This window comes from Streptomyces sp. NPDC048419, assembly GCF_043200415.1.
GTDB lineage: Bacteria > Actinomycetota > Actinomycetes > Streptomycetales > Streptomycetaceae > Streptomyces.
The window spans coordinates 108,771-155,089 of sequence record NZ_JBICXT010000021.1 but is presented as its reverse complement, the minus strand read 5'-3'; the positions used below and the strand labels follow the sequence as shown (position 1 = coordinate 155,089).

General features: G+C 70.8%; 47 protein-coding genes and 1 tRNA gene (1 of these 48 only partly in view). 23 read left to right on the top strand and 25 right to left on the bottom strand.

The window, feature by feature from the left end; all coding sequences use genetic code 11:
* Positions 1 to 215 precede the first annotated feature (215 nt).
* Positions 216 to 635: an organic hydroperoxide resistance protein gene (locus ACGFYN_RS35045; protein ID WP_393869971.1), complete on the top strand. Its 420-nt coding sequence runs from the start codon at positions 216 to 218 to the stop codon at positions 633 to 635.
* An 89-nt stretch (positions 636 to 724) separates the two neighbouring features.
* Here the strand turns inward: ACGFYN_RS35045 and ACGFYN_RS35040 are convergent, their stop codons facing one another.
* A complete protein-coding gene (locus tag ACGFYN_RS35040; RefSeq protein ID WP_393869970.1) occupies positions 725 to 1,876 on the bottom strand; it encodes a serine hydrolase domain-containing protein in 1,152 nt (383 codons plus the stop codon).
* Between the two features lie 197 nt (positions 1,877 to 2,073).
* Here ACGFYN_RS35040 and ACGFYN_RS35035 point away from each other — a divergent pair, with 197 nt between their 5' ends.
* Both ACGFYN_RS35035 and ACGFYN_RS35030 read left to right on the top strand, forming a co-directional pair.
* Positions 2,074 to 2,937 carry a hypothetical protein gene (locus ACGFYN_RS35035; RefSeq protein WP_393869969.1) on the top strand — a complete coding sequence of 288 codons (864 nt, stop codon included), beginning with the start codon at positions 2,074 to 2,076 and terminating at the stop codon, positions 2,935 to 2,937.
* A gap of 110 nt (positions 2,938 to 3,047) precedes the next feature.
* The gene (locus tag ACGFYN_RS35030) at positions 3,048 to 3,833 is read left to right on the top strand and encodes an EI24 domain-containing protein (protein WP_393869968.1); all 786 of its coding nucleotides are present in this window, start codon (positions 3,048 to 3,050) and stop codon (positions 3,831 to 3,833) included.
* Between the two features lie 17 nt (positions 3,834 to 3,850).
* Here ACGFYN_RS35030 and ACGFYN_RS35025 read toward each other — a convergent pair whose 3' ends face one another.
* A complete protein-coding gene (locus tag ACGFYN_RS35025; RefSeq protein ID WP_393869967.1) occupies positions 3,851 to 5,092 on the bottom strand; it encodes a pyroglutamyl peptidase in 1,242 nt (413 codons plus the stop codon).
* A 76-nt stretch (positions 5,093 to 5,168) separates the two neighbouring features.
* Complete coding sequence (locus ACGFYN_RS35020) at positions 5,169 to 6,125, bottom strand: LysR family transcriptional regulator (RefSeq protein ID WP_393869966.1); 957 nt, start codon at positions 6,123 to 6,125, stop codon at positions 5,169 to 5,171.
* A 49-nt stretch (positions 6,126 to 6,174) separates the two neighbouring features.
* Between ACGFYN_RS35020 and ACGFYN_RS35015 the strand changes: the two genes are divergently transcribed.
* Entirely contained in the window at positions 6,175 to 6,564 is a 390-nt protein-coding gene (locus ACGFYN_RS35015; RefSeq protein WP_393869965.1) for a RidA family protein, read from the top strand.
* A 25-nt stretch (positions 6,565 to 6,589) separates the two neighbouring features.
* Positions 6,590 to 6,910 (top strand): YrdB family protein, encoded by a 321-nt coding sequence (locus ACGFYN_RS35010; RefSeq protein WP_393869964.1) that lies wholly within the window; start codon positions 6,590 to 6,592, stop codon positions 6,908 to 6,910.
* A gap of 29 nt (positions 6,911 to 6,939) precedes the next feature.
* Here ACGFYN_RS35010 and ACGFYN_RS35005 read toward each other — a convergent pair whose 3' ends face one another.
* Positions 6,940 to 7,518, bottom strand: a complete 579-nt coding sequence (locus tag ACGFYN_RS35005; protein ID WP_393869963.1) for a TetR/AcrR family transcriptional regulator — start codon at positions 7,516 to 7,518, stop codon at positions 6,940 to 6,942.
* 105 nt (positions 7,519 to 7,623) lie between these two features.
* Here ACGFYN_RS35005 and ACGFYN_RS35000 point away from each other — a divergent pair, with 105 nt between their 5' ends.
* Complete coding sequence (locus tag ACGFYN_RS35000; protein ID WP_393869962.1) at positions 7,624 to 10,068, top strand: beta-glucosidase; 2,445 nt, start codon at positions 7,624 to 7,626, stop codon at positions 10,066 to 10,068.
* Between the two features lie 78 nt (positions 10,069 to 10,146).
* Here the strand turns inward: ACGFYN_RS35000 and ACGFYN_RS34995 are convergent, their stop codons facing one another.
* On the bottom strand, positions 10,147 to 11,127 hold the full coding sequence (locus tag ACGFYN_RS34995) for an aldose epimerase family protein (RefSeq protein ID WP_393869961.1): 981 nt from the start codon (positions 11,125 to 11,127) through the stop codon (positions 10,147 to 10,149).
* A gap of 53 nt (positions 11,128 to 11,180) precedes the next feature.
* Positions 11,181 to 12,068, bottom strand: a complete 888-nt coding sequence (locus tag ACGFYN_RS34990) for an SGNH/GDSL hydrolase family protein (protein ID WP_393869960.1) — start codon at positions 12,066 to 12,068, stop codon at positions 11,181 to 11,183.
* A gap of 260 nt (positions 12,069 to 12,328) precedes the next feature.
* Between ACGFYN_RS34990 and ACGFYN_RS34985 the strand changes: the two genes are divergently transcribed.
* Positions 12,329 to 12,823 carry a DUF3145 domain-containing protein gene (locus ACGFYN_RS34985; RefSeq protein ID WP_393869959.1) on the top strand — a complete coding sequence of 165 codons (495 nt, stop codon included), beginning with the start codon at positions 12,329 to 12,331 and terminating at the stop codon, positions 12,821 to 12,823.
* Positions 12,824 to 12,888: 65 nt separating this feature from the next.
* On the opposite strand, the gene fabF is transcribed toward ACGFYN_RS34985, so the two are convergent.
* From fabF to ACGFYN_RS34960, 5 genes are all read right to left on the bottom strand, one after another.
* Complete coding sequence (gene fabF, locus ACGFYN_RS34980; protein WP_393869958.1) at positions 12,889 to 14,160, bottom strand: beta-ketoacyl-ACP synthase II; 1,272 nt, start codon at positions 14,158 to 14,160, stop codon at positions 12,889 to 12,891.
* Positions 14,161 to 14,238: 78 nt separating this feature from the next.
* Complete coding sequence (locus ACGFYN_RS34975) at positions 14,239 to 14,487, bottom strand: acyl carrier protein (protein ID WP_015660680.1); 249 nt, start codon at positions 14,485 to 14,487, stop codon at positions 14,239 to 14,241.
* Between the two features lie 82 nt (positions 14,488 to 14,569).
* The gene (locus ACGFYN_RS34970) at positions 14,570 to 15,568 is read right to left on the bottom strand and encodes a ketoacyl-ACP synthase III (protein ID WP_393869957.1); all 999 of its coding nucleotides are present in this window, start codon (positions 15,566 to 15,568) and stop codon (positions 14,570 to 14,572) included.
* Positions 15,569 to 15,589: 21 nt separating this feature from the next.
* Complete coding sequence (locus ACGFYN_RS34965; protein ID WP_393869956.1) at positions 15,590 to 16,507, bottom strand: ACP S-malonyltransferase; 918 nt, start codon at positions 16,505 to 16,507, stop codon at positions 15,590 to 15,592.
* Positions 16,508 to 16,596: 89 nt separating this feature from the next.
* The gene (locus ACGFYN_RS34960) at positions 16,597 to 17,802 is read right to left on the bottom strand and encodes a PucR family transcriptional regulator (RefSeq protein ID WP_393869955.1); all 1,206 of its coding nucleotides are present in this window, start codon (positions 17,800 to 17,802) and stop codon (positions 16,597 to 16,599) included.
* Between the two features lie 95 nt (positions 17,803 to 17,897).
* On the opposite strand from ACGFYN_RS34960, the gene ACGFYN_RS34955 reads away from it, so the two are divergent.
* The gene (locus ACGFYN_RS34955) at positions 17,898 to 18,569 is read left to right on the top strand and encodes a pirin family protein (protein ID WP_393869978.1); all 672 of its coding nucleotides are present in this window, start codon (positions 17,898 to 17,900) and stop codon (positions 18,567 to 18,569) included.
* Here ACGFYN_RS34955 and ACGFYN_RS34950 read toward each other — a convergent pair.
* Both ACGFYN_RS34950 and ACGFYN_RS34945 read right to left on the bottom strand, forming a co-directional pair.
* The gene (locus ACGFYN_RS34950) at positions 18,566 to 19,384 is read right to left on the bottom strand and encodes a serine hydrolase domain-containing protein (protein WP_393869954.1); all 819 of its coding nucleotides are present in this window, start codon (positions 19,382 to 19,384) and stop codon (positions 18,566 to 18,568) included. The two genes, ACGFYN_RS34955 and ACGFYN_RS34950, sit on opposite strands and share 4 nt — an antisense overlap.
* A gap of 18 nt (positions 19,385 to 19,402) precedes the next feature.
* Entirely contained in the window at positions 19,403 to 19,873 is a 471-nt protein-coding gene (locus tag ACGFYN_RS34945; RefSeq protein ID WP_393869953.1) for a GNAT family N-acetyltransferase, read from the bottom strand.
* 98 nt (positions 19,874 to 19,971) lie between these two features.
* Here ACGFYN_RS34945 and ACGFYN_RS34940 point away from each other — a divergent pair, with 98 nt between their 5' ends.
* The gene (locus ACGFYN_RS34940; protein WP_393869952.1) at positions 19,972 to 20,442 is read left to right on the top strand and encodes a MerR family transcriptional regulator; all 471 of its coding nucleotides are present in this window, start codon (positions 19,972 to 19,974) and stop codon (positions 20,440 to 20,442) included.
* Positions 20,439 to 21,455, top strand: coding sequence for an aldo/keto reductase (locus tag ACGFYN_RS34935; RefSeq protein ID WP_393869951.1), 1,017 nt, complete (start codon positions 20,439 to 20,441; stop codon positions 21,453 to 21,455). Before ACGFYN_RS34940 ends, ACGFYN_RS34935 begins: the two co-directional genes overlap by 4 nt.
* 1 nt (position 21,456) lies before the next feature.
* On the opposite strand, the gene ACGFYN_RS34930 is transcribed toward ACGFYN_RS34935, so the two are convergent.
* The 3 genes from ACGFYN_RS34930 to ACGFYN_RS34920 form a co-directional block, all read right to left on the bottom strand.
* Entirely contained in the window at positions 21,457 to 22,314 is an 858-nt protein-coding gene (locus tag ACGFYN_RS34930; RefSeq protein WP_393869950.1) for a DUF4429 domain-containing protein, read from the bottom strand.
* Between the two features lie 57 nt (positions 22,315 to 22,371).
* Positions 22,372 to 23,589, bottom strand: coding sequence for an alpha/beta hydrolase (locus tag ACGFYN_RS34925; protein WP_393869949.1), 1,218 nt, complete (start codon positions 23,587 to 23,589; stop codon positions 22,372 to 22,374).
* 101 nt (positions 23,590 to 23,690) lie between these two features.
* The gene (locus tag ACGFYN_RS34920) at positions 23,691 to 24,317 is read right to left on the bottom strand and encodes a TetR family transcriptional regulator (protein ID WP_393869948.1); all 627 of its coding nucleotides are present in this window, start codon (positions 24,315 to 24,317) and stop codon (positions 23,691 to 23,693) included.
* Positions 24,318 to 24,383: 66 nt separating this feature from the next.
* Here ACGFYN_RS34920 and ACGFYN_RS34915 point away from each other — a divergent pair, with 66 nt between their 5' ends.
* Both ACGFYN_RS34915 and ACGFYN_RS34910 read left to right on the top strand, forming a co-directional pair.
* Entirely contained in the window at positions 24,384 to 26,003 is a 1,620-nt protein-coding gene (locus ACGFYN_RS34915) for an MFS transporter (RefSeq protein WP_393869947.1), read from the top strand.
* A gap of 291 nt (positions 26,004 to 26,294) precedes the next feature.
* Positions 26,295 to 26,603: a small hydrophobic protein gene (locus tag ACGFYN_RS34910; protein WP_384249494.1), complete on the top strand. Its 309-nt coding sequence runs from the start codon at positions 26,295 to 26,297 to the stop codon at positions 26,601 to 26,603.
* A 95-nt stretch (positions 26,604 to 26,698) separates the two neighbouring features.
* Here the strand turns inward: ACGFYN_RS34910 and ACGFYN_RS34905 are convergent, their stop codons facing one another.
* Positions 26,699 to 27,445 (bottom strand): potassium channel family protein, encoded by a 747-nt coding sequence (locus ACGFYN_RS34905; RefSeq protein WP_393869946.1) that lies wholly within the window; start codon positions 27,443 to 27,445, stop codon positions 26,699 to 26,701.
* A 155-nt stretch (positions 27,446 to 27,600) separates the two neighbouring features.
* Positions 27,601 to 30,348 (bottom strand): pyruvate dehydrogenase (acetyl-transferring), homodimeric type, encoded by a 2,748-nt coding sequence (aceE, locus tag ACGFYN_RS34900; RefSeq protein ID WP_393869945.1) that lies wholly within the window; start codon positions 30,346 to 30,348, stop codon positions 27,601 to 27,603.
* A gap of 352 nt (positions 30,349 to 30,700) precedes the next feature.
* On the opposite strand from aceE, the gene ACGFYN_RS34895 reads away from it, so the two are divergent.
* From ACGFYN_RS34895 to ACGFYN_RS34870, 6 genes are all read left to right on the top strand, one after another.
* A complete protein-coding gene (locus tag ACGFYN_RS34895; protein WP_393869944.1) occupies positions 30,701 to 31,132 on the top strand; it encodes a DUF3052 domain-containing protein in 432 nt (143 codons plus the stop codon).
* Positions 31,133 to 31,240: 108 nt separating this feature from the next.
* Complete coding sequence (locus tag ACGFYN_RS34890) at positions 31,241 to 31,699, top strand: peroxiredoxin (RefSeq protein WP_393869943.1); 459 nt, start codon at positions 31,241 to 31,243, stop codon at positions 31,697 to 31,699.
* A 132-nt stretch (positions 31,700 to 31,831) separates the two neighbouring features.
* Positions 31,832 to 32,407 carry a calcium homeostasis/redox stress adaptation protein gene (locus ACGFYN_RS34885; RefSeq protein WP_393869942.1) on the top strand — a complete coding sequence of 192 codons (576 nt, stop codon included), beginning with the start codon at positions 31,832 to 31,834 and terminating at the stop codon, positions 32,405 to 32,407.
* A gap of 127 nt (positions 32,408 to 32,534) precedes the next feature.
* A complete protein-coding gene (locus ACGFYN_RS34880) occupies positions 32,535 to 33,110 on the top strand; it encodes a TerD family protein (protein ID WP_384249247.1) in 576 nt (191 codons plus the stop codon).
* A 73-nt stretch (positions 33,111 to 33,183) separates the two neighbouring features.
* Positions 33,184 to 34,329, top strand: coding sequence for a DUF475 domain-containing protein (locus tag ACGFYN_RS34875; protein ID WP_393869941.1), 1,146 nt, complete (start codon positions 33,184 to 33,186; stop codon positions 34,327 to 34,329).
* 183 nt (positions 34,330 to 34,512) lie between these two features.
* Positions 34,513 to 35,250, top strand: a complete 738-nt coding sequence (locus tag ACGFYN_RS34870) for a Tellurium resistance (protein ID WP_393869940.1) — start codon at positions 34,513 to 34,515, stop codon at positions 35,248 to 35,250.
* A 12-nt stretch (positions 35,251 to 35,262) separates the two neighbouring features.
* Here the strand turns inward: ACGFYN_RS34870 and ACGFYN_RS34865 are convergent, their stop codons facing one another.
* Complete coding sequence (locus tag ACGFYN_RS34865) at positions 35,263 to 36,072, bottom strand: TerD family protein (RefSeq protein WP_393869939.1); 810 nt, start codon at positions 36,070 to 36,072, stop codon at positions 35,263 to 35,265.
* A gap of 207 nt (positions 36,073 to 36,279) precedes the next feature.
* Between ACGFYN_RS34865 and ACGFYN_RS34860 the strand changes: the two genes are divergently transcribed.
* Genes ACGFYN_RS34860 through ACGFYN_RS34850 form a run of 3 tightly spaced genes read left to right on the top strand, consistent with a single transcriptional unit; the run spans position 36,280 to position 40,834 of the window.
* Positions 36,280 to 37,446 carry an HpcH/HpaI aldolase/citrate lyase family protein gene (locus tag ACGFYN_RS34860; RefSeq protein ID WP_393869938.1) on the top strand — a complete coding sequence of 389 codons (1,167 nt, stop codon included), beginning with the start codon at positions 36,280 to 36,282 and terminating at the stop codon, positions 37,444 to 37,446.
* Between the two features lie 20 nt (positions 37,447 to 37,466).
* The gene (locus ACGFYN_RS34855; protein ID WP_393869937.1) at positions 37,467 to 40,019 is read left to right on the top strand and encodes a phosphoribosyltransferase; all 2,553 of its coding nucleotides are present in this window, start codon (positions 37,467 to 37,469) and stop codon (positions 40,017 to 40,019) included.
* Complete coding sequence (locus ACGFYN_RS34850) at positions 40,019 to 40,834, top strand: HAD family hydrolase (RefSeq protein ID WP_393869936.1); 816 nt, start codon at positions 40,019 to 40,021, stop codon at positions 40,832 to 40,834. The genes ACGFYN_RS34855 and ACGFYN_RS34850 overlap by 1 nt, the downstream gene beginning before the upstream one ends.
* A gap of 91 nt (positions 40,835 to 40,925) precedes the next feature.
* Here the strand turns inward: ACGFYN_RS34850 and ACGFYN_RS34845 are convergent, their stop codons facing one another.
* Positions 40,926 to 41,138 carry a zinc ribbon domain-containing protein gene (locus ACGFYN_RS34845; protein WP_393869935.1) on the bottom strand — a complete coding sequence of 71 codons (213 nt, stop codon included), beginning with the start codon at positions 41,136 to 41,138 and terminating at the stop codon, positions 40,926 to 40,928.
* 153 nt (positions 41,139 to 41,291) lie between these two features.
* Here ACGFYN_RS34845 and ACGFYN_RS34840 point away from each other — a divergent pair, with 153 nt between their 5' ends.
* Positions 41,292 to 42,437: an amidase domain-containing protein gene (locus ACGFYN_RS34840; RefSeq protein ID WP_393869934.1), complete on the top strand. Its 1,146-nt coding sequence runs from the start codon at positions 41,292 to 41,294 to the stop codon at positions 42,435 to 42,437.
* Positions 42,438 to 42,462: 25 nt separating this feature from the next.
* Here ACGFYN_RS34840 and ACGFYN_RS34835 read toward each other — a convergent pair whose 3' ends face one another.
* Entirely contained in the window at positions 42,463 to 43,836 is a 1,374-nt protein-coding gene (locus ACGFYN_RS34835; RefSeq protein WP_393869933.1) for a hypothetical protein, read from the bottom strand.
* Between the two features lie 81 nt (positions 43,837 to 43,917).
* Positions 43,918 to 44,688, bottom strand: coding sequence for a DUF4097 family beta strand repeat-containing protein (locus tag ACGFYN_RS34830; protein WP_393869932.1), 771 nt, complete (start codon positions 44,686 to 44,688; stop codon positions 43,918 to 43,920).
* A 222-nt stretch (positions 44,689 to 44,910) separates the two neighbouring features.
* On the opposite strand from ACGFYN_RS34830, the gene ACGFYN_RS34825 reads away from it, so the two are divergent.
* Positions 44,911 to 44,982 (top strand) — tRNA-Val (locus ACGFYN_RS34825).
* 46 nt (positions 44,983 to 45,028) lie between these two features.
* On the opposite strand, the gene ACGFYN_RS34820 is transcribed toward ACGFYN_RS34825, so the two are convergent.
* From ACGFYN_RS34820 to ACGFYN_RS34810, 3 genes are all read right to left on the bottom strand, one after another.
* The gene (locus ACGFYN_RS34820; protein ID WP_393869931.1) at positions 45,029 to 45,355 is read right to left on the bottom strand and encodes a hypothetical protein; all 327 of its coding nucleotides are present in this window, start codon (positions 45,353 to 45,355) and stop codon (positions 45,029 to 45,031) included.
* 67 nt (positions 45,356 to 45,422) lie between these two features.
* Positions 45,423 to 45,863 carry a VOC family protein gene (locus ACGFYN_RS34815; protein WP_393869930.1) on the bottom strand — a complete coding sequence of 147 codons (441 nt, stop codon included), beginning with the start codon at positions 45,861 to 45,863 and terminating at the stop codon, positions 45,423 to 45,425.
* A 76-nt stretch (positions 45,864 to 45,939) separates the two neighbouring features.
* A protein-coding gene (locus ACGFYN_RS34810) for a ketopantoate reductase family protein (RefSeq protein ID WP_393869929.1) crosses the window boundary here: on the bottom strand, positions 45,940 to 46,319 show its end. 526 nt of this gene lie beyond the right edge of the window; only the last 380 of its 906 coding nucleotides appear in the window; the start codon falls outside the window, past its right edge; it ends in the stop codon at positions 45,940 to 45,942.

Genomic DNA, 46,319 nt, shown 5'->3' with positions numbered 1-46,319 from the left:
AAGTACCGCGAGACCGTCGTCGAGGGCATCGGCAACAACGTGGAGGCCTTCCTCGGCGTCCTGCGCGGCGACAACACCGGGAAGATGATCGTCAAGCTCTGACCCCTCCTGGAGCCGGCCTCTTCTGCTGATTTCCGGTATGCGGTAACTTCTTTCCGAAACCGTCGTCGATCGTGGGCGCGAGTCGCGGCGGACCCGAGGAGGAAGACAACCGCATGTCCATCCAGCAGACCGACGTCCTCTACACCGCCGTCGCCACCGCCGAGAACGGTCGCGACGGCCGGGTCGCCACCGACGACGGCAAGCTCGACGTCGTCGTGAACCCGCCCAAGGAGATGGGCGGCAGCGGCGCCGGCACCAACCCGGAGCAGCTGTTCGCGGCCGGCTACAGCGCCTGCTTCCAGGGGGCGCTGGGCGTCGTCGCCCGCCAGGAGAACGCCGACATCTCGGGCTCGACGGTGACCGCGAAGGTCGGCATCGGCAAGAACGACGACGGCTTCGGCATCATCGTCGAGATCTCGGCCGAGATCCCGAACGTCGACGCCGCCGCCGCGCGGAGCCTGCTCGAGAAGGCCCACCGGGTCTGCCCGTACTCGAAGGCGACTCGTGGCAACATCACCGTGACGCTGGCCTGACACCGCTCGTTGCGTAGGACGGGGGCCGCACCCCTGGACGTGGGGTGCGGCCCCTTCGTGCGGCCCCGGCCGTGTCGTGCCGTACGGGATCAGAGGCTCAGCGCCGCCGTGTGCGCCGCCCGCACCAGCCGCTCGTTCTCCGGCGCCGCCCCCTCCGGGCAGGCGCAGCGCCGCCGGGTGTAGCCGTAGGCGAGGCCGCTGCGGGGATCCGCGAACGCCTGTGACCCGCCCGACCCGCTGTGCCCGAACGCTCCCGCGCCCAGGAACGGGTACCAGGTCTCGGCCGTCGCCTGGAAGCCGAGACCGAAGGCCAGATGGGTGCGGGTCACCAGGTCGTGGCCGACCGAGTGGATCTGCCCGACCTCGGCGACGGCGTCCGGCTTCAGCAGCGGCGGCCGCCCGGCCACCTCGCTGATCGCCGCCGCGTACATCCCCGCCAGGCCCCGCGCGGCGGCCACCGCGCCCGCCGACGCCGGTCCTCTGGCGCGCACGCGACGGGAGTTGGGGTGGTCCGCCGGCTCGCCCGCCCCGGGCACATGCGTGTTGAAGGCGATCGAGGCGAGCATGTGCGGCCCCTGTGGCGTCGCGTCCAGCACGGCCCGCTGCTTGGGCGTGGGAGTCATCGGCTGCACGGACCGGAAGCGGGGCTCCAGGGGTTCGGGCAGTCCCATATGGAAGTCCAGTGCGTACGGCGCCCGTACGCGATCCTCGTAGACCTCCTGGAGGGTGTGGCCGGTGGCCCGGCGCACCACCTCGCCGGTGAGCGCGCCGATGACGAACGCGTGGTGGCCGAAGGCCGTGCCCGGGCGCCAGAACGGCCGCTGGTCGGCGAGCCGTTCGGCGATGACGCGGTCGTCGGCCAGCTCGGACTCGGTGAACCCGGTGTCGAGGCCGATGAGTCCGGCGCGATGGGTGAGCAGGTCGCGCAGCGTCAGCGCGGCCTTGCCCTCGGCCCCGAACTCCGGCCAGTAGTACGTCACTCTGCGATCCAGTTCGAGCGTGCCGTCCTGCACGAGCAGCGCGACGACCAGGTGGGCGGCGCCCTGCGTGGAGGCGAGCACGCCGTACAGGGAGCCGGCGTCGTTCTCCTCGCCCGCCCACAGGTCGACGACCTTCCTCCCGTGCAGATAGGCGCACAGCTGTCCCTCGTAGTCCGGCAGTTCCCCCGCGACGAACGCGGCGAACTCCTCCCGCACCGCTTCGAAGCCGGTCGCGACGGTGCCGTGAATCTCTCGCGTCATCCGTTCTCCTCAACCTCGGCCGCCGTTCACCTGTGCCGGGCAGCACGTAGATCCGTACGGGGAGGTGGGCCGGTTCGACTCAACCGCAACAACCCGGAGTTCACGTCACGGATGCCCCGGACGGCACATCCCGGACCGGCGGATGGGGGCATCCTGAGGTCGATCGCCGGCCGCCGACCGTGAGCCGAGGAGAGCCCATGGCAACCATCCCTTCGCTCCCCAGCAGGGACGACATGCTGCGCATGGCACGCAGCACCACCGACATCACCGGCCAGCTCCTGGACACGGCCGGGAACATCACGAAGATCGCCATCAACACCTTCGACCCGCGCGACGGTTCGGGCACCGAGGTGCTGCGCGTGCTGCGCGAGACCACCGCGGAACTGGCCGAGGCGAGCGCCTCGCCCCAGGCGCAGGAGGCGTTCTACCGGATCGTCGACACCCTGACCCGGCTGGGCACGAGCGGGGCGCCACTGGCGGTGCATCCGGTGAGCGAACCGGCGCAGGCGCTGCTGACCGCGCTCGGCGACAGCCTGCTGCCGGTGCTGGACGCGGTGGAGCCGGCCGTCGAGGAGTTCGCGGACGCGCTCGGCGACCTGGTCGAGGCGACCTCGCCGCTGCTGCCCGCGGCGGCGGGCGTGGCCGCGGGGGCGCTGCTCGCCGTGACGCCGCTGCTGCGGGCGGCGGCGGACGTGCTGCGCGACTCCTCGCCCGAACTGCGCCGCGTCGCCGACGCGTTGACGGCCGCGCTGGCTCCGCTGATGCCGTTGCAGGTGGCCCTCGCGGAGCGGGCGGCCGCCGCCGGGGCGGGGGTGGTCAGTGCCACGCTTCCGCCGATCGCCGATCTCGTGGAGGCGGCCGCCGCCACCACGAAGGCCGTCCGGCCGGTGCTGGTGGCGGGGGAGGAGATGCTGGTGTCGGGGCTGGAGCGGATCCAGCCGGCGCTGCTCGCCGCGGCGTCCCGGGCCGGGCGGTTCGTGCGGGCTGGGGCGGTGCGGGTGTCCGCGGCGGTGTCGCCCGCGGCGGAGCAAGGGGTGGTCGTGTCCGTCACACCGGTCTAGTGCGGTGCCGGTGCCGGGATGCCGGCGGTGCCTGCGGTGCCGTCCGGGGCTGCCGCGGGCCGGCTTCACCTCACCCGAGCCGGAGAGCGCGGCCTCGGTAGAGTTCCCCCATGCGCGATCTTGGGGCCGGCTTCAGCTACCTGCTGAAGGGCCAGCGGTGGGTGGCCCGGCATGGGAAGCAGTACGGGTTCGGGCTGCTGCCCGGGCTGATAACGCTCGTGCTGTACGCGGCGGCGCTGGTCGCGCTCGGGCTGTGGGGGGAGGACGGGGTCGCCTGGGCGACGCCGTTCGCGGACGGCTGGGCGGGTCCGTGGCAGGGACTGTTCCGCGAGTTCCTCACCGCCGTCCTGTTCGCCCTCGGCCTGCTTCTCGCGGTCGTCACGTTCACCGCGATCACGCTGCTGATCGGCCAGCCCTTCTACGAGAACCTCTCCGAGAAGGTCGACCGTGACGTCTCCCCGGACGGCACCGCCCCCGAATCCGGCCTGCCCCTCTGGCGGGAGCTGTGGATCTCGGGCCGCGACAGCCTGCGGATCGTCGTCCGCGCCCTGCTCTGGGGCGTCCTGCTCTTCGCCCTCGGCTTCCTCCCGTTCGTCGGGCAGACCGTCGTCCCGGTGATCGGCTTCTTCGTCACCGGTTTCTTCCTCACCGAGGAACTCGCCTCGGTGGCCCTGCAGCGCCGAGGCGTCGAACTACGCGACCGCCTCGCCCTGTTGCGCTCCCGCAAGACGCTGGTCTGGGGCTTCGGCACGCCCCTCGGCCTCGCCTTCCTGGTCCCCTTCGTCGCGGTGTTCCTGATGCCGGGCGCGGTCGCGGGCGCGACGCTGCTGGCACGGGAGCTGCTGGGCGAGGAGATCGAGGACGACGAGTCCGAGGACGAGCAGGTCACTTCCTGACGGTCAGTTCCTGACGGTCACTTCCGGAAGGTCGCGTCCGCCGCCACGGTGATGATCGACCGCACCTGGGCGACGATGTCCAGCCGGTTGCGCACGAACTCGGGATCGGTGATCTCCGTCGTGTTCCCGCTCGCGAACTGCAGCACGGGCGTGTGCACATGGCCGCCCGGCAGCGTGTCGTGCAGCCCCAGCCGGTCCCGCAGCAGCGTCGCCCGGTAGGCGATCTCGTTGGAGAGGTAGTCGCCGCCGCCCCCGGCCCGCGCGGTCGAACCGGGCGTCGGCCCGTCCGGCCGTACGACGGGATCGGTACCGCCCGCCGGGATCTCGGTCACCTCCGTGTGGTCGTACACCGGGAAGCGTCCCGTGTCGGCCGCCACGATCTCCTTGTACGGCAGGGTCGTCGTCGTCCACTGCGGCTGTGTGGCCGGGTCGGTCACCGGGACGGTCTCCGTCCGGCTGACGTTGTCGTTGTCCGGGAACCCGCCCCGCCAGGCCCCGTTGGTCCGCTCGACGTCGAACCGGCCGACCCGTCCCTGGCTGATGGTCGTGAAGAGGTCCACCTTCTTGAGGTAAGGCCGCAGCGTCCGTTCCACGGTCCCGTTCGCGAAGTCCTGCCAGCGCACCGGGAACACCACCGTCTCGACCCGCGCCGGACCGTGCGCGGTGTGGGTCACCGTGCCGTCCAGGGCGAGTGCGGCGGCTCCGGAGGGGTTGGAGATCCGGATGTCCCGGTCCAGCGTGAAGGGGTCGAAACCGGTGACGAGGATCCGCTTGATCGCCTTGCCGTGCGGTTCGCGGACGTCCGTCTGTCCACGCGAGGTCCGCTCCAACTCATCCAGCAGCGCTGTCCGTCGGGCGTCGGTCAAGGCGAACCGCGGCTCCCAGGTGCGCACGTCCCGGGTCAGGCCGAGTCGCGCCCAGTACAGCGGGCGGTCGTCGTCGCGGCTGAGGTCGCCGCCCGCCGGGCCCCGGCCCTGCACCCGGTCCACGGCCCGCCGCCACAGCGCCGTTCCCTCGCCCACGACGGCACGGCGGGCCTCGCCGTACGAGTGTGCCGCGCCCAACCTGGCTGCCAGGCGCTGCGCCGCGTCGTCGAAGCCGGAGCGGCGGAGGATCTCCTGGGGTGCCGCCTCGTCGAGCCGTTGCTCCTCGACGGTCGGGGAGGGGGCGGCCTGGGCCCTCGCCGTGGTCGCCGGGGCCGCGAAGCCCGCCATGAGTGTGAGTCCGAGGATGCCGATCCGAACGCGTAGGGAGTTCAAGGCCTTCGGGTCCTTCCGTCGCCGTCGTGGGGGGAGCGTGGTGCGGACGGTCGGAGTATCACCCGGGGAATGTGGTCTACGCCATGGGGCCGTTGAGGCATGTGGGAATCCTGGCCACCGCCTCCCGCAGTGCTCGGACGAACGCCATCGCGGCCGGGGACGCCGACCGGCCCCGTGCCGTCGCCGCGTACACCGCCCGCGCCGGGGCGCCCTCGTCGAGCACCGGCAGCAGGGCGACGTCCGGGCGTACGGACTCGGCGGCCAGGGCCGGGACCAGGGTGACGCCCAGGCCGGCGGCGACGTACCCCTGCTTGGCGGTCCACTCGCCGACGACGTGCGCCACGCGCGGGCGAAAGCCCTGGCGCAGCGCCGCGTCCAGGAGGGTGCCCTCGGGGCGGGGGCTGCCGGATATCCAGTCGGCGTCGGCGAGTCGGCCGAGGCGTACCGGGTTCTCGCGAGCGGCCAGGGGGTGGTCGGCGGGGACGGCGACGTACAACGACTCGTCGAGGAGGTGGTGCAGTTCGTACGCGTCCAGGGGTGCCCCGCCGGTGGTCGAGACGACCGCCAGGTCGAGGTGGCCCGTACTCAGGCGGTCCAGGAGCCCGGGTGTGAAGCCCTCCTCGCGGGAGATCCGGACGTGGGGGTGGCGGGTGCGGAACGCGGCCAGCGCGTGCGGCACCAGGGCCGCGTCGGCGGTGGCGAACGCCCCGAACCGCAGCCGTCCGCCCGCCACCTCACGCAGCGCCCTGAGTTCGCGGGCGGCGCCGTGCAGCGTGTCGACGACCGTCCGCGCGTGCGGGACGAGCACACGGCCGGCCTCGGTGAGGCGTACGCCGCGCGGCAGCCGGTCGAAGAGCTGGGTGCCGCCCAACGCGGCCTCCAGCGTGGCAACTTGACGTGACACGGCGGACTGGGTCCAGCCGAGCCGCCGCGCCGCCACCGTGAACGAACCGGTCCGGGCGACCTCCAGGAACACCCGCAGCCACAAGGTGGACAGATCCGGTTCGTGATGCGTGTTCGGCATGGCAGCCATGCTAGACATTCGCTTGTGACATCTCGCGGTGCCCGCCTAGCGTCGGCGTATGAAGGTCACCCTGGACAATCCGCCCGCCGCGCCGCAGCCCGCCAGCCCCTACTACTCCCAGGTCGCCCGCGTCGAACACGCCGACGGCAGCGCCCTGTTGTTCGTCTCCGGCCAGATCGCCGAGGGCGACACGCTCGCGGAGCAGACGCGCGGCATCTTCGAGGGCCTCACCGCGCTGCTCGCGGCGCACGGCGCGACCCTGGAGCACGTCATCAGCATCCGCTCGTACCTGACCGACATCGAAAAGCTCCAGGAATACGGCGCCGTACGGCGGGAGTTCCTCACCGGGACGCCGCCGACGAGCATGACCTTCGAGGCCGCCCGGCTCTTCCGTCCCGAGGCGCAGATCGAGATCGAGGTCGTCGCCGCCGTGCCCGCAACGGAGTGATTGCTTCCGGGCGATACTGCCGCCCATGAAGGCTGCGAACCTCGGCGTCCTCTTCCTCATCGAGCTCGGCGCCCTCGCGGCCGTCGGCCACTGGGGCTTCACACGTGACGTGGCGACCCCGCTCACCTGGCTGCTGGGCCTCGGAGGGCCGGCCGTACTCGTCGTGCTGTGGGCGCTGTTCGGCTCGCAGAAGGCCACGTACAAGACGCGCGGTGCGGTCCGCGTCGGCTTCGAACTGCTCTGGTTCGGGACCGGCGTGGCCGCGCTGTGGGCCGCCGGGGCGACGGCATGGGCGATCGCCTTCGCCGCCGTGTGCGCCGCCAGCAAGACCCTCGCGGTCATCTGACGCCAGTAGCGGGGTGGTTCAGGGGTGGTTCAGCTCTCCTCGCCCAGCAGCGCGAGGAAGTCCCGGAACGCGCCCGGCATGTCCACCGACTCCGGGTCCAGGAGCCACTGGTACTGCAGGCCGTCCATGACCGCGACGAGGAGCGGGGCCGTGCGCTCCGGGGTGAGGCCGTTCGGCAGCCGCTCGCCGTACTCGGCGCGCAGCACCCCCGCCATGCTCTCGCGCACCTGCCGGTAGCGGTCGGTGAAGTACTCCCGCGCCGGATGGCCCTCGGTGACGCTCTCGCCGAGCAGCGCGGAGAAGGTCTGGATGATGCCGGGCCGCATCGCGTTGTACTCCACCAGCGAGGCCAGCAGGTCGACCCGCCACTGCGTGGCCGGCACCGCGTCCCACTGGTCGCGCTCCTCGAGCACGGCGACCAGCAGCGCCTCCTTGGTCGGGAAGTGGTGCAGCAGCCCCTGCTGGGTGAGCCCGACCCGCTCCGCGACCGCGGCCAGGCTCGTGCCGCGGTAGCCGCGTTCGGCGATCACCTCCAGCGCCGCCCGGACGATCTCCGCCCGCCGTTCCTCGCTCCTGACCCTGGCGTTCATGGCGTCACCGTACGGCATCCGTCATCACTCGATATTACGGCACGATAACGAAACCTACCGCGTTACAGGTAACGGGTGCACGATGTGTCCCAGCACGACAGGACTCGACGAGGAGGCATCCCGATGGCGGGAAACCCTGGAACCTCTCCGGCCGACCAGGCGCGCGAGACCGCCGTCGAGGCGGCGCTCGGCAAGCTGGACCTGGACGCGAAGACACGGCTGCTGGCCGGCCAGGACACCTGGTCGCTGCCCGCCCTTCCGGAGATCGGCCTGCGGTCCCTCGTCATGTCCGACGGCCCGATCGGCGTCCGAGGAGTGCGCTGGACCGCCGACGACCCGTCCGTCGCACTGCCGTCCCCGACCGCGCTCGCCGCCACCTGGGACCCCGAACTCGCCCGCCGCGCGGGCACGTTGCTCGCGCAGGAGGCCCGCCGCAAGGGCGTGCACGTGCTGCTCGCCCCGACCGTCAACCTGCACCGGTCCCCGCTCGGCGGCCGCCACTTCGAGGCGTACAGCGAGGACCCGTATCTCACCGGTGTGATCGGCGCGGGCTATGTGAACGGCGTGCAGGCCGGCGGCGTCGGCACCACCGTGAAGCACTTCGTCGCCAACGACGCCGAGACCGACCGCTTCACCGTGAACAACCTGGTCTCCGCGCGCGCCCTGCGCGAGCTGTACCTCGCCCCCTTCGAGTTCATCGTCGAGAACGCCCACCCCTGGGGCATCATGACCGCCTACAACACGGTCAACGGCACGACGATGAGCGAACACCGCTACCTCGTGAACGAGGTCCTGCGCGGCGAATGGGGCTTCGACGGCTACAACGTCTCGGACTGGACCGCCGCCCGCTCCACGACCGGCGCGATCCAGGGCGGCCTCGACGTCGCCATGCCCGGCCCGCACACCGTCTACGGCGCGCCCCTCGCCCAGGCCGTGCGGGACGGCAGGGTCGAGGAGGCCACCGTCGACGAGGCCGTACGCAACGTGCTGCGGCTCGCCGCCCGCGTCGGTGCCCTGGAGAGCGCCGAGCCGGCCGTCACCGACCTGCCCGCTGCCGTCGACGGCACCGCACTGGCCCGCGAGATCGCCCGCCGCGCCTTCGTCCTCGTGAAGAACGACGACCGGGTGCTGCCGCTGAAGCCCGGCACGGTCGCCCTCATCGGCGCCGCCGCCCGTGACGCCCGTGTCCTCGGCGGCGGTTCCGCCACCGTCTTCCCCGCCCGTGTCGTCGCCCCGCTCGACGGCCTCACCGCCGCCCTGCCCGAGGGCACGCTCAGCTACGCCGTCGGCGCCGACCCCACCACCGAACTCGCCGTCGCCGACAAGGGGTTCGCGCTGCGGGCCGTGTGCCGGGACGTGGAGGGCAGCGTCATCGGCACCGGATCGGCCCCCAACGGCGCGATCCAGTGGATGGGTTCGGACCTCCCCGAGGGCGTCACCCACGAACGGCTGCACACCGTCGAGCTGACCGGCACCTTCACCCCGCGCGAGAGCGGCCCGCACACCTTCGGCACCAAGGGCAGCGGCCACTTCACCCTCACCGTCGCCGGCACCACGTACTACGACGAGGTGCAGCACCCGGCCGAGGGCGGCGACCGCTTCGAGGCGTTCTTCGGCGCCCCGGTGCCCCGTGCCCAGGTCGAACTGGCCGCGGGCGAACCGGTCGAGGTCTCCCTCACGTTCGTCGTCGCGCTCCCGGACGACATCCCCTTCAAGGTCGTCGCCTTCGCCCTGTGCCACCAGGCGCCGCAGCGGGACGCCGACGAGCTGATCGCCGAGGCCGTCGAGGCCGCCCGCGCCGCCGACACGGCCGTCGTCGTGGTCGCCACCACCGAGCGGGTGGAGTCCGAGGGCTTCGACCGCAAGGACCTCGAACTGCCCGGCCGCCAGGACGACCTGGTCCGCGCCGTCGCCGCCGCCAACCCCCGCACGGTCGTGGTGGTCAACTCCGGCTCCCCGGTGGAACTGCCCTGGCGCGAGGACGTGGCCGCGGTCCTGCTCAGCTGGTTCCCCGGCCAGGAGGGCGGCGCGGCCCTCGCCGAGGTCCTCACCGGGGCGCACGAGCCGGGCGGCCGCCTGCCCACCACCTGGGGCTCCCTCGCGGATGCCCCGGTCACGCAGGTGGTGCCGGAGAACGGCGAACTCCCGTACACGGAAGACCTCTTCATCGGCTACCGCGCCTGGGAGAAGGCGGGCCGGACACCCTCGTACCCCTTCGGCCACGGACTCGGCTACACCGACTGGACGTACGACTCCGTCGAGGTCGACGGCACGACCGCCAAGGTGCGCCTGCGCAACACCGGTGAGCGCCCGGGCCGCGAGGTCGTCCAGATCTATCTGGCCCCGGCCGCGACGGACCCCGCACGTCCGGCGCGCCGGCTCGCCGGCTTCGCGGGCGTCCAGGCCGGGCCCGGCGAGTCGGTCGAGGCGGTCGTGGACCTGCCGCGCCGCGCCTTCGAGGTCTGGGACGAGGCGAGCGGCGCCTGGTCGTTTGTGAAGGGTTCGTACGAGATCCAGGTCGGGCGCTCGATCACGGACCGCAGGATCACGGTGACGATTAACGTCTGACCCGGGACGAGCACCCCGCGAACAGCCCCGGCCCGGGACCTGACCCCTGGGCCGGGGCTCGTCACGTGCGGCGCCCGGTCAGCGGGCGGCGAAGCGGTACGTCGTCCGGGACCTGAACACCTCGCCCGGCCGCAGCACCGTGCTCGGGAAGTCCGGCCGGTTCGGGGAGTCCGGGTAGTGCTGGGTCTCCAGCGCGATGCCGTCGCCGGGGGCGAAGGGCTCGCCCAGGTGGTCCGCGGTGTAGAGCTGCAGTCCGGGTTCGGTGGTCTCCACGGTCACGACCCGCCCGGACGCGGGGTCGTGCAGCTCGGCGACCTCACGGGGGGTCTCGGTGACCCCGCCGTCGAGCGCGAAGTTGTGGTCGTAGCCCCCGCCGGTCTTGCGCGCCTGCCGGAAGTCGAAGCGGGTGCCCGTCACGTCGGCGAGGCCGCCGCTCGGGATCAGGTTCTCGTCGACCGGGGTGAAGCGGGAGGCCGCGAGCCGCAGTTCGTGGCCGCCCGCGTTCCCCGAGCCGCCGAGGTTGAAGTAGCTGTGGTTGGTCAGGTTCACCACGGTCGGCGCGTCCGTGACCGCCTCGTACGCGATCGCCAGCGCGCCGTCCGCCTCCAGCGTGTACGTCGCGGAGACCTCCAGGCGGCCCGGGAAGCCCTCCTCGCCGTGCGGGCTGACCCGGCTCACCCGCAGCCCGTGCGCCCCGTCCGCAAGCGGCGTCACGTCCCACACCCGCTTGTCGAAGCCGCCGTCGCCGCCGTGCAGGGAGTTGGGGCCGTTGTTCCGCGCGAGCGCGTAGAGCGCGCCGTCCAGCGGGAAGCGGCCGCCCGCGATCCGGTTGGCGTACCGGCCGATCAGGGCGCCCAAGTACGGCTCCGGGTGCGTGAGGTAGCCGTCCAGGTCGGCGAACCCCAGCACCACGTTCCCGGCGCGCCCGTCCCGGTCCGGGACCTCGAGCGACTGCACGATCCCGCCGTACGACAGGATCCGGACCCGAACGCCCGCCCGCTCCAGGGTCCAGCGGTGGACCGGAGTGCCGTCGGAAAGTGTGCCGAAGAGTTCGTTCATGTTCGGAACTTTAAGTCACGCCCCTGTGCGGTGCCGTCCCCAGGTGGCTGGTCTCAGGCCCTCTTCGCGGTGACCTTGCGGTAGGCGATCTCCGCCAGCCGCGCCTGGCCGTTCACACTCGGGTGGAACCAGTCCCACTTGCTCAACTGCTCCGTGCCGAAGCGGTAGTCGTAGACCGCGCCGTCGTCGAAGCGGCACCGGCGGTCCTTCGCGCAGACCTCCTTCAGCACCGTGTTGTACGCCTCCACCCGCTTCTGCACCGTGTCCCGCCGCAGCGTCGCCGCCGAGTCCAGCGCGTCCGCGTCACTCAGCATCGAGGGGCAGATGCCGAGCTTCCACACCTGCTTGCCCAGCGGGTTGGTGCGCCCCTGCGACCACAGCCGCTTCAGGTTCGGCACGCTCGCCACGTACACCTGCGTCCTGGGCAGGGACTCGCGCAGCGTGCTCAGCGCGTCCTCGAAGTCGGCGCGGAAGCTCTCCACCGACGTCATGGCCGAGGTGCTGGCCCGGCAGGCGTCGTTCGCCCCCGCCATGACCGTCACCAACTGGGGCCGGCGTGTCGCCGCCTGGGCCATCTGGCCGGGCAGATCCGCCATACGGGCCCCCGTCACCGCGTAGTTCCAGCTGCTTCCGGCCGCCCGCGTCCTGCCCAGCAGCCGGACCGCGAGGCTGTCCACGTCGGAGCTGGTGCCGGTCGCCCAGGAGACCTCGGGGCAGTCCGACAGGACCGTGCAGGCGTCGAAGCCACGGGTGATGGAGTCGCCGACCGCGGCGATCGAGCGGGGGCTGACGTCCCACGCCGGTGTCGGCTTCGCCTTGTGCGCCGAGGTGCTCGCCGGTCCGGAGGAGTTGCCACCGACGGCGTCGCACCCGGCGAGGCCCAGCACGGTCGCCGCCACGGCGGCGAGAACGGTCCGTGAGCGGCGGCTTGTCTTCCGCATGCGCCGAAGATCCCCTCGGTAGTCGTACGAACGTGTCCCCCCATGACAACGTGCGAGGGTTCCCGATCCACGCCCTCCTGGAACGGTTCACACCCGTACAAGCGTCCTGCCGGGTGAATGGCGGACGTTTCAGCGCATCGGGACCGACGGTACGTCACACTCCTTGCGCCGCCGCACGGTAGCCTCGCCATCATCGACGTGGCTGCCCGGCCACGCGACCGCAAGTTCGCCAGATCGACCTGCTCTGCCCGGAGGTGCCGGTGACGACACGTGGGGTTCTGTACGTGCACTCCGCGCCGCGCGCGCTGTGCCCGCACGTCGAATGGGCCGTCGCCGGAGTGCTCGGCACGCGCGTCAACCTCGACTGGATCCGGCAGCCCGCCGCGCCCGGCACCTGGCGCTCGGAGTTCTCCTGGCAGGGCGAGGCCGGCACGGCCTCCAAACTGGCCTCCGCGCTGCGCGGCTGGCAGCTGCTGCGCTTCGAGGTGACCGCCGAGCCCTGCCCCACCGCGGAGGGCGAGCGCTACAGCTGCACGCCCGACCTCGGCATCTTCCACGCCGTCACCGGCATCCACGGCGACATCCTGATCCCCGAGGACCGGCTGCGCGCCGCTCTGACCCGCGCCCAGCAGGACGAGACGGACCTCGAGGCCGAGATCGCCAAGCTCCTGGGCAAGCCGTGGGACGACGAGCTGGAACCTTTCAGATACGCGGGCGAGGGAGCACCGGTGCGCTGGCTGCACCAGGTCGTCTGACCGCAGGGACACATGAAGGGCCCCCACCGTCCGGTGGGGGCCCTTCAGTTGCGTACGGGCGCCGCTCAGATCGTGCGGAAGGCCAGCACCACGTTGTGGCCGCCGAAGCCGAACGAGTCGTTCAGCGCGGCGATCCGGCCCTCGACCGGGAGCTTTCGGGCCTCGCCGCGGACGATGTCCGCGTTGGCCTCGGCCTCCGGGTCGAGGTTCTCGACGTTGATGGTCGGCGGAGCGACCCGGTGGTACAGCGCGAGGATCGTCGCCACGGACTCCACGCCGCCCGCGCCGCCCAGCAGGTGACCGGTCATCGACTTCGTCGCGGAGACCGCCATGTGGTCGGCGTCGTCGCCGAACACCTTGCGCAGCGCCTTCAGCTCGGCCACGTCACCGGCCGGCGTCGAGGTGGCGTGCGCGTTGACGTGCACGATCTCGGCGGGGTTCAGGTCCGTGCGCTCCAGCAGATTCTGCAGGGCGTGCGAGATGCCCTTGCCCTCGGGCTCCGGCTGCACGATGTCGTGGCTGTCGGCGGAGATGCCCTGGCCGACCGCCTCGGCGTACACCCGGGCACCGCGCGCCGCGGCGTGCTCGGCGGACTCCAGGACCAGGACGCCGGCGCCCTCGCCGAGGACGAAGCCGTCACGGGCCACGTCGTAGGGGCGGGAGGCGCCCTCGGGGTTCTCGTTGTTCTTGGACATCGCCATCATGTTGCCGAACGCGGCGATGGGCAGCGGGTGGATCGCCGCCTCCGTGCCACCCGCGACGACGACGTCGGCGCGGCCGGTGCGGATCATCTCGATGGCGTAGCCGATGGCCTCGGCACCCGACGCGCACGCGGAGACCGGCGTGTGCACGCCCGCACGGGCGCCCACCAGCAGGCCCACGTTGGCCGACGGGCCGTTCGGCATCAGCATGGGGACGGTGTGCGGGGAGACGCGGCGGACGCCCTTCTCCTTGAGCACGTCGTACTGGTCGAGCAGGGTGGTCACGCCGCCGATTCCGGAGGCGATGACGGCACCGAGGCGGTCCGGGTCGATCTTGTCGTCCTCGCCGGCCTTGTCGGTGAAACCGGCGTCCCCCCAGGCCTCCTTGGCCGCGATCAGTGCGAACTGCGCGGAGCGGTCCAGCCGGCGGGCCTGCGGCCGGGGAATGACCTCGGTCGGCTCCACGGCGACAGGCGCGGCGATGCGGACCGCCTGCTCGGCGGCCCACTCCTGCTCGAGGGGCTTCACGCCGGACTTGCCGGCGATCAGACCTTCCCAGGTAGAGGCTGCGTCGCCACCCAGCGGTGTGGTTGCGCCGATACCGGTGACGACCACAGTGCGATTGGTCGGGCTCACGGGAATTCTCTCTCCAACGGATCGGGATTCAGCGGCGCCACCGCCGGGTGGCGGGGCAAGGCAACCGGACCTGGAAGATCAGGCCTGGTGCTTGAGGATGTAGTCGGTCGCGTCGCCGACCGTCTTGAGGTTCTTGACGTCCTCGTCGGGGATCTTGACGTCGAAGCGCTCTTCGGCGGCGACGACGACCTCGACCATGGACAGCGAGTCGACGTCCAGGTCGTCGGTGAAGGACTTGTCCAGCTGGACGTCCTCAACCGGGATGCCGGCGATCTCGTTCACGATGTCGGCGAGACCGGCGACGATCTCTTCCTGAGTGGCGGCCATGTCAGGCGCTCCTTCTTTGTGATCCAGAGGGTTTGGCAGTGTGTCCCCGTCCCGGATCAGGTGTCGATCCGGCACGGAGTGCCTAGGGGAGGGTAACGACCGTCGCGGCGTACACGAGACCCGCCCCGAAGCCGATGACGAGCGCGGTGTCGCCGCTCTTCGCCTCGCCGGTCGCCAGGAGCCGCTCCATCGCGAGCGGAATCGAGGCGGCCGAGGTGTTGCCGGTGGTGCGCACGTCACGCGCGACCGTGACGTGCTGCGGCAGTTTCAGCGTCTTCACCATCGAGTCGATGATGCGCTCGTTGGCCTGGTGGGGAATGAAGACGTCCAGGTCGTCCGGGGTGATCCCGGCCGCGTCCAGCGCCTGCTGGGCGACCTTCGCCATCTCGAACACGGCCCAGCGGAACACCGCCTGGCCCTCCTGCGTGATCGCAGGGAACTTGTCCGTGGAGCTGTCGTAGTCGTTCCACGCCACGGTCTGCTTGATGGTCTCCGACTTGTCGCCCTCGGAGCCCCACACGGTCGGGCCGATGTGCGGCTCCTCGGCCGGGCCCACCACGACCGCGCCCGCGCCGTCGCCGAACAGGAAGGCCGTGGCACGGTCCTCGAGGTCGGTGAGGTCGGACAGCCGCTCCACGCCGATGACGAGGACGTACTTCGCCGAACCCTCGACGATCATGCCCTTGGCGAGCGTGAGGCCGTAGCCGAAGCCGGCGCAGCCCGCCGAGATGTCGAAGGCGGCGGCCTTGGCCGTGCCGAGCTTGTCGGCGATCTCGGTGGCGACGGCCGGGGTCTGCTTGAAGTGCGAGACGGTCGAGACGATCACGCCGCCGATCTGCTCGGCGGAGATCCCGGCGTCGGCGATCGCCTTGCCGGAGGCCTCGATCGACATCGCGGCCACGGTCTCCTCGTCCGAGGCCCAGTGCCGGGTCTCGATGCCGGAGCGCGAACGGATCCACTCGTCGGAGGAGTCGATCTTCTCGAGGATCACCTCGTTCGGCACGACCCGGGTCGGGCGGTAGCCGCCGACGCCGAGGATGCGCGCGTACGGGGCGCCCTTGCTGGGCTTGATCTTCGACATGTTCGTACGGCTCCTTAAGGCTCAGGCTTCGGCGTGCTCGGCGATGAGCGCGCGGGCCGCGTCGAGGTCGTCGGGGGTCTTCAGCGCCAGGGTCTGCACACCCGGCAGCGCGCGCTTGGCGAGGCCGACCAGCGTGCCGCCGGGGGAGACCTCGATGATCGCGGTCGCGCCGAGCTCCTTGAAGGTCTCCATGCACAGGTCCCAGCGGACCGGGTTGGCGACCTGGCCGACCAGGCGCTGGAGGACCTCCGCGCCGGTGGCGACGGTCTGCCCGTCCTTGTTGGAGACGTAGGTGAGCTTCGGGTCGGCCGGGGTGAGGTCGGCGGCGGCCTTCGCCAGCGCGTCGACCGCGGGCGCCATGTGGTGCGTGTGGAAGGCGCCGGCGACCTTCAGCGGGACGACCTTGCGGACTCCCTCGGGCTTGTCCTCGTTCAGCACGGCGAGCTGCTCCAGCGTGCCCGCCGCGACGATCTGGCCCGCGCCGTTGACGTTCGCCGGGGTCAGGCCCAGCTTCTCCAGGTGCGCGACGGAGACCTCGGGGTCGCCGCCCAGCAGCGCCGACATCCCGGTCTCGGTGATCGCGGCCGCCTCGGCCATCGCCAGACCCCGCTTGCGTACGAGGGTCAGCGCGGCCGTGTCGTCGAGGATGCCGGCGAAGGACGCGGCGGTGATCTCGCCGACGCTGTGACCGGCGACGGCGCCCGGCGTCACGGCACCGAGTGCCGCGGCCGACAGGATTCCGGCCGCGACCAGCAGCGGCTGGGCCACCGCGGTGTCGCGGATTGCGTCCGCGTCGGCCTGGGTGCCGTAGTGGGCGAGGTCCAGTCCGATGGCGTCCGACCAGGCACCGACGCGGTCGGTGGCGCCGGGCAGTTCGAGCCAGGGGGTCAGGAAGCCGGGCGTCTGGGCGCCCTGGCCGGGAGCGACGAGTACGAGCACTCTCACACTCTCTCTTGAGGGCGGCCCAAGCCGCCCGTGGGGACAGGGACGAAGAACACGAGGGGGTTTTGTAGGCCCCCGACAAAAGGCTAGGCCGGGAGATCTCCGTCGGCCAGACGCCCCAGGATCAGCGCGATCCGCAGCGTGAACGCGGAGCGTACATCGGACGGCGACCACCCGGTGACGTCAGTCACACGTCGGAGCCGGTAGCGCACGGTGTTGGGGTGAACGAAGAGCATCCGTGCGGCGCCCTCCAGACTGCTCGCCTGCTCCAGATAGACCGAGAGTGTCTCCAGAAGTGCGGACCCGGCCTCCTCCAGTGGTCTGTAGATCTCCTCCACCAGCTGCTCGCGTGCGTTCGGGTCGCCGGCGATGGCGCGCTCCGGCAGCAGATCGTCGGCGAGCACGGGCCGCGGGGCGTCCTGCCAGGCGAGACAGGCCTTGAGGCCGGCGGCGGCGGCCTGCGCGGAGCGGGTCGCGGTGAGCAGATCGGCCACCACGGGACCGGCCACGACGGGCCCGGCGGCGTAGGGCCCGATCAGGGACTTGGCGACGCCGATGGGGTTGTCGCTGCCGCCGGCGATGACCACGAGGCGGTCGCCGAGCACGCCGGTGAGCACCTGGAGCTTGGCGTGCCGGGCGGCCCGCCGGATCGCCTCCACGGTCAGCTCGGAGTCGCCGTCGGGGGCGGTGCCGAGGACGACGCACACGTGCTCGGGCGCGTTCCAGCCCAGGGCGGCGGCCCTGCTGACCGCGCCCTCGTCGGCCTCACCGCTCAGGACGGCGTTGACGACGAGGGACTCGAGCCGGGCGTCCCAGGCACCGCGTGCCTCGGCGGCCTGGGCGTAGACCTGGGCGGTGGCGAAGGCGATCTCGCGTGCGTAGACGAGCAGCGCCTCGCGCAGCACGCGCTCGTCGCCCGGAGCGGCCACCTCGTCGATGGCGCTCTCCATGACCTCGATGGTGGTGCGCACCATCTCCACGGTCTGCCGCAGGGTGATCGCCCGGGTCAGCTCGCGAGGAGCCGTACCGAACACGTCCGTCGAGATGGCCTGGGGCGCGTCGGGATGCCGGAACCACTCGGTGAAGGCCGCGATACCGGCCTGGGCGACCAGCCCGATCCAGGAACGGTTCTCCGGCGGCATCGCCCGGTACCACGACAGCGTCTCGTCCATGCGCGCGATGGCCTGCGCGGCGAGCGAACCGGAGGACTTCTCCAGTCGCTTCAGGGTTCCGGCATGCGGGTGCACATCGGGAGCAACGGTTTCGGGCTTGCTCGTTTCGGGTTCGGGCACGGGACAAGACTGCCTTATCCGGACGGGAGTGCGCGTCGCCGGGTCGGTGGTGCGCCGCACGGCGGGGTTCGCGCGCCGCTACGGTGGGGTGCGTGATGGACGTACGGCGCGCTGCGGAGCGCTATCCGGGGGGTGACCCGGCAACCGGCATCGAGTCGCGGCACGCCTTCTCCTTCGGCCCGCACTACGACCCCGACAACCTGCGCTTCGGCGCGGTGATCGCCTGCAACGAGGAGCGCCTCGCGCCCGGCGCCGGCTTCGACGAACACCCGCACAGCCACACGGAGATCGTGACCTGGGTGGTCGAGGGCGAGCTGACGCACCGTGACTCCGCGGGGCACCGCACGGTGGTGCGCCCCGGCGACGTGCAGCGCCTCAGCTCGGGGGCGGGCGTACGGCACGTGGAGCGCAACGACGACGACCGGCCGCTGGTCTTCGTGCAGATGTGGCTGGCGCCCCGCGAGCCGGGCGGCGACCCCGCCTACGAGATCGTCCGCGGCATCGCCGACTCGACGCCGTACGCGGTCCCGGAGGCGGGCGCGATGCTCCACGTCCGGCGCCTGCGGGCCGGTGAGCGGACGGCGGTCCCGGACGGCGCGTACGTCTACGTCCACGTCGTGCGCGGCGGCGTCCTGCTGGACGGCGAGCAGCTCACGCCGGGCGACGCGGCCCGGATCACGGACGCCAAGGAGCTGGAGACGCAGGCTTCGACCGAAGCGGAGCTGCTGATGTGGGAGATGACGGGCGACCAGGCGGACAGGGGTTAGCGGACTTCTGCGAGCACCGCGTCCGTGAACGCCGGCCACGCCTCCACCGCCCACGGCCCGAAGTCCCGGTCCGTCAACGCAGCGCACGCGACCCCCGCCTCGGGGTCGATCCACAGGAACGTGCCCGACTGGCCGAAGTGGCCGAAGGTGCGCGGCGAGGAGGAACCGCCCGTCCAGTGGGGCGACTTGGAGTCGCGGATCTCGAAGCCGAGGCCCCAGTCGTTCGGGTTCTGGTGGCCGTAGCCCGGCAGGACGCCCTTCGTGCCCGGGTACTGGACCGTCATCGCCTCGGCGACCGTGCGGGGGTCGAGCAGGCGCGGTGCCTGGAGCTCGGCCGCGAAGCGCAGCAGGTCCGTCACCGTCGAGACGCCGTCCTTGGCCGGGGAGCCCTCCAGCGACGTCCCCGTCATGCCGAGCGGCGCCAGCACCGCCTGGCGCAGATACTCCCCGAACGGGATGTCCGCCGCCTTGGCGATGTGGTCGCCGAGCTGCTCGAAGCCGGCGTTGGAGTACAGGCGGCGCTCCCCGGGCGGTGCCGTCACCCGGTGCTCGTCGAAGGCCAGGCCGGAGGTGTGGGCGAGCAGATGGCGCACGGTGGAGCCGGGCGGGCCGGCCGGCTCGTCGAACTCGATCGCCCCCTCCTCGTACGCGACGAGGGCGGCGTACGCTGCGAGCGGCTTGGTGACCGAGGCCAGCGGAAAGCGCCGGTCGACGGGTCCGTGGGTGCCGAGGACCGTTCCGTCGGCCCGCACCACACCCGCCGCGGCAGCGGGAACCGGCCAGTTTTCGATCAACGCGAGGCTCTGCAAGGACATGCCGACGAGCCTAGGTGCTCACAGCCTCAGCTCCAGCAACGGGTCGGGCTTGGGCGCGAAGCCGAGCGAGGCGTACAGCGGCTCGGCCTCCTTGGACGCGGTGAGGCGGACGCGGCCGACGCCGTGCTCACGGAACCAGTGCAGCAGCGCCTCCATGCACGCGCGCGCGTGCCCGCGGCGCCGTGCGTCCGGGTCGGTCGCCACGCTGAAGACGTAGCCGTCCGTCCCGTGCGGGTTGCCGGCCCGCCCGATCCGGTAGTCGACCGTCCCCACCACCAGCGCGGCCAGCGCACCCGGCCGTTCGGGATGGTCGACGACGAACGCGGCGAAGTCGCCGTGCGCGTCGGCCAGCCTCTCCCGGAGGACCGGCAGGGATTGCGTGTGCCACTCTGTGGACGGGTCGGCTCCCGGCAGCGAGTCGAGCATCACCTGGCGCAGCCGCAGGACTTCCGGCGCGTCCTCGGGCACGGCACGACGTACAAAGCTCATGCGACCGCACGTTAGCGAGTGCCGCGCCGACGCGTCCCGCCGATTTCTTACCTGTTCCGCTTGCTTGGAGTGCACTCCAAGGCCATAGCGTTGAGGGCATGACGGTGATGGAGACCACGCCCACCAGGACCGACGCCTGTGGCGCCCCACCCCACCCGCACAGGCGCCCCGAAGGACAGGACAGCTACACCATCAGCGAGGTCGTCGCCTTCACCGGGCTGACCGCGCACACCCTGCGCTGGTACGAGCGGATCGGCCTGATGCCGCACGTCGACCGTTCGCACACCGGTCAGCGGCGCTACAGCAACCGCGACCTCGACTGGCTGGACCTCGTCGGCAAGCTCCGCCTCACCGGCATGCCGGTCGCCGACATGGTGCGGTACGCGGAGCTGGTGCGCGAGGGCGACCACACGTTCGGCGAGCGGTTCGAGCTGCTGGAGGCCACCCGCCGGGACGTGCTGACGCGGATCGCCGAGCTCCAGGACACCCTCGCGGTGCTCGACCGGAAGATCAGTTTCTATGCGGACGCCGACCGCGCCCGCGCGTACGAGGCAGAGAAGGTTCGATGACGCACAGCAGGATCCCGACCGCACGACTCGGCGAGACCGGCCCCGAGGTCGGCGTACAGGGCCTCGGTTGCATGGGCATGAGCTTCGCCTACGGCCCCGTCGACGCGAAGGCGTCGCGCGCCACCCTGGAGCGGGCCCTGGAGCTGGGCGTCACGCTGTACGACACCGCGGACGCCTACGGCAAGGGCGAGAACGAGAAGTTCCTGTCGCCGTTCTTCAAGGCCAACCGCGACCACCTGGTCATCGCGACCAAGTTCGCCCTGTCGATCCCGCCGGACGACCCCACCCGCCGTGTCATCCGCAACGACGCGCCCTACATCCGGCAGGCCGTCGAGGCCAGCCTGAAGCGCCTGGACGTCGACGTGATCGACCTCTACTACATGCACCGGCGCGATGTGAACGTGCCGATCGAGGAGACCGTCGCCGTCATGGCCGAGCTGGTGCGCGAGGGCAAGGTCAAGCACCTGGGCCTGAGCGAGGTCACGGCGGAGGAGCTGCGCGCGGCGCAGGCCGTGCACCCCATCGCCGCCGTGCAGTCGGAGTGGTCGCTGTTCAGCCGGGACATCGAGGCGAACGTGGTGCCGGCCGCGCGTGAGCTGGGCGTGGCCCTGGTGCCGTACTCGCCGCTCGGCCGCGGCTTCCTCACCGGCTCCTTCACCAACGCCGACAAGGAGCTCTCCTCCGACGACTTCCGCCGTCAGCAGCCCCGCTTCACCGGCGACAACGCCGCCGCGAACGCGGCCCTGCTGGAGCCGGTCCGCACGATGGCCGAGGCCCACGACGCCTCGCCGGCCCAGATCGCCCTGGCCTGGGTCCAGCAGCAGGCGGCCGTCCACGGCCTTGCGGTGGTCCCGATCCCCGGCACCCGCAAGCCCACCCGCGTCGAGGAGAACGCGGCGGCCACCCACATCGTCCTCACGGAGGCGGAACTGGCCCTCCTGGAGCCGATCGCGGCCAAGGTGGCGGGCGAACGGTACGCGGACATGACGTTCACGTCCGCCGGCAGGGAGTGACCTAGAGCTCGGCCAGCAGCTCCGCCTTCTTCATCGAGAACTCCTCATCCGTCACCAGCCCCGCCTGATGCAGCTCTCCCAGGTGACGGATGCGCTCGGCGATGTCCGCAGGGTCCCGCCGCACCGACCCGGCGGGCACCGCCGCGCTCCCGTTCTGGCGTACGGCGGCCAGCACGGCGGCTGCGAACGGCAGTGACTCGTGCACGGGTCCGTATCCGAGCCCGAACACCACGGCCGCCGGATCCTGGTCGGGCTGTACGGGCGCCGCCGTGCCGTCGCGCCGTATCAGCCGCAGATGGCCCTCGAAGACCTCGGGGGAGCGCCACTCGACCCCGCTCAGCTCGGCGACCGGGAAGCTCTGGTCGCCCGCCTTCCACTTCGCCGACGACGCGCCCGTCCAGAACCAGCGGAAGTTCACCGTCTTGCCGTCGAAGGACGCCTTCGCGTCGTAGGCCTTGAACTGCCGGGGCGCCTCGGGAGCGTCCACCAGGAAGCGGTCGGCGGGTTCGCCGTCGTCCTTCAGCCGGGTCCGCAGCTCGTCGGCGTAGTACTCGGCGAGGATCTCGCGCTCGGCGGGCAGCACCAGCCGGTACGGATCGCAGCCTTCCTTCAACTGCCCCCCGGCCGCTTCCAGGACCGGATCGGCGCCGGGGCGCAGCTCGGCGCGCAGGACGACCGTGCCGCGCCTGCCGGGGTCCAGCGTCACCCCGGAGATCGCCTCGATCGGAACACGACGCTCACCCAGTGCCTGGAAGAGCTTGGGTGTTCGAATCCCCCGTTCGTAACGGATGAGCACGGAGTCGGACTCGAACTCCCAGGCAGTATGAAATCCGGCCAGTACGTCACCCATGCGGCTCATCGTATGCGGACCCTGCTCTTTCGTCGCCACCCTGCGCAGACCGCAGTTTCTGCGCTTCTACGCGCGTCCCACGGCGTCGGCGCCGGACAAACCCGTCCGGCACGCGCCGTCGTCCCGTGCACAGTGCACCGAGCGGTATGCGCCAACACCGATCTCGGCGAAGTTCTCCAGGCTCTGCGTGCCCGGCTCGAAGTAGCCGGCGTGCCCCTTCGCGCCCTGCGCCGACAGCACCCGCGCCCCGAACCCGGCCGACACCGGATCGGCGCCGTGGCCCAGCCCGCCGACCTCCATGTACGGCACGTCCTGGATCCAGTCCGTGGCGTCCCGCATCGCCCACACCTGGGCGGAGGTGTGCAGGTGGGTGGCGTTCTCCACGCGCATGCCGGGGCTTGCGGCCACCGCGATGTCGGCCACCCGGCGTGGCAGCCGGTGCGCGGCGACGCCGCAGACCACGGAGCCGTAGCTGTGGCAGAACAGCGACACCGGCGCCTTGCCGGGCAGGCTGCGCACAAGGGCGTTCAGCCGCACGGCGCCGTCCTCGGCGCGCATCGCCGTCGCCGACTCGATGCCGAGCCCGGCGGGCGCGGTGTAGTCGGCCCAGGCGATCACCGCGGTGGGCGTGGCCGGGCTCGCCTCCTGCTCGGCGCCGTAGAGCGACTTGGCCATGCCGACCGGCGCCGTGTACTGGCGGTTGGTCTTCTGGAAGCTGAGCAGGTCGGTGTCGACACCGGGGACGACGACCGACACACGTTCTGCCTTGTCGAGGTCTCCGAACACCTCCGCGACCCGCCCCGACCCGGCGGGATCGAAGGCGAGGATGTGCCGGTCGCCGCTCAGCAGCGCCTGGTAGCGGTGCATACGGCGGCCGGCCTCCTGCTGCCCGGTGGGCGACAGGCGGTTGTCGTGCATGCGCTTGAGCTCGACCTTGCGCTGCTGGGCGAGCGCGTGGTGGTTGGCGCGGTAGCGCAGCTCGACCGGGGCGCCGTTCATGTTGCCGACCGCCAGGGAGTAGCGGTGCGCGAGGTGCGCGCGCTCCTGGGCGGTGAGCGAGGCGAAGAAGCGGGCCAGGCGGGTGGCGGACGCGTCGGGGTCCGGCAGGTGGTGCCCGTGGATGCGGCCGTGCTGCCAAGAGGAGATCGAGGCCTGGAGCGGCGTGTCCGGGCGATGGCTGCGCAGGGCCGTCCAGCCGGTGGTGGCCAGCATGACGAACACGACCGCCAGGGCGAGCAATGCTCGCCCGACGCTCAGTTGCGGGGGAGTTTCGAAGGAAGTCACTGGGAGGACACACTAGGAGAACGGACGGGTCTCGCGTGAGCCGAGTGACAGGGATCACGTTTCGATAACGCGGCGATGACCTCGGCGTGTCCGTATGTGTATCAGGTTGTCCGCCAGTTCTGTGTAAGGGCGGGTCCCACCTGTTCGAGGTACGCGATCGTCAACGCGCGCATGGCGTCCAGGCCGAGCTCCCCGCCCGCGCTCCAGCGCCGCTCCGTCACCCGCATCACCCCGCCGAACACCGCCACGGCCAGCCGGGGCCGCGGATCGGCGTCCACGTCGACGCCCTCGCGCCCGGCGAGGACACGCGCGAGTGTGTCCTCGATCTCCTCGTTGCGCCGCAGGTGGGCGGCGAGCAGGACCGGTGTCGACTCGATCACCCGGTACATCCGCAGATACAGCTCGACCGGCACGACGGATTCGATGACCTCGCCGAGCGTGTCCCACCCCTCCAGGACCGCCTGGCGCAGTGCCTCCATCGGCGCCTCGCCGGCCGGCCGCTCGCGCACGGCCTCGACGAACCGCGCCGCGGCCAGCTCCTGGAGGGCGAGGGCGGCCTCCTCCTTGCCGGCGAAGTAGCGGAAGAAGGTGCGCTGCGAGACGTCGACGGCCTCGGCGATCTCGTCGACGGTCGTCCGCTCGTAGCCGCGCGTGGTGAACAGTTCGACGGCGGCCCGCAGCAGCGCGTCCCGGGTGCGCTGCTTCTTGCGTTCGCGGAGTGTTTCCATGCACGTCAGTTACTGACTTGTGATTTGGTTTGTCAATTGTCAGCGGCTGTCATTAGCCTCGAACGCATGACTAGTCAGACCGCCATCGAATCGACGGGGTCGGGGGACAAGGCACCAGCAGCCCCGTCGGACGCGCCGCAGGCCTCCGGGCTGCGCGGCCACCCCTGGTTCACGCTCATAACCGTCGCCGTCGGAGTCATGATGGTGGCCCTCGACGGCACCATCGTGGCCATCGCCAACCCGGCCATCCAGAAAGACCTCAAGGCGAGCTTCGCCGACGTCCAGTGGATCACCAACGGGTACTTCCTCGCCCTCGCGGTCTCCCTGATCACCGCGGGCAAGCTCGGCGACCGCTTCGGGCACCGCCAGACCTTCCTGATCGGCGTCACCGGCTTCGCCGCCGCCTCGGGCGCCATCGGGCTGTCCAGCAGCATCGCGGCGGTCGTCACCTTCCGCGTCCTGCAGGGCCTGTTCGGCGCGCTGCTGATGCCGGCCGCGCTCGGCCTGCTGCGCGCGACCTTCCCGGCCGAGAAGCTGAACATGGCCATCGGCATCTGGGGCATGGTCATCGGCGCCTCCACCGCGGGCGGCCCGATCCTCGGCGGCGTCCTGGTCGAGCACGTCAACTGGCAGTCGGTGTTCTTCATCAACGTCCCCGTCGGCGCCCTCGCGCTGGTCCTGGGCCTGCTGATCCTGCGCGACCACCGCGCCGAGAACGCCCCGCGCTCGTTCGACGTGCTGGGCATCGCTCTGCTTTCCGGCGCGATGTTCTGCCTGGTCTGGGCCCTGATCAAGGCCCCGGCGTGGGGCTGGGGCGACGGCAAGACATGGACCTTCATCGGTGTCTCGGCGGTCGGCTTCGTCCTCTTCTCCTTCTGGGAGACGAAGGTCAAGGAGCCGCTGATCCCGCTGGGCCTGTTCCGCTCGGTCCCGCTGTCGGCGGGTGTGGTGCTGATGGTCCTGATGGCCATCGCGTTCATGGGCGGCCTGTTCTTCGTGACGTTCTACCTGCAGAACGTGCACGGGATGAGCCCGATCGACGCCGGTCTGCACCTGCTGCCGCTCACCGGCATGATGATCGTCGCCTCGCCGCTCGCGGGCGTCGCGATCACCAAGCTCGGCCCGCGCGTCCCGCTGGCCGGCGGCATGATCGCGACCGCGGTCGCCATGTACGGCATGTCGACGCTCAAGGGCGACACCGGCAGTGGGGTGATGTCGATCTGGTTCGGCCTGCTCGGCCTCGGCCTCGCGCCGGTCATGGTCGGCGCCACCGAGGTCATCGTCGGCAACGCGCCGATGGAGCTGTCCGGCGTCGCCGGCGGTCTCCAGCAGGCGGCGATGCAGATCGGCGGCAGCCTCGGTACGGCGGTGCTGGGCGCAGTGATGGCCTCCAAGGTCGACAGCGACCTGGCGGGCAACTGGAAGGACGCGGGGCTTCCGCAGCTCACCCCGGCCCAGCTGGGTCAGGCCTCGGAGGCGGTCCAGGTCGGCGTCGCGCCGGTCGCCAAGGGCACCCCGGGGGCGATCGCCGCGAAGATCGCGGACGTCGCGCACGACACGTTCATCTCCGGCATGAGCCTCGCGTCGCTGGTCGCCTGCGGTGTCGCGGCCGTGGCGGTCTTCGTCGCCCTGCTCACCAAGCGGGGCGAGAACGCGGAGGCGGGTGCGGGCGCCGCCCACATCTGACCCGGCGAGGGACTCGACGCGTTCGCACATAACTCGGCGGATTACAAACCGACTTCGCCTATCAGGGTGAAGAGGCTAAAGATCCGTCGCTCCCGGTGCGCGCCGCAGGTCACAGTGGTCAAGCCCCTCCGTACGGCATGTTCCACCGGCAAGTTCGGACGGATCTCGGGGCGACCGGTGCTGCGGCGCGCTGCCGGAGGGGGACAGCGCGCCGGCGGCCCGGGGATTAGGGAGCGGATCGGGGGTACCCGCTACTTGAACCCCGAACAGACCCCGGGGTTCAGGGAGTTGATGATGGCGGGCTTCGGACAAGGAACGCGCAGGCACCCCCGCTCGCGTGGCCGGACGTGGTCACGGTCCGGGCCGGATCGCGCAACGCTCGGAATCATCGGAGTCATCTGCGCAGTCGCGGGATTCTTCGTGCTGGGGATCATCCTCGGCCCTGTGGCGATGGTCTGCGGCTGGCTCGCAATGGGCCGCCAATGGGCACGCTCCGGTCCCATTCCGGCTCTGGTCGCCCTGGTACTGGGCGCCATCGACACGCTCCTCGCGATCATCTGGCTCGCGGGAGCGGCCACCCCGGGCAACGGGTTGCTGTGACCCGGGGAGTGTGAGGGAAGGGCCCCCGGTGGGACGACCGGGGGCCCGCCTTCATCCCTGGGCCCTTCGTTCTCCGGCCCTTCGCCCCCGACCGTTCATCCCTCGACTCTTTCGACGGGCGTCTCCCTCAGCTCCGCCACCTCGGCCCGCAGCGCCCGCACCTCCTCGGTCAGCGCCTCGATGGCCTCCGTCTGCCGCCGCTCCTCCACGTCGTCCTTCTCGAACCGGGCGAGGAACCACGCGGCGATGTTCGCGGTCACCACACCGAGCAGCGCGATCCCGGAGAGCATCAGCCCGACGGCGATCATCCGGCCCAGACCGGTCGTCGGCGCGTGGTCCCCGTACCCCACGGTCGTCATCGTGGTGAACGACCACCACAGGGCGTCACCCAGCGTCCGGATGTTCCCGTCGGGCGCGTCCCGCTCCACCGAGAGCACGGCCAGCGAGCCGAACATCAGCAGTCCGACGACCGCCCCGGCGACGTAGGTCGTCAGCCTGATCTGCTCGGCCATCCGGGCCCGCCGCCCCACCAGCAGCAGCGTCGCGATCATGCGCAGCAGCCGTAGCGGCTGGAGCATCGGCACCACGACGGCGCACAGGTCCAGCCAGTGCCTGCGTACGAACTCCTTGCGCTCGCCGGCCAGCGCGAGACGCGCCACATAGTCCGCGGCGAACGCGCCCCACACCACCCACTCCACCACCGTGCAGGCCGCGGTCAGAGAATGGCCCGCCGAACTGTCCACGATCGGCACGGCATAGGCGACGGCGAACAGCACGGCGAGCGCCAGCAGAGGCCGCTGGGTGTGGTGTTCCCAGCGTGCTTGCGCCGTTTGTTGCTCCATGCCCGCATCGTAAGGAAAACGTGAAGGGCGATGGACCCGCGGGCCCATCGCCCTTCACGACAGCGTGCCTCGAAGGGGCGGGAGAATTGCGCGCTCAGCCCCCGGCGGCCCGCAGCGGCGTACGGCCTGTCGCAAGCCGAAGCCGAGCGCAGCCGTTACGCGTCGCCGCCGGCCGCCCCCGGGTCCGCCGCCGTCACGTCGAGCAACTGGTACCGGTCGATCGCCTGCTTGAGTACCGAGCGGTCGAGCTTGCCGTCCCGGGCCAGCTCGGTCAGCACCGCCACCACGATCGACTCCGCGTCGATGTGGAAGAAGCGCCGCGCCGCACCGCGGGTGTCCGCGAAGCCGAACCCGTCGGCGCCCAGCGACTGGTACGTCCCCGGTACCCACCGCGCGATCTGGTCCGGAACCGACCGCATCCAGTCCGAGACCGCGACGAACGGTCCCTCGGCCCCGCTCAGCTTCCGCGTCACCCACGGCACCCGCTGCTCCTCCTCCGGGTGCAGCAGGTTGTGCCGCTCGACCTCGACGGCCTCGCGCCGCAGCTCGTTCCAGGAGGTCGCCGACCAGACGTCGGCCTTGACGTTCCAGTCCTCGGCGAGGATGCGCTGCGCCTCGATCGCCCACGGCACGGCCACGCCGGACGCCATGACCTGCGCCGGGATCGACCCCGACGTGCCCTCGCTGATGCGGTGGACGCCCTTGACGATGCCCTCGACGTCGACGTCCGCGGGCTCGGCCGGGTGCTGGATCGGCTCGTTGTAGACGGTGAGGTAGTAGAAGACGTCCTCGCCGTGCGGGTGCTCGTCGGAGGCGCCGTACATCCTGCGCAGACCGTCCTGCACGATGTACGCGATCTCGTACGAGTACGCCGGGTCGTAGGCGACGCAGGCCGGGTTGGTCGAGGCGAGCAGCTGCGAGTGACCGTCCGCGTGCTGCAGCCCCTCACCGGTCAGCGTCGTACGGCCGGCGGTCGCGCCCAGTACGAAACCGCGCGCCAGCTGGTCGGCCATCTGCCAGAACTGGTCGCCGGTGCGCTGGAATCCGAACATCGAGTAGAAGACGTAGACCGGGATCAGCGGCTCGCCGTGCGTGGCGTAGGCCGAGCCCGCCGCGATCAGTGACGCCGTGCAGCCCGCCTCCGAGATGCCGTCGTGCAGCATCTGACCGGTCGGCGACTCCTTGTAGGCGAGCAGCAGATCACGGTCCACCGACTCGTACTGCTGGCCGAGCGGGTTGTAGATCTTCGCACTCGGGAAGAACGAGTCCATGCCGAAGGTGCGGTACTCGTCCGGCGCGATCAGCACGAACCGTTTGCCGAACTCCTTGTCCCGCATGAGGTCCTTGAGCAGTCGTACGAAAGCCATGGTCGTGGCGATCGACTGCTGACCGGAGCCCTTCTTCACGGTCGCGTACGCCTTGTCGTCCGGCAGTGCGAGTGGCTTGGAGCGCACCAGACGGGTGGGGACGTAGCCGCCGCAGCCCTTGCGGCGGTCGTGCATGTACTGGATCTCCTCGGAGCTGCGCCCCGGGTGGTAGTACGGCGGCGCCCCGCCCTCCAGCTCCTTGTCGGAGATCGGCAGGTGCAGCCGGTCGCGGAAGCCCTTGAGGTCGTCGACCGTCAGCTTCTTCATCTGGTGCGTGGCGTTGCGGCCCTCGAAGTTCGGGCCCAGCGTCCAGCCCTTGATCGTCTTGGCCAGGATCACCGTCGGCTGGCCCTTGTGCGCCTTGGCCGCCGAGAACGCCGCGAAGATCTTCTTGTGGTCGTGACCGCCGCGGCCCAGGTGCAGGATCTGGTCGTCGGTCATGTTCTCGACCATCGCGCGCAGCCGCTGGTCGTCGCCGAAGAAGTGGTCGCGGATGTACGCGCCGGACTCGGTGGCGTACGTCTGGAACTGGCCGTCCGGCGTCGTGTTCATCCGGTTCACCAGCAGGCCGTCGCGGTCCTGGGCGAGCAGCGGGTCCCAGGAGCGGTCCCAGATCAGCTTGATGACGTTCCAGCCGGCGCCGCGGAAGACCGACTCCAGCTCCTGGATGATCTTGCCGTTGCCGCGCACCGGTCCGTCCAGGCGCTGCAGGTTGCAGTTGACGACGAAGGTCAGGTTGTCCAGGCCCTCACGGGCGGCGATGGACAGCTGGCCGAGCGACTCCGGCTCGTCCATCTCGCCGTCGCCGAGGAAGGCCCACACGTGCGACTTCGAGGTGTCGGCGATCCCGCGCGCGTGCATGTAGCGGTTCATCCGCGCCTGGTAGATCGCGCCGATCGGGCCGAGGCCCATGGAGACCGTCGGGAACTCCCAGAAGTCCGGCATCGAGCGCGGGTGCGGGTAGCTGGACAGGCCCTCGGGGTACTTCGACTTCTCCTGGCGGAAGCCGTCCAGCTGCGCCTCGCTGAGCCGGTCGAGCAGGTAGGCGCGGGCGTAGATGCCGGGGGAGGCGTGCCCCTGGAAGAAGACCTGGTCGCCGCCGTCGCCCTCGTCCTTGCCGCGGAAGAAGTGGTTGAAGCCGACGTCGTACAGCGACGCGGAGGAGGCGAAGGTCGCGATGTGGCCGCCGACGCCGATGCCGGGCCGCTGGGCGCGCGAGACCATGACCGCCGCGTTCCACCGGGTCGCGTTCAGGACCTTGCGCTCGATCTCCTCGTTGCCCGGGAAGAACGGCTCGTCCTTGGTCGCGATGGTGTTGACGTAGTCCGTGCTGCGCATCTCGGGCACGGCCACGCGCTTCTCGCGGGCGCGCTCGATGAGCCGCAGCATCAGATACCGGGCACGCTCACGGCCTCGCTGGTCGACGGCGGCATCGAGGGAGTCGAGCCACTCCTGGGTTTCCTCGGGGTCGAAGTCAGGAACCTGACTCGGAAGGCCGCCAATGATGATCGGGTTGCGATCGGATCCGGAAGCCACGCTGATCCTTACCTGTCAGAGGGCCGATTGAGCTGTATTTCGGTGTGCCTGCACCGTTCCCCATCGTGTACCTCGGGCGGGCAAACGTCATCTCTACTGCGAGGTAACCGAGGCCCGCGTCAGTGACGTCGGGTTCCCAAAGCCACAAAGGGGGCACAAGGGTGTGGTGTAGGTCACGCGCGGCTGTTGTCTCGTGCCTGGAGTTTGGGTGAGACGGCCAGGATCGTCACCGTTTCGGCGGTCTGAACGGCCGGGTACTTGCGCGATCCGCCCCGCCCGTGTGGACTACGGCCAATGCTTCGCGCACGCGCGTGGCTGAGATACTCACCAAGACATGATCAGGAGGCAACCCGTGAGCGCGACCGCGGACCACGCGGAGACGAGCCCTGCCGTAAGGCTGGGGTTCCAGCCCGAGCAGGTGGTCCAGGAGATCGGCTACGACGACGACGTAGACCAGGAACTCCGCGAGTCCATCGAGGAAGTCATCGGCAGCGAACTCGTGGACGAGGACTACGACGACGTCGCCGATGCCGTGGTGCTCTGGTTCCGCGACGACGACGGCGACCTGACGGATGCGCTGGTGGACGCCACCACGTACATCGAAGAAGGTGGCTCGATCCTGCTCCTCACGCCGAAGACAGGGCGTGATGGCTACGTCGAGCCGAGCGACATCTCCGAAGCCGCGACGACGGCGGGACTCTCCGCCTCCAAGAGCGTCAGCGTGGGCAAGGACTGGAGCGGCAGCCGGCTGGTGACGCCCAAGGCGGCCAAGTCCAAGAAGTGATCTCGCCGGACGGGCCGGGCGCATCGCCCGGCCCCTCCGCCGTACCCCGGTGATCGCTGCGTAGGGTGGACGCCACCCGAACAGCTCCACCGAAAGGGACGTACTGCGATGGCGATCCAGGTCGGCGACAAGGCCCCCGACTTCGAGCTCAAGGACAACCACGGTGCCACCGTGAAGCTCTCCGACTTCCGTGGCGAGAAGAACGTGGTCCTGCTCTTCTACCCCTTCGCCTTCACCGGCGTGTGCACCGGCGAACTGTGCGAGGTGCGCGACAACCTGCCGAGGTTCGCCGACCGCGACACCCAGGTGCTCGCCGTCTCCAACGACTCCATCCACACCCTGCGCGTCTTCGCCGAGCAGGAGGGCCTGGAGTACCCGCTGCTGAGCGACTTCTGGCCGCACGGCGAGGCCAGCCGCGCCTACGGCGTCTTCGCCGAGGACAAGGGCTGCGCGGTGCGTGGCACCTTCGTCATCGACAAGGAGGGCGTGGTCCGCTGGACCGTCGTCAACGCGCTGCCCGACGCCCGCGACCTGAACGCGTACGTCAAGGCGCTCGACACCCTGTGATCCGTCGACACCCTGTGATTCTTCGGCGTCAAGCCCTGCGTGGTTCGGGAACCCCTCACTAGGATCGACTCGTTGATCCGATGTCAGACGCACGGCGGGGCACTCCGCCCCTGGACACCAATGGAGGGACTCGTGGGAGTCAGCCTCAGCAAGGGCGGCAACGTTTCGCTGACCAAGGAGGCCCCGGGCCTGACCGCGGTCATCGTCGGTCTGGGGTGGGACGTCCGCACCACGACCGGCACCGACTTCGACCTGGACGCCAGCGCCCTGCTGCTGAACGCCTCGGGCAAGGTCGGCAGCGACGCCAACTTCGTCTTCTTCAACAACCTCAAGAGCCCCGACGGCTCGGTCGAGCACACCGGCGACAACATCACCGGTGAGGGCGAGGGCGACGACGAGCAGATCAAGATCAACCTCGCGGCCGTCCCGGCCGACATCGACAAGATCGTGTTCCCGGTCTCGATCTACGACGCCGAGAACCGCCAGCAGTCGTTCGGCCAGGTGCGCAACGCGTTCATCCGCGTGGTGAACCAGGCGGGCGAGGCGGAGATCGCGCGGTACGACCTCTCCGAGGACGCCTCGACGGAGACCGCCATGGTCTTCGGTGAGCTGTACCGGCACGGCCCGGAGTGGAAGTTCCGCGCCATCGGCCAGGGCTACGCCTCGGGCCTGCGCGGCATCGCGCAGGACTTCGGCGTGAACGTCTGAGTCCGGACGGCCACGTCGCAGGCTCGCACCACCAGGCGCCGCACCGTTCGTGTGCGGCGCCTGGGGGCGCCCCCTGAGGGGGAGCGCAGGACAACCAAAAAGCACCATCTCGGGGAGGACCAGCATCATGGGCGTCACGCTCGCCAAGGGGGGCAACGTCTCCCTGTCCAAGGCCGCACCCAACCTCACGCAGGTGATGATCGGGCTCGGCTGGGACGCACGCTCCACCACAGGCGCACCCTTCGACCTCGACGCCAGTGCCCTGCTGTGCAACGGCGGGCGGGTGCTGGGCGACGAGTACTTCGTCTTCTACAACCAGCTCAAGAGCCCCGAGGGCTCGGTGGAGCACACGGGCGACAACCTCACCGGTGAGGGCGAGGGCGACGACGAGTCGATCCTGGTCGAGCTCGGCCAGGTGCCCGCCCAGTGCGACAAGATCGTCTTCCCGGTCTCGATCCACATGGCCGACGAGCGCGGACAGACCTTCGGACAGGTCAGCAACGCCTTCATCCGCGTCGTCAACCAGGCCGACGGCCAGGAGCTCGCGCGCTACGACCTCAGCGAGGACGCCTCCACCGAGACCGCGATGATCTTCGGTGAGCTCTATCGCTACCAGGGCGAATGGAAATTCCGTGCAGTAGGTCAGGGGTACGCGTCCGGGCTGCGGGGCATCGCTCTAGACTTCGGAGTCAATGTTTCGTAAAGCCGAGTGCGGCGCGGGGGAGAACCTCCCCTGGCTTCGCTTGGGGGGACCCCCAGACAGGATTGGGTAGCCAGTGCTTCTGAAAACCTTCGGCTGGTCGTTCGCGATTACCGCGCTCGGCCTGGTCGCGGCGGTCTTCTACGGGGGGTGGGAGGCCTTCGGGATTGTGGCGATCCTCGCCGTCCTGGAGATCTCCCTGTCGTTCGACAACGCGGTGGTCAACGCCGGGATCCTGAAGAAGATGAATGCCTTCTGGCAGAAGATCTTCCTCACCGTCGGTGTCCTCATCGCCGTCTTCGGCATGCGGCTGGTGTTCCCGGTCGTCATCGTCGCGATCACCGCCAAGATGGGCCCCATCGAGGCCGTCGACCTCGCCCTGAACAACAAGGACCGCTACCAGGAGCTGGTCACCGACGCCCACCCGGCGATCGCGGCCTTCGGTGGCATGTTCCTGCTGATGATCTTCCTCGACTTCATCTTCGAGGACCGGGACATCCAGTGGCTGCGCTGGATCGAGCGGCCGCTGGCCAAGCTCGGCAAGGTCGACATGCTGTCGGTCTGCATCGCCCTGATCGTCCTGCTGATCACCTCCTTCACCTTCGCCACCCACGCCCACCAGCACGGCGGCGGCCACGCGGACAAGGCGCAGACGGTCCTGATCGCCGGCATCGCCGGCCTGATCACGTACATGATCGTCGGCGGTCTCTCCGGCTTCTTCGAGGACCGGCTGGAGGCCGACGAGGAACGCGAGCACGAGGAGGAGGAAGAGGCCGAACGCACCGGCAAGAAGAAACCGCCGATCGTGCTGGCCGGCCAGGCCGCGTTCTTCATGTTCCTCTACCTGGAGGTCCTGGACGCGTCGTTCTCCTTCGACGGCGTGATCGGCGCCTTCGCCATCACCAACGACATCGTCCTGATGGCGCTGGGCCTGGGCATCGGCGCGATGTACGTCCGCTCGCTCACGGTCTACCTGGTCCGCCAGGGCACCCTGGACGACTACGTCTACCTGGAGCACGGCGCGCACTACGCGATCGGCGCACTGGCCGTGATCCTCATGGTCACCATCCGGTACGAGATCAACGAGGTCATCACCGGCCTCGTCGGCGTCATCCTGATCGCCTGGTCCTTCTGGTCCTCCGTCCGCCGCAACCGCGCCATCGCGGAAGCCGAGGGAAACGCGGGCTCGGACGAGAAGGCTGAGGTCTCGACCCCTCTGTAGTCTCGATCTCTCCGCGGGGCTCGATCTCTCCGCGGGGTTCGATCCGGCTCGCTTCGCCCGTCAGGTGTGTCGCACCCGCGGGTGAGGGAACGCTCTGAGCGGGGCGGCCGTCCTTCGGCCGCCCCGCCGGTTTTTCGTGGGAAGGCCGGGTCCGCCGGGACCCGGGTGAGGGTGGGGGCGGGAATGGGTTTCTTCGACGGACTCTGGGGTGGGCGCGACGCCGACTTCGACTCGGGCAGCGCGGCCACGAACTCCATCGAGCTGACGAAACGGCACCACCAGGTCTCGCTCACCAAGCAGGGCGCGGCCACGGGCCATCTGCGGGTCAACCTCAGCTGGCGGATGCGGACGTCCGACATAGGCGGCTTCCCGCGGGAGTCCCTGTTCCGCCACCCCTTCAAGGCGCTCAAGCCCGCCGAGATCATGGGGCACGGCCAGAGCATGGTCAACGTCGACCTCGACCTGGGCTGCCTCTACGAGCTCATGGACGGCACGAAGGGCGTCGTACAGCCCCTCGGGGGCTACTTCGGGGACGTCAACGCGGCGCCGTACGTCAAGCTCAGCGGCGACGACCGGTTCGGTTCGGCGTCCGGCGAGACGATGTACGTCAACCTCGACCACCGGGAGCAGATCAAGCGCCTGCTGGTCTTCGTCTACATCTACGACCAGACGCCGGCCTTCGACCGCACGCACGCGATCGTCACGCTCTACCCGAGCAACGGCCCGCGCATCGAGATCCACCTCGACGAACGCCACCCCCAGGCCCGCTCGTGCGCGGTCGTGATGATCGAGAACGTCAAGGGCGAGCTGGTCGTACGCCGCGAGGTGAAGTTCGTCTACGGCTTCCAGGCCGAACTGGACCGCCTGTACGGGTGGGGGCTGCAGTGGGGCCGGGGCTACAAGTCCACGGTCGACCGCTGACCCCTCGCGGGCCTACCGCCCGATGAACTGCGGGCCTTGAGGCGGCAGCCGGAAGTCCGGGTCCACGGGCGAGGTGACCGCGGGCGGGTAGCCGTAGCCGGACTGGGCGCCCGCCATGGCCGCCGCGGGCTGCGGGTAGCCGTAGGCGGGCTGGGTGGTGAGCGGCGGCTGGGGGTAGCCGTAGGCTGGCTGGGACGGGACCGCGGTCGGCTGCTCCGGGGGCAGCGGCTGGGAGAACTCGGGCACGGCCGTGGTGGCCGGTGGGGCCTGCGTGGCCTCCGACTCGTCCACCGAGATGCCGAACTCCGTGGCCAGGCCCTTCAGGCCGTTGGAGTAGCCCTCGCCCAGCGCACGGAACTTCCACGCCCGGTCCCGGCGGTAGAGCTCGCCGCAGATCAGGGCGGTCTCCTGGCCGGTCTGGGGCTTGATGTCGAAATGCAGCAGCGCTTCGTCCTCGGAGCCCGCCGCGTCGTACAGCAGGATGCGCAGACCCTGCACCCGGTCGAAGGTGACGTCGTCGGCCGATGCGACCAGGAGAATCCGGCTGACGTCGGACTCGACTCCGGACAGATCTGTCTGGATCGTGTCGGTGAGGCCGTCGGCGACGCGTTTCTTGCCGAGCCACCTGGCCTTCCCGGAGGGGTGCCGGGGCTGGTTGTAGAAGACGAAGTCCTCGTCGGAGCGCACACGACCGTCGGGGCCGAGGAGCAGCGCGGAGGCGTCGACGTCGGGGACCCCCTGCCCGGGCGTCCAGCGCAGCACCGCGCGGACCGTGGCAGCATCGAGAGGGACGTTCGACCCCTTCAGCATCGCGTGCGTCATGCGGTCATCCTGCCTTCTCGGTCCTGGTCACGACAACGCGGGGTGCATGCATCGCGGCCGTTCCGACGGTGCCCCGCAGCACCGTCGACATGGCCGAGTTACCAGAAATTCATGCCCGTCGGGAACCCCTGACATGGATCTCTACGTACTATTACCGGCCACCTCTTTACGAATCCACAGTTTTACCTTGCGCCACGGGGGAGTCCTATGCGTCATTTCGGGCACATCGCCCCTGAGGTGCGGCAGCGCCTCTTCCACCAGCAGCCGTGCGAGTTCGACGCGAACTCACCGGCCCGGCTGCTCGCCGTGGCCCTGGGGGCCACGCTCTACAGTCCGGCCACCCGCCCGCGCCTCGCCGACGACATCGTCAAGCAGGCGGCGCGGGGCGTGGTCTCCATGGTGCTGTGCCTGGAGGACTCGATCGACGACGCGGACGTGGTGGCGGGGGAGGAGAACCTCGTCCGCCAGTTCGCCGAGCTCGACAGACCGGACATCGCCGACCTCCCCCTGCTGTTCGTCCGGGTCCGTACGCCCGAGCAGATCCCGGACCTCGTCGAACGGCTCGGGGCGTCGGTCCGTCTGCTCTCCGGATTCGTGCTCCCCAAGTTCACCGAGGAGCGCGGCATCCCCTTCCTGGAAGCCCTCGCGAGCGCCGAGGCCGCCAGCGGGCGGCGGCTGTTCGCGATGCCGGTGCTCGAGTCCCCCGAGCTGCTCTACCGCGAGTCGCGGGTGGAGAGCCTGGAGGGCATCGCCCGCGTCGTCGACAAGTACCGCGACCGCGTGCTCGCGCTGCGCCTCGGCGTGACCGACTTCTGCTCCTCGTACGGCCTGCGCCGGGCCCCCGACATGACGGCGTACGACGTCCATGTCGTCGCCTCCGTGATCTCCGACGTGGTGAACCTGCTCGGGCGGGTCGACGGCACCGGGTTCACGGTGACCGGGCCGGTGTGGGAGTACTTCCGGGTCCCGGAGCGCATGTTCAAGCCGATGCTGCGGACCAGCCCCTTCCTCGAGGGGCAGGCCGTCGAGCTGCGCGAGAAACTGATCGAGCACGCCATGGACGGGCTGCTGCGGGAGATCTCCCTGGACCACGCCAACGGCCTGCTCGGCAAGACCTGCATCCACCCCTCCCACGTCCTGCCCGTGCACGCGCTGTCCGTGGTCAGCCACGAGGAGTTCGGGGACGCCGCGGACATCCTGCGGCCCGAGCGCGGCGGCGGGGGTGTGCTGCGGTCGGCGTACACGAACAAGATGAACGAGGTGAAGCCGCACCGCGCATGGGCCGAGCGGACCATGCTGCGGGCCGAGGCGTTCGGCGTCGCACGCGAGGACGTCAGCTTCGTGGACCTGCTCGCCGCCGGCGTGACCGGCTGAGCCTCACTACCTAGGGACGCATGATCAACGCAGTGAACAACGGGGTCTGGTCCGGCAGCTGGGTCGCAGAGCGGCTCGGCGTCGAACTCGTGGGCGACGACAAGCTGACCGACCTGCTCGGGCTGGCGCTACGGCGCAACCCCAAGCGGGCCCATCTGCTGGTCTCCCACGTGCTCGGCAAGCACGTACCGCAGTCGCCGTCCGTCGTGTACGGGTACGGCTTCAACCTCGGCCGCCGGGTGCGGGACCTGCTCGGTGAGGAGGCCGGGGCGGCGGTCGTGCTCGGGTACGCGGAGACGGCGACGGGTCTTGGCCACTCGGTGGCCGACGGCCTGGAGCTCGCGCCCTACCTGCACTCCACGCGTCGCCCCGTCGCGGGCGTGGCGACCGCCGGTGGCTTCGAGGAGTCGCACTCCCACGCCACGTCCCACCTGCTGCTGCCCGAGGATGCGGCGCTGCTGGCGGGGGACGGGCCGCTGGTGCTGGTCGACGACGAGTTCTCCACGGGGAACACGGTGCTGAACACGATCCGGGATCTGCACGCGCGTTATCCCCGTCAGCGGTATGTCGTGGTCGCCCTGGTCGACATGCGGTCGTCCGCCGACGCGGGGCGCCTCGCGGATTTCGCGGCGGAGATCGGTGCGCGGGTCGATCTTGTGGCTGCTGCTTCGGGCACGGTGCGGTTGCCCGAGGGGGTGCTGGAGAAGGGGCGGGAGCTGGTGGCGCGGTACGAGTCTGCTGGTGCCGGGTCGGGTGCCTCGTCGGGCACGGGTGCGTCGTGGCCGGTCGCGCAGTTCCCCGCGCCCCTGAAAGACGCTGCCGTGGCGGCCGACTTCGACGGCAACCCCCAAGGGGCGCGGGGAACTGCGCGACCGGCCCGCACTCACCCGCACTCGGTCACGCGCGTGGAACTGAACTGGCCCCGGAACCTGCCGGACGGCGGCCGGCACGGGTTCAGCCCCGCCCACCGAGCCCGCCTCGAATCCGCGCTGCCTGCCATGGCCGCGCGTCTCGCGGAGTCGCTCCCCGCGGATGCGCGCCGCGTACTGACCCTCGGATTCGAGGAGTTGATGTACGCGCCGCTCAGGCTCGCGCGGGAGCTGGAGCAGGTCGTCGACGCCGAGGTGCGGTACTCGACGACCACCCGCTCACCCGTGCTCGCGGTGGACGACCCCGGTTACGCGATACGCAGCCGCATCGTGTTCCCCGCGCACGACGACCCCGCCGACGGCCCCGGCGAGCGGTACGCCTACAACGTCGCGGGCGCCGGTTTCGACGCCGTGATCGCCGTGGTCGACTCCGCCGCCGACACCCCCGAACTGCACGCGCCGGACGGCCTGTTGGCCCGGCTGGCGGAGCACACCCCGCACGTCGTCCTCGCCGTCGTGCCCGCGTACGTCCCCGAAAGGCCCGCCATGCTGCCCGAGCCCCTCCGCGGCCCCGCCTTCTCCTCGTACGCGCCCGAGGAGGTCGGCTGGCTGCTCCAGGACCTCTCGGACGTGACGCTGGAGGCGCCGACCGAGGAGCGGGAGGAGGCCATTCAGAGCGGGGGCGCGCACTACGCCGAGTCGCTGCCCGTCGAGTACCAGCCGAGCGAGCAGTACCAGGAGCTGTACCACGCGGCGCTGGAGACGACGGCCACCCGGCTGGCGCAGGCGGTGGGCGCCGTAACCGAGATCGTGCTCACCGAGCGCTCGCCCCGGCCCGTCCTCGTCTCGCTCGCCCGCGCCGGCACCCCCGTGGGCGTCCTGATGCGGCGCTGGGCGCAGTTCCGGCACGGCCTGGACCTGCCGCACTACGCCGTCTCCATCGTGCGTGGCCGCGGCATCGACCTCAACGCCCTGCGCTGGCTGGCCGCCCACCACGACCCCTCCGACGTCGTGTTCGTCGACGGCTGGACCGGCAAGGGCGCGATCAGCCGTGAACTGGCCGCCGCGATCGAGGAGTTCGAGGCGTCCGAGGGCATCACCGGCTTCGACCCGGAGATCGCGGTGCTGGCCGACCCGGGCTCCTGTGTGCGGACGTACGGCACCCGGGAGGACTTCCTGATCCCCTCCGCCTGCCTCAACTCGACCGTCTCCGGCCTGATATCGCGCACCGTGCTGCGCGCGGACCTGGTCGGACCGCACGACTTCCACGGCGCCAAGTTCTACCGCGAACTCGCGGGCACCGACGTCTCGGTGGACTTCCTGGACGCGGTCGCCGCCCGCTTCCCGGAGGTCGCGGACGCCGTCGGCGCCCAGGCCAAGGAACTGCTCTCCGGCGACCGCACACCGACCTGGGAGGGCTGGGCGGCCGTGGAGCGCATCAGCGAGGAGTACGGCATCCACGACGTGAACCTCGTCAAGCCCGGCGTCGGCGAGACCACGCGGGTGCTGCTGCGCCGGGTGCCCTGGAAGATCCTGGCGCGGGCCGGCGCGGGCGCCGACCTGGACCACGTACGGCTGCTGGCCGGGCAGCGGGGTGTCCCCGTCGAGGAGGTCGGCGAACTGCCGTACACCTGCGTGGGATTGATCCACCCGCGCTACACCCGCGGTGCGACCGGCGCCGACGGCAAGGCGGTGAACGTCTGATGCCGGTGCTGGTGGCGAGCGACCTCGACCGTACGCTGATCTACTCCGCGGCGGCCCTCGCGCTGACCATGCCGGACGCGCGGGCGCCCCGGCTGCTCTGCGTGGAGGTGCACGAGAGCAGACCGCTGTCGTTCATGACGGAGACCGCGGCCGGGCTGCTGACCGACCTCGGTGACGCGGCCGCGTTCGTGCCGACGACGACCCGGACCCGTAAGCAGTACCAGCGCATCAACCTGCCGGGCCCGCAGCCGAAGTACGCGATCTGCGCCAACGGCGGCCATCTGATGGTCGACGGCGTCTCCGACCTCGACTGGCACGCCCAGGTGACGGCACGCCTCGCCGAGCAGTGCGCGCCGCTGGCGGAGGTGCGCGAGCATCTGCTGGCCACGGCGGACCCGGAGTGGGTGCGCAAGCACCGGGTGGCCGAGGACCTCTTCGCCTACCTCGTCGTCGAACGCGAACTGCTGCCCGAGGAGTGGCTGAAGGAGCTCGCGGTCTGGGCGGAGAACCGCGGCTGGACGGTCTCGCTCCAGGGCCGCAAGATCTACGCCGTCCCCAAGCCGCTCACCAAGAGCGCCGCGATGAGGGAGCTCGCCCGCCGCACCGGCGCCGACCTCACCCTGGCCGCAGGCGATTCCCTGCTGGACGCCGACCTGCTCCTGGCGGCCGACAAGGGCTGGCGCCCCGGCCACGGCGAACTGGCGGACGCGGACTGGACGGCCCCGGCCATCACGGTACTGCCGGAACGGGGAGTCCTGGCGGGCGAGCGCATCCTCCGGGAATTCTTGAAGATGACAGGGGCGGCAACCCCGTAGGGGGCGCGGGGCGTTGTCCGACGTGCGGCTACCGCCGCGTGGGCGCGATCAACCACGACGCACCCGCACGGAACAACGCACCCGCCCAGACCTAGCCGCAGCACCCTCCACCACAACAACCGCCCCCGCCGCCGGCGGGCGCCGCGGGGGCGGACGACGTACCCCCCACGGCCACCGTCGACAGCAACTTCACCGTGTCGTCATGCCCCGCAGGGCACGCCGCAGGGTCGGAGGACTGAGCCATGGGCCGGCTCACTTCGAACGTGTCGCCGCAGGTCCGGCAGCGGTACTCATAACGAGGCATGCGCACAGGCTAACCGGCGCACGGCCGGAGCCCCGAGTGGCCGGACGGACGAAACCCGGAGACCCTGACGCGACCGCACGGACGCGCCCCGCGCGGTCGCCGCCTTGATCGACCGGCGTGAGCCGAAGCGCCCCACCGCAAGGAGCAACCCGAGTGAGACCCTTCAACTCCCTTGCGGGCAGAGCCCGTTGCGCCGCCCTGACCGCCCTGCTCCTGCCCGCCGCCCACGCGGCCGACGGCGCGCCCACCGGGGGCGCTCCCGTCCCCCTGACGGCGGCGGCCACCGGCACGTTCGGCCGTACCGCGCACGCCCTGCTCACCGACCGCACGACCGCCCTGGTCGAGGGGGCCCCCTCCGGACGCGCGGCCCTGACGGCCTCCCCCGGAGTGCGGCTGACGGCCGCCGCGGCCAGGACCGAGGCCCGCACCCTGACCTCCCTGCACGCCACCCGCTCCCGGCTCGCCACCCTCGGCGAGGCCTACACCGACTCCGACACCGAGGTCACCGTCGACAGCGTCCGCCTGCAGGGCCGCACCGCCACCGTCCAGGTCACCGAGAACACCACACTGACGTACGCGAAGATCCGCGGCGACGAACCCGACACCACGGCCTTCGTCGCCCACCACGAACTCACCTTCGCCGCCCGCCCGGACGGCACCTGGCAGCTCACCGGGGAACACCTCACCGACAAGGGCCCCCGGCCGGTCAACGCACCCCTCCCGGTGGGCATGGGCGCCACGGCCCGCCCGGACGACGTCATCGACGCGCCCCGCTCGCTCCTCACCTACCCGGCCCCCGCGAAGGCCAAGAACCTCGGCAGCGGCGCGAAGTACACATACGCGGCGATGGCGGCGTACGCCGAGAAGTACTGGAAGAACTACAACACCGCCTACCGCCACTACGAGGCCGACGGCGGCGACTGCACCAACTTCCTCAGCCAGTCCCTCAACGCGGGCGGCTGGAAGCAGGTGACGAACTCGGCCAGGGACTACGGCACCTGGTACCACACGACGTCCGCCGACTCCTACACCTGGATCGGCGTCAACGAGTGGTCCTGGTTCACCCAGACCACGAAACGCACCACGGCGCTGCGATACGCCTACCAGATGGCCGTCGGCGACGTGCTGCAGATCGACTTCGACAAGGACGGCTCCAAGGACCACTCGATGCTGACCACCTACCGCAGCGCCAGCGGCGTCCCCTACCTGACCTACCACAGCTACGACAGCTACCGCCGGTCGCTGACGAGCGTGATCGCGGCCTACCCGAACGCCGCCTTCTACGCCTACCGCAGCTAGCCCGGCCCGCCCGGGGAGCGCCGGCTCAGTACCCGCTCCCGCGCTCCTCCCGGATCTGCGAGACCACCCGAGCCACCGTCTGCCGTACGGCATCCGTTTCCGTCAGGAAGTGCCAGTAGTCCGGGTGACGCCCCTCCAGACCGGCGATCGCCCGGTCCAGCCGGGCCACCGACTCGTCCAGCGGGCGCGCGTGCTTCGGATCGGGCGTGCTCCGCCCCGTCATGGCCAGACGCTGCGCGTCGCGGATCGCGAACCGGGTGCGGTCGATCTCCTGCTGCGGGTCCTTCTGCACGGCGTTGAGCCGCTGCAGCCGGTCACGCGCCGCCGACACCGACTCGTCCGTGGTGTTCAGCAACGCCCGCACCGTCGACAGCAGGGAGGTCGCGTCCGGCCAGCGCTGCTCGTCCCGCGCGGCCTGCGCCTGCCTCAGCTTCAGCTCGGCCTGCCTGACGTTCTCCCCGGCCTGCTCCGGCACATGCTGCAGGTCCTGCCAGCACGCCGCCACGAACCGCCGCCGCAGCTCGCTCAGCACCGGATCCACCTGCCCGGCACGCGTCGTCAGCGCCTGCGCGCGGGTGCGCAGCGAGACGAGCCGGTGGTCGATCTCCGCGGCCTTCTCCGGCAGCCGCTCGGCCTCCGCCCGGACCGCCGCCGCCTCCCGCGCCACGCGCTCCGCGCGCTCCAGCGTCTCGGGCACCCCGTGCTGTCCCGCACCCTGGTTGAGCTTGGTCAGCTCGGGCGCGAGGGTGGCGAGACGGGCGGCGAGATCGTCCGCCTTCAGCGCCGTCTTCCGTACCGCGTCGAGGGCGTTGGACGCGGCGAGCAGCCCCTGCCTGGCCCGCTCGACCGCCGGAGCCACCCGGGCGAGCTGCGTCTCGGCCTTGCCGAGCAGGGGCCCCAGGCTGTCACCGAAACGATCCAGCTCCCGCTTGACGTTCGTGAGCTCGTCCTTGGCCCGGGTGAGTTCGGTGCGCGCCTGCGCCGCCGCCGCGGCCTCCAGGTCGTCGTGGTCGAGGTCGTGCGCGTCGACCGCGTCGATGTACTGGTGGCTGACCTCGTCGATACGGCGCCCCAGCGCCTCGAAGTCGGTGACCGCTCGCCGGGCGGCGGGGGAGTCGTCCACCGCCATGATCGTCTCGATCGAGATCCGCAGATCGCGCTGGGCGGTGTCCAGCTCGTAGAACGCGGCCGCCGCGGCGTCCTTCGCGGCCTGCGCCTCGGCCCGCTGGTTCTCGGCCCGGCCGCCGAACCAGCGCCGGGTGCCGCCGCCCGCGAACGCGGCGGCCAGCACCGGCGCGGCGAGGAGCGGCAGCGCGAGAAGGGTGAGGGTGTCCCTGATTGCCTGGCGGTGTGCACGCGGCACCGACGGCGAGTCCGACTGCGAAGGTGTCGCCGTCACATCCCTCTCCTGTGCTGTCATCCGTCCTGGCCGGTGCCTCGCTTCATTCTCCCACCGGTTAAGGACGAACACACAGGCCGGTCAGTTCGCGGTCTTGAGCGTGACTTTCCCGTCGCCGGTACGCGCGGACACCACGTGCGCGCTGGTGTCGGAGCGCGGCACGGACACGTCCACCCCGCCGTCGCCGGTCTTCGTGGTCACGCGGTAGGTGGCCTTGGGCAGCGCGACGGTCACGGAGCCGTCGTGGCTGGTGGAGTCCACCAGGTCCGGTACGGCGCCCAGTTCGAGGTGCACGGAGCCGTCACCGGTCTCGGTGCGCACCTTCCGGGAGGAGACCTCCGCGTGCACGGAGCCGTCGCCGGTGTGCAGGTCGAGCGGGCCGCTGGAGTCCGTGACGTGCACGGACCCGTCGCCCGTACGCACGCTCAGCGCGTCCTCGAAGCCCCGCGCCCGTACGCTCCCGTCACCGTCCTCCACCTTCACGGTGACCCCGCGCGGCACCTCGATCCGGTGCTTGGCCGAGCAGTCGGCGACGACGCCGGAGCACTTCATCCGCAGTGTCAGCCGGTCGTCCTTCATGGACCACGACACCTTGGGGTCCTTGCCGAACGCGACCTGCCCCTGGAACCAGCGCGTGACCTCGATCTTCCCCTCCGGGTTCTTGTCCGCGGCGACGATCTCCAGCGCCGAGTCGTCCGAGTCCACGGTGAGGGTGTGCCCCGTCAACGCGAACGACCGGTGATCGGGATCCTTGTCGTCCTGCGCGGACGCCCCACAGGCGGTGGCCGCCCCGACAAGAACCACGACGGCCCCGGCGGCGAGGGCTGCGCGGGCGGTGACGGTACGGACCATGACGATCTCCCCCTGAGACGATGATGTGTGGTGCCTGAGACGCCGATGTGGGGCGCTTCGGAACGTGCTGACGGTGAAGGCACTTAGAACGTACGGACCGGGAGACCGCAGCGGGATCCGGGCCGCTCCCGGATCCGGGGTGGGGTAAACCCCCGCATTGACCGGCCCCGATACGGGTTTGCGGGGCACCGTGCCTGGCAAGGTAGGCTGTCGGCTTGTCTTGGGTGCGTAGCTCAGTGGTAGAGCGCCTGCCTTACAAGCAGGATGTCGGCGGTTCGAAACCGTCCGCGCCCACACGTGGGGAAGACCCCGGCCGATCGCGGCCGGGGTCTTCTTCGTGTCACGCCTTGTGTGCGTGCTTCAGTCTCGTCCGGGCGTCGACGCGGTCGGCGCCGGTCATCTCCGCCCAGAAGCGGTGGGTGCTGACGAAGACGGCGAGTTCGTGCTCGCGCTGTCGGAGCTTTTCCACCTCGGCCTGTTCGTCGGCCGTCCAGCCGGGGGAGGCGGGGCGCTCCACCTTGCGCCAGCCGCTCTCGTCGCTGAATCCGTCCAGGGGCTCCACCGACCAGGGGAGCCGCTTGAGCAGGGCCGACAGCTCGGCCCGGACCTGATGCAGCTCCTCCTGACCGGCCAGGAGGTCATTCGGGAAGTCATAGGTCGCTGCCACGGCTCAATGCTACGCCTGTTCGATTTTGGGATGCGAGTTCCTTCCCGGGGTTCACGCGAACGAGTCGTCAGCCGAGCTGCTCCGCCAGTCCTACGACGATGCCCTCGGGGCCGCGGACGTAGCAGAGCCGGTAGACGTTCTCGAACTGCTCGATCGTGCCGACGAGTTCGGCGCCTTGGGTGCGCAGACGGGCGACGGTGTCGTCGATGTCGTCGACGGCGAACATGACACGGCGGATGCCCAGGGTGTTCGACGGCGCGTCCTCGGGGACGCCGGCGACCGCCTTCGGCGTGTGGAACTGCGCCAACTCGATGCGGCCGGGGCTGTCCGGGATGCGCAGCATGGCGACGTCCTGGCGGACGTCTTCGAGTCCGACGACGCGTTCCGCCCAGCGTTCCTCGAGCGGGAATCTGCCCTCCAGTTCCATGCCGAGTTCGACGAAGAACGCGATGACGGTGTCGAGGTCCTCGACGACGATGAGAACGTTGTCCATCCGCTGAATCGCCATGCTGGGTCTCCTTGGTGTGGTGGGCCGCGGCGGCCGCGTCCGTCCCTGGGACGGAGCCGCCGGGCCGTTCTCGACATCAGCCGCGGGTGCCGTCCTTCAGCTCCCGCACCACCCGGCTCGCCACCGGTACGTCGATGCCGTGGCGCTCTGCCGCGCGGAGCAACGCGCCGCCGATCGCGTCCAGTTCGAGGGGGCGGCCGGACTCGGCGTCGCGCTGCATAGAGGACTTGGTCTGCGGCGGGAAGGCGTCGTAGCGGGCCATGGCCTGGTCGGGGTCGCCCGGGCCGCCGGACGCGCGGCTGACGGCGGCCGTCTCGGCGACGAGGGCCGTGAGCTCGTCGCGATGCTGTGTGCGTACGTCGCCCAGGGGGAGGGCGTGGCGGGTGGTGAGGAGGGCGAAAGGGGCGAGGAACGACATCTTCGCCCACAGTGCGGCGGTCTCGTCGTCGAGGACGC

Excerpts from the sequence above, each read along its gene's own strand:
- ACGFYN_RS35045 (WP_393869971.1), top strand. The coding sequence starts at position 216 with ATGTCCATCCAGCAGACCGACGTCCTCTACACCGCCGTCGCCACCGCC.
- ACGFYN_RS35040 (WP_393869970.1), bottom strand. The coding sequence starts at position 1,876 with ATGACGCGAGAGATTCACGGCACCGTCGCGACCGGCTTCGAAGCGGTG.
- ACGFYN_RS35035 (WP_393869969.1), top strand. The coding sequence starts at position 2,074 with ATGGCAACCATCCCTTCGCTCCCCAGCAGGGACGACATGCTGCGCATG.
- ACGFYN_RS35030 (WP_393869968.1), top strand. The coding sequence starts at position 3,048 with ATGCGCGATCTTGGGGCCGGCTTCAGCTACCTGCTGAAGGGCCAGCGG.
- ACGFYN_RS35020 (WP_393869966.1), bottom strand. The coding sequence starts at position 6,125 with ATGGCTGCCATGCCGAACACGCATCACGAACCGGATCTGTCCACCTTG.
- ACGFYN_RS35015 (WP_393869965.1), top strand. The coding sequence starts at position 6,175 with ATGAAGGTCACCCTGGACAATCCGCCCGCCGCGCCGCAGCCCGCCAGC.
- ACGFYN_RS35010 (WP_393869964.1), top strand. The coding sequence starts at position 6,590 with ATGAAGGCTGCGAACCTCGGCGTCCTCTTCCTCATCGAGCTCGGCGCC.
- ACGFYN_RS35005 (WP_393869963.1), bottom strand. The coding sequence starts at position 7,518 with ATGCCGTACGGTGACGCCATGAACGCCAGGGTCAGGAGCGAGGAACGG.
- ACGFYN_RS35000 (WP_393869962.1), top strand. The coding sequence starts at position 7,624 with ATGGCGGGAAACCCTGGAACCTCTCCGGCCGACCAGGCGCGCGAGACC.
- ACGFYN_RS34995 (WP_393869961.1), bottom strand. The coding sequence starts at position 11,127 with ATGAACGAACTCTTCGGCACACTTTCCGACGGCACTCCGGTCCACCGC.
- ACGFYN_RS34990 (WP_393869960.1), bottom strand. The coding sequence starts at position 12,068 with ATGCGGAAGACAAGCCGCCGCTCACGGACCGTTCTCGCCGCCGTGGCG.
- ACGFYN_RS34975 (WP_015660680.1), bottom strand. The coding sequence starts at position 14,487 with ATGGCCGCCACTCAGGAAGAGATCGTCGCCGGTCTCGCCGACATCGTG.
- ACGFYN_RS34970 (WP_393869957.1), bottom strand. The coding sequence starts at position 15,568 with ATGTCGAAGATCAAGCCCAGCAAGGGCGCCCCGTACGCGCGCATCCTC.
- ACGFYN_RS34955 (WP_393869978.1), top strand. The coding sequence starts at position 17,898 with ATGGACGTACGGCGCGCTGCGGAGCGCTATCCGGGGGGTGACCCGGCA.
- ACGFYN_RS34950 (WP_393869954.1), bottom strand. The coding sequence starts at position 19,384 with ATGTCCTTGCAGAGCCTCGCGTTGATCGAAAACTGGCCGGTTCCCGCT.
- ACGFYN_RS34945 (WP_393869953.1), bottom strand. The coding sequence starts at position 19,873 with ATGAGCTTTGTACGTCGTGCCGTGCCCGAGGACGCGCCGGAAGTCCTG.
- ACGFYN_RS34940 (WP_393869952.1), top strand. The coding sequence starts at position 19,972 with ATGACGGTGATGGAGACCACGCCCACCAGGACCGACGCCTGTGGCGCC.
- ACGFYN_RS34935 (WP_393869951.1), top strand. The coding sequence starts at position 20,439 with ATGACGCACAGCAGGATCCCGACCGCACGACTCGGCGAGACCGGCCCC.
- ACGFYN_RS34930 (WP_393869950.1), bottom strand. The coding sequence starts at position 22,314 with ATGAGCCGCATGGGTGACGTACTGGCCGGATTTCATACTGCCTGGGAG.
- ACGFYN_RS34920 (WP_393869948.1), bottom strand. The coding sequence starts at position 24,317 with ATGGAAACACTCCGCGAACGCAAGAAGCAGCGCACCCGGGACGCGCTG.
- ACGFYN_RS34915 (WP_393869947.1), top strand. The coding sequence starts at position 24,384 with ATGACTAGTCAGACCGCCATCGAATCGACGGGGTCGGGGGACAAGGCA.
- ACGFYN_RS34910 (WP_384249494.1), top strand. The coding sequence starts at position 26,295 with ATGATGGCGGGCTTCGGACAAGGAACGCGCAGGCACCCCCGCTCGCGT.
- ACGFYN_RS34905 (WP_393869946.1), bottom strand. The coding sequence starts at position 27,445 with ATGGAGCAACAAACGGCGCAAGCACGCTGGGAACACCACACCCAGCGG.
- ACGFYN_RS34890 (WP_393869943.1), top strand. The coding sequence starts at position 31,241 with ATGGCGATCCAGGTCGGCGACAAGGCCCCCGACTTCGAGCTCAAGGAC.
- ACGFYN_RS34880 (WP_384249247.1), top strand. The coding sequence starts at position 32,535 with ATGGGCGTCACGCTCGCCAAGGGGGGCAACGTCTCCCTGTCCAAGGCC.
- ACGFYN_RS34870 (WP_393869940.1), top strand. The coding sequence starts at position 34,513 with ATGGGTTTCTTCGACGGACTCTGGGGTGGGCGCGACGCCGACTTCGAC.
- ACGFYN_RS34865 (WP_393869939.1), bottom strand. The coding sequence starts at position 36,072 with ATGACGCACGCGATGCTGAAGGGGTCGAACGTCCCTCTCGATGCTGCC.
- ACGFYN_RS34860 (WP_393869938.1), top strand. The coding sequence starts at position 36,280 with ATGCGTCATTTCGGGCACATCGCCCCTGAGGTGCGGCAGCGCCTCTTC.
- ACGFYN_RS34855 (WP_393869937.1), top strand. The coding sequence starts at position 37,467 with ATGATCAACGCAGTGAACAACGGGGTCTGGTCCGGCAGCTGGGTCGCA.
- ACGFYN_RS34850 (WP_393869936.1), top strand. The coding sequence starts at position 40,019 with ATGCCGGTGCTGGTGGCGAGCGACCTCGACCGTACGCTGATCTACTCC.
- ACGFYN_RS34845 (WP_393869935.1), bottom strand. The coding sequence starts at position 41,138 with ATGCCTCGTTATGAGTACCGCTGCCGGACCTGCGGCGACACGTTCGAA.
- ACGFYN_RS34830 (WP_393869932.1), bottom strand. The coding sequence starts at position 44,688 with ATGGTCCGTACCGTCACCGCCCGCGCAGCCCTCGCCGCCGGGGCCGTC.
- ACGFYN_RS34815 (WP_393869930.1), bottom strand. The coding sequence starts at position 45,863 with ATGGCGATTCAGCGGATGGACAACGTTCTCATCGTCGTCGAGGACCTC.